The sequence below is a fragment of the Massilia eburnea genome, from assembly GCF_050709955.1.
GTDB lineage: Bacteria > Pseudomonadota > Gammaproteobacteria > Burkholderiales > Burkholderiaceae_D > Rugamonas > Rugamonas eburnea_A.
This window is the reverse complement of record NZ_JBNZFX010000007.1, coordinates 1-53,598: the sequence shown is the minus strand read 5'-3', so window position 1 is coordinate 53,598 and position 53,598 is coordinate 1. Positions and strand designations below refer to the sequence as shown.

Here is a 53,598-nt window from a genome sequence, read left to right as displayed (position 1 = left end):
AATTCAACCGCCAATTCGAAACTACGTACGGGCGTTCGTACGGACTTGGGTTCTGGCATTAAAGGTGAAAACCCTAATGGTGGAATTGCTGGGGCGACAGTTGGCACTGTTGGCGGCTATGCCGTAGGCAAAGTCATCGAAGTTCCCCTTACGAAAAAGCTGGATCCGCGAGGATGGTGGTCCCCTGACTGGAGAAGTGTTGGGCTTGGGATCACAGTTTGGAATAACCGAAGCGCAATACCTGGAATAATGGGGGGCGTTGGTTCTAGCATCGCTCAAGAACCTTCAGGCAATGCTGTAAAGGAAAACGTACAGAAGAGAAAAGATTGAGATGATTAAAATTGAACTTAAGAGCCTTTTTCTAACGCTTGCGCTCTCGGTTATCGGAATGATCTTGCTGATTATATTCATTGATATGTTGGCTGCACCATTGATCGGTGAATTAAATTCCGTCCAAGTTAGTTGGTGCGGATTCTTTGCGCAATGTGCGAGCAAGACCCAACAAACTCTATCTGAGTTTGTTATGAGCGGTGGGCTGTGGAGCGATATTGATGGAACGCGCATTCTATTTCGTATCAAGAAGGCTGCTGGTTTTGGTGTCTTTTTAGGCCTGCTTTTCTACTTCCTTTTAATGCGCAAGCGCTAGCAGGCTGCTGAAATACTGGTGATACCTGTCGGCGCCATTACCGGATGACGGTGATAGTTAGTTTTTCCATCGAAAGCAGGGTTTTTCGGGGCTGTATCAGCGGTTTCAAGCTGATTTAGAGCGAATTCCGGTCACTGCGCTGGCTGTGGGCGGACCTGTCCCAGCGTGCGCATACGCACCAAGTTGTAAGCGGCCATGGTCAGCACAAACATCTGATCGACTTTCCTCAGGCCGCGCACCATCACCTGACGCATGGCGCCGATAGACTTGGCCCAGCCGAAGCCCTGCTCGATGAGTTTGCGCTTTTGCTGCGAGATCGCGTAGCCCTCGCTCTGGGCTATCGTGTCAGGCACTGCCGAGCTGCGTCCAGAGGTGTTCTGTGCCACGTGCGGCACGACATTCATGGCCTGGCAGGCCTGCACAAACTCCGCCGCATCATATCCTTTGTCGGCGCCCAGCGTGATCTCGCGCGCCGGATCGTCCAAGGCTTGGCGTGCATCGTTGATCATTGTCTTGGCGGCATCGCGCTCTGCAAAGCCGTCGGCCCTGGTCACCATCGCATTTGCGATCAGGCCATGGCGGTTGTCACTGAGGGTATGGCCCATGTAGCGTAACTCGCTGCCGGTGCTGTTGCCCTTGCGGTACAAGCGCGAATCCGGATCGGTTTTCGACTGCTGGGTTTCGTTGCTGCGCTTGCTGCCCTTGAAATTACCGCCGTCACCGTTGTCGTCATCACCGTCCTTGCGCACAAAACTCTTGTGTCCGGCCCAGGCCTGGATCAGCGTGCCATCAACGCTGAAGTGCTCACCGGAGAGCCAACTCTTTTTCTCGGCGATGGCCAGCACTTCGTTGAAAAACTCTATGACCGCATCGTGTTTGATCAGGCGCTCGCGGTTCTTTGTGAATACCGTCGGCACCCATACAGCATCATCCATGGACAGTCCGATGAACCAGCGATACAGCAGGTTGTACTGGGCCTGCTCCATCAGTTGGCGCTCCGAACGTATGCCGTAGAGCACCTGCAGTAGCATGGCACGCAGCAGCTTTTCTGGCGCGATGCTGGGGCGGCCACCTTTGATGTCGGCCTCATACATCGCCGAGAACAAGCCATTCATTTTCTCCAGTGCCGTATTGGCCATCTGGCGGATCACCCGTAACGGATGCCCGGCTGGAATGAAGTCTTCCAGCTTGCGCATAGTGACCAGGCTTTCGCTGAAGGGATCGCCGCCGCGCATTGGTGCTCCGGATCAGGTGGGGAACTCAGGATATCATCAACAGTCCGACCCCGAGAGGCTGTGGGGAGGTATTTCAGCAGCCTGCTAGAGTCTTTTAAGAAGCGCCTAGTGGCACTTGAGCGGCATGTCGCTGAGACGGGCGATGTACTTACCGAAGCCCAGGTGGTCGCACTTGAGCGCAAGCAGGACGACGATGTCGCCTGTGGGGAAATCGAAACCGCACATCCTGGCTATCTTGGAAGCCAAGACACCTTCTACGTCGGCACCATCAAGGGCGTTGGACGGATCTACCAGCAGACCTTTGTCGACACGTATTCCAAATGGGCTGCAGCAAAGCTATACAGCACCAAGACGCCCATTACTGCTGCTGACCTTCTGAACGACCGTGTCTTGCCGTTCATGGAGGAGCAAGGGATGGGAGTGATTCGGATCCTTACGGATCGTGGAACCGAGTATTGCGGCAAACTGGAGAAGCACGACTATCAGCTGTACTTGGCGCTCAACGAAATCGAGCACACAAAGACGAAGGTTCGGCATCCGCAAACCAACGGGATTTGCGAGCGCTTCCACAAGACGATCCTGCAGGAGTTTTACCAGGTCGCCTTCCGGCGCAAGATCTATCGAAGTATCGAGGAGCTACAAGCCGACCTCGATGACTGGCTTATCTACTACAACAACCATCGCACGCATCAAGGCAAGATGTGCTGTGGTAGGACACCTATGCAAACGCTCATTGACGGAAAGGAGGCGTGGCGCGATAAAATCACCATATTGAATAGCTGAATTTGACCTGACAGAACCGACGTCAAACCGGGGCACTGTCAGATCAGATCGCGACCACTACATTTAATGACTTTGCGAATCGATTTAAGTTCATAAGTGCTGTCTTTGATCGAGTTGAGATTCGCACGACAGCTGAAGCAAATGCATTGATCGATAACGATCAACTGTAGCGGGCCCAGCTTGATCTGACAGCCAGTCACCGTGCCGGATGTTCCGACCGTCGGTGCGGTGATCTCCGAGCGGTCTAATCTCTAGCCTGTTCAAGACGCATGCGGATGGCCAGTCCGGCTATCCGGTCGAGACCAACCCGAAATTCACCCACTACAAACAGTGGACCTCCAGCGACTACCTGCTGGATAAGCTGGCTGTTGACCACGCCACCATGGGTGGTTGGTCGGGTTCACAACGATGGCTTTGGCATTGGCGACCTTACCAACTACGGCGAAGTGCGGCGAGCGCGCGCCTGACCGGGGGGCGCGCAAAACACGCGCTTGAAACCGGCCTTTAGCTTGAGGAAGCCATTTCTTGACAATTCAGAAAAAGCTGAGAGTGCAATTCTCTCCAAAACTCACTAAATGTCGTTAAATGCATCTCAAGTTTTAGCTATTTACTCTAAAATCTTAAGAAAGTGTAAGTCCGTCAATTGATTTTGCGATCCGGTATCGCTATACTTCAGTCCTGTAAAAAATGCATATTGGAAAGCAATATTTCAAAAGTACATCACTTCGTGTGTGCTTCTGCTTTCGGTCATTCGGGTGATTTTTCTGCCAGGTCACCACACCGGCAGGTGACGCCCACACTGCTACTGCCTAGTCAGTAGCGACATCAATCTTTTCGCAAACAAAGAGGAACGCGTGAATCGGGCGAGGCATCGTCACGCCTGCTGGAATCGCTTGGATCACGCGGCATCCCTCTCAAGGAAAAACTGGTTTCATGAGGAATCTACGCATCTCAAGAAATCGGACATTTGAAGTTGCGTAGGTTTTCTTAAAGAAGAACATGAACATTAAGTTTCTCTCGTTGGCAGTAGCCGCAGCATTTACCTTGGTTGGTTGTGGTGGCGGCGGTGACAGTAGTTCCGCCCCTGCAGCAGGTAGCTCGTCTGGCGTAACTAATCCGCCTTCGGTAAACAATCCACCACCAGCGACTAATACGCCTACAAACTCCGGCTCTGTTGACGCATCGTTCGCGGCCAAGGCTAATGCCCGCTACATGGTTACGTCGTCGGCATCGCAGTCTGCCGGAAACCCATCGCCGTTCACACAAACGAGTAACGGGGCGGTGACGGTATTGGGTCGCTACGCTCTCACTGGCGCTTCGGCTGCAACGCAGGAAATTTCGGGGAACGCAAACTATGCGCAAGGGCGCTGGAGCGATGGCAGCCTAACGTCTTCGAGCGGCGACTATCCGCTGGGTGGCGCCACCAGCAATTCGTATCACTACGTCGTATTCAATACGCTGGCATCGATGCCGATCAACGGCTCGCTGACTTGCGATGCCGGAAAATTCACCAAGCCGACTTATGCCGGCGGTGGAACTGCCGCAAACTTCGTAGGCACGTCGACCGGCACGGCAGCAGTCACGGTCGATGGAAACGGCGCCAATGTTTCGCTGGGTATCACTACCACCGGCAACGGCTCTACCGCTACGGCGAATTTGCAGGGTACCGTCAAGACTGTGGATAGTACGTATTTCGCTGGCACGGTGGGCGGTCTCGGTACTGGCGGTATGGTGACCATCGGTGACGCAGGCAATGGTGCGATCTTCGTCGTTGCGAGCTATGGCGTGGCTATGGGCAACAGCAATGTCTTCCGCGGCGTTGCCACGTTCACCTGCCGTTAATCAGGGGTTCACTGTTCAAGCGTCGTGCCGCGCTCGCGCGGACGGCGCTTTTTTCTTATGCGGCAAGCGTGCGCCAGCAAATAAAAATATTTGATAAGTGAAATTCTGAGAGTTTCTGAGGCCCCCTTGGCGGTTACTATACCGCCCCATGCGCCAGGTCTTTGTCACAAACTGTGAGCTCGAATTTGAAGATGCGTGGGATCGTTTGTCCTACGCAGGCATTCCGGTATTCGAGCCATCCAAACCGTCGAAAGAGGGACGGGTACTTTGCATCTGGCTAGCACACCAATACGACGATGCTGTCTCGCTGCTGCTCAATCCTATGCACATCGTTGCCACTGCGGTGACAGATGAAGAGTTCGAGCGCATCCAGGCTGCGGCCGATGCGCGCATGGCCCGCACCCGCGACCACGCCTGGGAACAATCGCTGAATCGCGTCGTTGCATGTGCTTCGCTGCTGCTGTTAAGTGGGTTGGTCTACATCACTTTGCCAAACGTGTTGTGAGCCCATGACTGAGCTCTTCTCGGTCATTCGCATGGCCTATGCCGCTACGTTGGCCGATGCGGTTGCATCATCCGCGCACTCGCATGTGGAGGCGGCATTGCGGCGCGACGATGGCAGCCTGGCACTCGATGGCGACTACGATTTGCCAATGCGCGCGGACCTGGTGCCGCGGCGCGGTTTGCAGGCCGGCAAGCTGCTCTCGATCGACTCGCACACGCGCATGCAGTTCAGCGTGCACACCTTGCCGGTTCCTCCTGCCATTGTCTATGTCGCGCCTTTCATGTGGGATGCGGTGGCTTTGCGCGTCAGCGGCCTTGTGCCGAAGCAGGTGGGCGAGGTGCTGGCGCCATGGTTCATGGATTGGTTCGATCCGGAAGATGCCAATCGGCAGAATGAGGAAGGGCTGTTTGGCGTGGTGCATTTCGCGAGCGATCCTCGGCCGGAAGGTGCTCAAGTTGTGGTTGAACTGGACCTCGGCTCGGCGCCAGTCCGGGCACTGGAGGATCTGCTGGCGCGACTTGCCGCAGCGGGCGCGCGTGATATCCGTCTGGCTTAGGCCTGCATCATCGCCGTCATTTCGGCGGCCACTTGCTCGGCGAGCAGGTGAATGTGATAACCGTCGACAAAGCCATGGTGTACCTGCACCGAGAATGGCAATTCAAGGCGCCCCGCGCCTGCATCCCTGAATTTCCCCCAAGCGAACGATGGAATATCGGGCTGCGCCAGCACCGCGATGGGGTGCTGGATTGAGGTGAAATTCAGCCAGGGTATGCAGGTGACGAATACCTGCTCCTTTGCCTCGCGCGGCGTCATGCTGCGGTATTTTCGGTTCAGCGCTTCCATGTTCGACGCTTCGTCCCTTGCCGCCACGCCGCGCGCCGCGAATTCACGCACATCGTCCGACCATTCGAACTGGGCGAAGTTCAAGTCGTCATGCTGGTTCTTCACGGTGAAGGAGGGCATCAGGCGGTCGATGCGAATCACTTCGCCGTCCAGGATGCGGTAGCGGAAATTCTCCACTTTCAGCACTGAGCGCAGCACGGCGCACAGCATCACGTGGAAGGGCGGCAAGGCTTGTGCTTTGCACCAGGGCCGGAAGTCGGGCAATTCCAGCACGAAGGTCAGGTTGAGGGCAGGGCTGTCCATGCTGTCGAACAGCTCAAAACGGTCCATCCGGCGATCAAAACTAATCATTGGTATCGTTTCCATAGTTGTGCTAGAGTCAACCGACTATAAAAAATACTTGGAGCGAAGTATGTCAACAACGGAGATATTCCTGATCGCCATGCTGGTGATCTTCACCTTGCCCTACCTGATCTGGCGCTACACCAATATCGACTACTTCGCTCCTCTGGTCATCGTGCAGATTATAGGCGGCGTGCTGCTGGGGCCTGGGGTACTGGGCGCGGTCTTTCCCGACTACTACCACTTCGTATTCACCCAGCCGGTGGTGCATTCGCTGAATGGCCTGGCGTGGTGGGGCGTGATGATTTTCGTGATGATGGCCGGGATCGAGCTTGACCTCAAGCTGGCCTGGAACTTCCGCCGCGAGAGCTTCGTGACGGCTGGGCTTTCGCTGGGCGTGCCGCTGGCGTTGGGTTGCCTGGCCGCCGTGATTCTGCTGGGCCAGCACGGCTGGATCGGCGCCAAGGGCATGAGCTGGCAATTCGTCCTCGGTATCGGCATGGCTTGCGCGGTCACCGCATTGCCGGTGCTGGTGCTGCTGCTTGAAAAACTGGAGATGCTGCGCCTTCCTATTGGCCAACGCATCCTGCGCTACGCCAGCCTGGACGACGTTGCGATCTGGGGCGTGCTGGCGATCATCATGCTCGATTGGGAGCGCGTCGGCCGCCAGCTCGGTTTCCTGCTGGTGTTTGCGCTGGTGACGATTCCGTTCCGCAAAGGGATGTTGAAGGCGCAGGAAAAGGACCGCTGGTACTTCGCCCTGGTCTGGCTGATCCTGTGTGCCCTGGGCGCGGATTGGGCGGGGCTGCACTTCATGGTTGGCGCCTTCCTGGCCGGCGTGGTGATGGATGCGTCCTGGTTCAACCAGGAGAAGATGGACCAGTTCCGCCACAATATCCTGCTGGCCGTGATGCCGGTGTTCTTCCTCAGTACCGGCTTGAAAACCAACTGGGGAGTGGGCGGTTACGCCGTGTTTTATGCAGCGGGCTTGCTGGTGCTGGTGTCGGTCGGCGGCAAGCTGCTGGCGGCGCAGGCGGCGGGCCGCATCCTGGGCTGGCGCGCGGGCGAGGCATCGATTATCGGCTGGCTGCTGCAATCCAAGGGGCTGATTGAAATCGTATTCGCCAACATCCTGCTCGATAAGCAGATCATCACCAACGATACCTTTACCGCGCTGCTGCTGATGGCGGTGGCCAGCACCATGCTGACTGTGCCGATGGTGGCGCCCAAGCTGGCGGCAGGTGTGGCGGGGAGCGATGAATTGAAGCAGGCGGGCGCCTGAGTTGTTAACGGTTTCTGTGGAAAACTCTGTTAACAAGGAACGCCATTGCGCGCTAAGCGACTGATTTGATGGGGAATAAGCTCGCTGCTCAATTTTCCATCAACTCAGCCGTCCGAAGGTCAGGAAAATCCATGCGGCGGCAATCACCACCATGCCGGCCACTGTCACGCACGACCAGGTGAAGAAATAGGCCGATACCACGGTGGCCTGCAGCGCGCGTTCGAACAGGCAGCCCAGGCCAAAGTCGAACGTGGCCATGACTGTCCAGCGCCGGAAGTAGATCGGCAGGTAGCGGCTCATGTACTTATTGTGCTGCAGGGCGGCGTGGCGCTCGATCACGTTGCGTGCCGCGCTCACGTCCTTGAACAACCAGTCGAAGAAGATGAAGCGGTAGAGCAGGGTGCGGAAAGGCATGGCTTCGGTCGTCATGTGCGTCTCCCTTGGGTGCCTGGATATATTATCATTCCCGGCATTCCTCCAAAGGAGATGGGCATGACGGAATACCTGCGCGGTAGCTGCCTGTGCGGCGGCGTCGAGTACAAGGCCGACAAGAAATCGGTGCGCAGTGCCAGCCACTGCTACTGCACCATGTGCCAGAAGCAGCATGGCGCGGCATCGGGAACTTACGCGAATGTTGCCAGCGACCGCTTCAGCTTCGTCAAAGGCGCCGACCTGGTGACGGAATTCCATTCTTCGGACCACGGCCGGCGCGGCTTCTGCAGGGTGTGCGGTTCGACATTGACCTGGCGCAGCACGCAGTCGCCCGATCGCATCGCCATCACGCTCGGCACCATGGAGCCGGAGTACGCGGGGCGCGTGCAGCACGAGCTGCACACGGATACCAAGCCGCGCTGGCTGCCGACGGCCTGACTCGGCTTATCGGCGGCGCAGCGTCGCCACCGCCAGCGTGCCGTCGGCGGCGCGCTCGGTGATGGTCCACTTCAAAGGCGCGCGGGGCGAGGCGCTGGTATCGCGTGCGGCCAGGCGCAAGGTGTAGTCGCCCGTCGGCAGCGCCGGCAGTGCCCAGTTACCCTGGTAGCTGGCGCTGGCGCCGCCGCCCAGCAGCGCTTTCAGGTTGGCGGAAGTCTGACCCGTCCACACGACCGTGCCCGTCGAACTCACCAATTCCACCCTGACCTGCCACGTCTCGTAAGCTGGTGCGCTGCCGTCGTTGCGCAGCACAGTGGTCAGCGTCAGCGCGCCGTTGGAAGTCAGGTTGACGGTGCTGCTGGCAACCGCATAGCGGTAGCCCGCTTCGCGCGCCATCATCAGCAAGTCATTCTGCTCGGATGGAGTCAGTGCGCCCCAGCGCTCCGAGTCCGGGCGGCTGGTCTCGAAATTCCCGTTGCTGAACAGCGTGATATGGAAGGCCGCCGCCTGCTGGCGTGCCGTGGCCGGATTGTTCTGCGGGTCGCCGCTGGTGAAAGGGCAGAACTCGGAGACGACCGGCGCCTTCTGCCATTGGCCGGCGAAGGCAGCCCATTCCGTAGGGCGGTTGGTCCACTGGTCGAAATAGCCGTAGCGGCTCAGGCAGTCGGCACGCAGGCCCACCGGCCTGCTCGTGACGGTTTGTTCCAGCAGGCCGTAGGTCAGCGCGTCCTTGTTGGAGTAGGGGATGAACATCACGTGCTGCTGGTTTGGGAAAGCGTCGAAATGCATCTTCGCGAATTCGCGCTTGCTGGCGTTGGTCGCAGGGGCGATGCCGGTCGGTGGGCTAGCGTATGCGCTGGAGCGCACCGCCCACTCGCCATACTGGCCGTACATGCCGACGTCGATCCATGCGATGTCCGAAGTGTTCGGGCCAAGCGCGGCGGCCAGTGCGGAGAGCAGGGCGCGCGAGCGCTGTTGCAGCCACGGGTCGTTCCAGTCGGGGATGAAGGTCTGGCCGGGCACGGTCGTATCGGTGTCGGCCCAGAAGCCGCAGCCCACCTGGCAGTTGGCGTTGCTGACGATGTAGGCCGGAGCGTAGACTACGTTGTCGTCGTAGCCCGCCATCATGCGCACGCGGAAGGCGAACTTGCGGCCCTGGCTCTTGGCCGCCGCCAGATCGTTCAGGATCGCGCTGAAGTTGTACTGGCCTTCGGCCGCTTCCAGATCTTTCCAGTAGTAGCGGCGGTAGGCATCCTTGGCCGGCGCCGATTGCGGTATCAATTCCTGGTTCTGCCAGCGGTAATAACCGCGCAAGGGATTGATTGTGTCGTCGCTGGCGACGGGAATCGCGGTGTACGTGCGGCTGGCATTCAAGGCAGTCCAGGCTTTGGGGCCGGCGATCGCTGGGGCGGCGCTGGCCGCCAGCACGGCAGTTGCGATGAGATAGTTCAGGCGCGACATAGGGATCTCCCGGTATGTTGACGTCGGGAAAATTTAGCGCGCCTACAGCTCGCTGGCAACAATTGCTTAATGTAGTAAAGCGCGCAGCTCTTCTTCGCTGAATCCCGCCTTGCGGCGCGCTTCCATATTGAAAGGACCACGCACCGAAGCCTTGTACTGCTCCACCAGCTCACCGTAAGTCGCCACCGGATCGAGCCCGCGCAGGCCGCACAAGTGCCAGTACCAGCGATTGCCGATTTCCACATGGCCGATTTCGTCGCGCAGGATGATGTCGAGAATCGCAGCCGCCGCTTCGTCGCCGGCCTGCGCCAGCTTGGCGCGCAGCGGCGGAATCGCATCGAGGCCGCGCGCCTCCAACGTGCGCGGCACCAGGGCCATGCGCGCCATGGCGTCGCCGCTGGTTTTCTCCACCATTTCCCACAGGCTGCCGTGCGCAGTGTAGTCGCCATAGGCGAAACCGAGCGTAATCAGGTGGGTAGACAGCAGCGAGAAGTGGTAAGCCTCTTCCTTCGCCACGCGCAGCCAGTCGATATAGAACTGTTCTGGCATGGCGGGGAAGCGCCACATCGCGTCCAACGCCAGGTTGACGGCGTTGAATTCGATATGCGCCAGCGCGTGCACCAGCATGGCACGGCCTTCCACCGTTGCCATGGAACGGCGGCCAACCAGGCGTGGCGCCACCAGTTCGGGGCGGGCAGGGCGGCCGGGTATCTGTGCTGCCGGTTCGCCTAATGCGACCGCCGCATCCAGCACCAGCGTGCCGCCGGCCCAGGCTTCGGCCATGGCGGCGACTTTGGCCACTTTAGCGGCGGGATCTGCTTCGATCAGGCATTGCAGCGCCAGGCTGCGGAGTTCAGGCTTTGCTTCCATTTGTTACACCAGGTATAGATAGTCTTGCCCCGCACCCCATTTTTCGGCGCAGGGGCCGACAGTATAGTGCCTTCCATCGATAACCCCTTTGGAAGAACCTGATGAAACTCATTTATGTTGGCGACCCGATGTGCTCCTGGTGCTATGGCTTCGGCAAGGAGCTGGCGCAACTGCTGGTGACACAGCCTGCGCTGCAACTGGAAATCGTAGTCGGCGGCCTGCGCGCCGGCGGTACCGAAATGGTGGACGACGCGGCCAAGCAATTCCGCTTGCAGCATTGGGCGCGCGTGGAGACAGCGAGCGGTTTGCCCTTCAACCGCGAAGCCTTCGTGGCACGGCAAGGCTTTATCTACGATACGGAGCCCGTGTGCCGCGCCGTGGTGGCAGCGCGCCGCCTTGCGCCGCGAGCCGATCTGCTGGCGGTGTTCCGCGCGTTCCAGCACGCCTTCTACGCAGAAGGGCGCGACACCACGGACGGCAAGGAGCTGGCCGCAATCGGTGCCGCCGAACTGCAACGCCAGGGTCACGATATCAGCGACGCCGGTTTCCTCTACACCTGGCGCGAGCCCGCCACTATTGCCGAAACCCACGCCGACTTCACCCGTACCCGCAAGCTTGGCGTGAGCAGTTTCCCTTGCTTGTTGCTCGACACGGGCGATGGCGTGCGCGAGGTCAGCCCCGGCTACGCGCATGCTGCCCAGTTGCACCGACTGCTGGGAGAGGCATTGGCCGCTGCGTGAGTCAGCGCACCGAACGGTAGCAGGCAGCGGGCGCAGAATGCCTGCATGGATACCCATACAATATTGTTTGTTGCTTGTGTGCTGTTCGGCATCGCCGCTGCCGGCGGCATCGTCATGGCGCTGATCCGCTTGGGGAAGAAGGCTAATCCACCGCACTGGATCGCCATGCTGCACGGTTTTATCGCCGCAGCGGGCGTGACACTGCTGGCCTACGTAACGATCTTTTCGCACGTGCCGAACCTGGCCCAGATCAGCTTACTGGCCCTGTTGCTGGCAGCGATTGGCGGCGTATGGATGAACCTTGGCCGCCACCAGCAGGGCGTCTTGATTCCCAACGCGATCATGATCGGCCACGCACTGGTGGCCGTTGCCGGCGTTGCCTTGCTGCTGCTCGCGCTTTAGTTGTAGTGCTGGTAGACCTTCGACGAACCGTCGGGCAACACCAACAGCACGTCATACGCATCCTTGCGCGCCCCTTCCATGCCCGGCGAACCAAGCGGCATGGCCGGCACCGCCAGTCCCTTCGCCTTAGGCTTGGTGGCCAGCAGGCGCTTGACCTCCGCCGCCGGCACATGGCCTTCAATGGCGTAGCCATCCACCACCGCCGTATGACAGGAGCCAAAGCGGTCCGGAATGCCCATCTTCTCGCGCGTATCGGAAGGGTTGGCGACGTTGTGCGCCTCGACTTTGAAGCCGTTATCGCGCAAGTGCTTGACCCAGGCTTCGCAACAGCCGCAGGTCGCGCTCTTGTAGACGTTGATGACAGGTGCGGCAGCCATCGCCAGCACCGGCATGGCCAGCATCGCGGCCAGGAATGTTTTACGGATCTTCATGCGCCCATGGTGCCACGGCGCCCTGCGGGGAAGGAATGACCTGGGTCAAAAATATTCCTAGACGACTGGTCTAATTCGCTCTAGACTGTGCCACATGACTTCCACCAACTACGCCGACGTCCGCCAAGGCATCATCGATGCAGCCATGCCCCTGTTCATGCACAAGGGCTTCAACGGTGTCGGGTTGACTGAACTCCTGGGGGCAGCCAAGGTGCCGAAAGGCTCCTTCTATCATTACTTTGGATCCAAGGAAGTCTTTGGCGCGGCCGTCATCGACAGCTATTTCGAGCGCACCCTGGCACGCATCGACGATCTGCTGGCGCAAGGCGCAACCGGGCGCGAAGGCCTGTTGAACTATTTTGAGGACTGGCGTGAATGCCAGTTGGGCGAAGCCAGCCAGTGCCTGGCGGTCAAGCTGGGCGCGGAGGTCAGCGACCTGTCGGATGTCTTGCGCGCAGCGCTGCATCGGGGCGTCAGCGGCATCACTTCGCGGCTGGGACAGTGCATTGAGCGCGGGATGGCGGATGGCTCGCTACCGCAAGGCCTGGACCCGAAGGTGCTGGCCGTGGCGCTTTACCAGAGCTGGGTGGGCGCGAGCTTGCTCGCCAAAATCAACCATGACCGCGCGCCGCTCGATGCGGCCATGGCGGGCACGCAGCAAGTATTGAATCAAACGCAGCAAGCCTGAACCGGGCGGGGCGCCTCGCAGGCGTCCTGCCTTTTTTGCACCTAACGAATAGACGACTGGTCTAATATTGAAAGGAGCATCAAATGACTGCCACTACCAACCGCCGCATCGCCCTCGCTTCCCGCCCACAAGGTGCGCCAGTGCCAGGCAACTTCCGCCTCGAAAAGGGACCGGTGCCGGAACCGGCCGAAGGCCAGGTCCTGTTACGCACCCTTTACCTTTCGCTCGACCCCTATATGCGCAACCTGATGGACGAAATCCCTCCTGCCTATGCGCCGCGCGTCGAACTGGGCGCCACCATGGTCGGCGGCACCGTCAACCGCGTGGTGGCCTCGCGCCATCCAGGTTTCAAGGCCGGCGAAATCGTGCTGGGCAACGCCGGCTGGCAGGATTACGCCCTGTCCGACGGCAGCGACCTGCGCGCACTGGGCGACATGAAACAGCCCTCGCTGGCGCTGGGCGGCCTCGGCATGCCAGCTTTCACCGCCTATGTCGGCCTGCTGGACATCGGCCAGCCGAAACCCGGCGACACGGTGGTAGTGGCCGCAGCGACCGGCGCAGTCGGTTCCATCGTCGGCCAGTTGGCCAAGTTGAAAGGCGCGCGCGTGATCGGCATTGCCGGCGGCGCCGACAAGGTGGCCTTTGCCCGCGACGAACTGGGCTTCGACGTGGCCCTGGACCGCCACGACCCGCAACTCGCGCAAAAATTGGCCGAGGCGGCGCCAAACGGGATCGACGTCTATTTTGAGAACGTGGGAGGGGCGGTATTCGACGCAGTGTTGCCTCAGTTAAACATCGGCGCGCGCGTGCCGGTGATCGGCGTGATCGCCCAATACAACCAGAATGGTGCAGTGCAAGGTGAGGACCGCCTACCGAAAGTCATGTCGACCATCCTGCAAAAGCGCATCCGGATGCAAGGCCTGGTCATCCTCGACCACTACCAAACCCGCTATGAAGACTTCGCCCGGGACATGTCGGCATGGGTTGCGGATGACAAGATCAAGTTGTTCGAAGACGTTATTGATGGTTTGGAGCAGTCACCGGAAGGCCTGATCGGCTTGTTGCAGGGCAGCAATTTCGGCAAGGTTGTAGTGTGCGTCGCAAATGCCTGAATTGTTGTATATATCTCTGGCCGGGGGGCATTTCTGCGTGGCATAATTGATTTAGTTCTTAATAATATTCCTGAACAATTCATGAATGTCTCCAGATTGATTATGGCGTTGTCGATGGCCTTGGCCGTCGGTACTGCTGCCGCTACCCCCCAGCCAGCCAATACCTGGGACAACCTCGTAGGCATGAAATACGCTAAGGCCCGCAAGGAGGTCATCGACGCCGGCTGGCGTCCGGACCATCGCAATGCAGGAGCGGAGTGGGAGCGCCAGCTTCAGGGCCAGTTCCCGGAACTGCGTTCCTGCGAAGCGGCCAGCGGCCAATGCATCCACTTCTTCGTCTCCTATGACGGCATCTGCCTGAAAGTTGTTACCGAAGGCGATACGGTGGCTGCCTTCAAGGTACGCAGCGTGGCACAGGGCTGCCCTAAGCAGCAGTAATGCCGTTCACCCTGCGGCCAGCCGCGACGGCCGACATGGCCGAAATCATGCGGCTCGAACGCGCCGGTTTTGCGCAAGCGATCCAGGAAACCGAGGACGCTTTCGCCGAGCGCCTGTCAGCGGCGCCCGAAGGATGCTGGGTGCTGCAAGACGAAGCAGGGCGGCTGTTCGGCTATCTCTGTGCCGAATTCTGGCCGCTGCAGCAGGGCTTCAATCCCGCCCGTTTTGCGCGCAACCACGCAGCGGCCGATACCCATGCGCCGGACGGCGAGGAGGTCTACGTTTCCTCCATGGTGATCGATCCGGCCACCCGCGGCACAGGCTGGGGACGCAAGCTGTTCAGCGACGCCTTGTCCGAGATGTTTGCCCGCCATCCGCGCCTGCGCAGCACAATCCTGATTGTCAATCCCGAATGGCTGGCGGCCCGCCGCATCTACCGCGCCGAAGGCTTTATCGAAATCGGCGAAATTGAAAGCTATTTCGCCTCGGATAATGGCCAGCACCTGCCGGCCATCGTCATGCGCCGCAACTGACCCGCTTTGTGCATAATGGTCGCCATGCGAGTCGCGACCTTCAACATCAATGGAATAGGCGCCCGCCTGCCGGCGCTGCTGCAATGGCTGAATGAAACCCAGCCGGACGTCGTGTGCCTGCAGGAGTTGAAGGCGCCGCACGAAAAATTCCCCGAAGCGGCCATCAACGACGCCGGATATGGCGCCATCTGGCATGGCCAGAAAAGCTGGAACGGCGTCGCCATCCTGGCCCGCGGCAGCACCCCGGTGGAACTTGGCCGCGGCTTGCCGGGCGACCCGGAAGATGTGCAAAGCCGCTATATCGAAGCCATGGTGGGCAAGCTGATGGTCGCATGCCTCTACCTCCCCAATGGCAATCCCGCACCCGGCCCCAAGTTCGACTACAAGCTCAAATGGTTCGACCGCCTGATCGCACGCGGCGAGGAATTGGTAGCCTCGAAGAAGCCCGTCATCATGGCCGGCGACTACAACGTGATGCCGACCGAGCTCGATGTCTACAAGCCGGAACGCTGGGTGGACGATGCGCTGTTCCGCCCCGAAACGCGGGCCGCCTTCGCCAGGCTGGTCAGGCAGGGCTGGACCGACGCCCTGCGCACCATGCACCCCGACGAAAAAATCTATACCTTCTGGGATTACTTCCGCAACGCCTTTGGTCGCGACGCCGGCCTGCGCATCGACCACCTTCTGCTGAATCCCGTGCTGGCACCGCACCTGCGCAGCGCAGAGGTCGACCGCGACGTGCGTGGCCGTGAAAAGCCCAGCGACCATGCACCGACCTGGGTTGAGTTAGAGGGTCCCTTCTAATCTTTTCGCAACTGTTGTTTCCGCGCGGTATATTGGCCTCACTCCGGAGTTGTTCGTTTTGATAACAGTAACCTGAGGAGGCACCATGCGTTACTCGCGCAATGCAGCACTGTCCGCACCATCAGCCGAGGCTGAGCCGCTGAACCAGTTGAACATGACGCCGCTGATTGACGTCATGCTGGTCCTGATCATCATGCTGATCGTCACCATCCCTAGAGCCAACCACTCCATCGGCATGGACATGCCGAGTCCGAGTGGCGCCGTCGAGAAGCTAGCCCAGAAGCTGGAAGTCGATTTCGACGGCACGCTATGGTGGAACGGCGCCCAGCTCGCAAGCCGCGCAGCGCTGGAAGAAAAGCTGGCAGCGCTGAAAGGCGACGACAGCATCCAACTGCGCTCCAACGGCCTCGCCCCATACAAGGTAGTAGCCGGCGTGCTGGCCACGGCGCAGAAACTCGGCGTGCGCAATATCGCCATCGTCGGAAATGAACGCTTCCAGTAACTAAATTCCGGTGCCAAAAATTCGGTGCCAGGTCTGTCATTCGGACATGCAGGCCAGTTCTTTGATAAATCTCAATACGCAAATCTCCGCTATTTTGCGTATTGAGACAGATCAAATGATCGCGCTAGCTGTCCGATTGACAGACCTGGCACCGAATTAGACCTGGCACCGAATTAAAAAAAGGGCGCCGCAAGGCGCCCTTCGTGCTTGGAGAAAGCAGTAACTTAGTTGCCGCAACCCAGGGATTTGATGCGGTCGTAGGCGGTCTTGGCTTGCACCATGCCGTAGCCGGTCTTGTTGTCCTTGCCGGCGGTTTCCAGGTCGAGCGCGGACTTTGTCAGCGAGGAGCGGATCTGCGAGCCGGTGCAGGTTGGGAAGTAGGACCATACCAGTGCCGCAACAGCCGATACGTGCGGCGTTGCCATCGAGGTGCCGTCGTAGAAGGCGTAGTTGGTGGCCTTTACTTCAACAGTCGCGGATTGGCCCAGTTGGGCTTTCATCGCTGCGCCGTCAACGTCGGTAGCGGTGACCGATGGAATCGAGGTCACGGTGGTGCCCAGGGTGCCGCCGAAGGTGCCGGCTGCGTTGTTGTACACGATCGCGCCGACGCCTCCGGATGCCTGGCAGTTCGACACTTTGGTGGCGAAGTCCACCGTGCCACGCTGGATCAGGCAGACCTTGCCGGATACGGCGCTGTTGACTGCATCGCCCAGGCCGAAGTCGGCCAGCGGGGCAGTGCGGGTCAGCTTTGGCGAGCCCCCCATGTCGCCTGGGGTGTAGGTGCTGGCACCAACGGTCAGGTGGGACTCGGAGCCGGCGCCCATCGGTACGGTCGACAGCACAGCCACACCTGGGCCGGAGATTTCGACCTTGCTGTTGTATTGCGAGAAGGTCGCCCACTTCTTGAACTCGTCGACAGCGGCGACCATCATCACGCTGGAGTAGCCTGCAGGGTAGGAAACCACGGTGTTGCCGTCGTTGCCGGCGGCAGCGATCGACAGGATGCCTTTCGATTGTGCGGAGTCAAAGGCGCGCTGTTCGGTCTTGCTCGATCCGCCGCCGCCCAGGGACATCGAAATCACGTTTGAACCTGCTGCAACGCATTTGTTGACCGCGGTAGCCAGGGTCGAGGAGTAGGCCCAGCCGTCAGCGCCGAACACTTTGACGATGTGCAGCTTCAGGTTCTTGTTCGGATTCACGCCGACTACACCGGTGCCGCTGTTGTTGATGGCGGCGATGGTGCCTGCCACGTGCGAGCCGTGGTGGTTTTCGTCGGTGTACCACCAGCCGGTACCGGAGTCGTATTCGCCGGTCACGTTATTGCCGTTCAGGTCTTCGTGCGCGCGGTCGTAGCCGGAGTCGATGATGCAGACCTTGCGGTTGGCGGTGCTGGCGTCGGCCAATTGGTCGGCTTGGGTGGCTTTGATGCCCCACGGTACCAGCTGGCCCAGTTGGTATGGCGTGCCGGTCGATGGCGAGGTGGTGGCGAACGGGTAGCGCTTTACGTCTTCTTCGACGTCGACCACGTCAGCGTGCTTTTTCAGGTTGGCCAGTTCAGCCTTGGTCAGTTCAACTGCCATCGCATCGGCGCCGAACACTTCGTGCTTCAGCTTGCCCTTCAGCTTGGCGACGTGCTGCTTGACGTTGCCGGATTTGCCGGCATGGAAGGTCACGATGTAGCGTGCGCTGTCGTCGGCCGCGAATGCGTTGCCGACTGCGCCGAAAACAATAGCGCCAGCCAGCAGCTTGGCGCCCAGTGCGATTTTGGAAACCCGGAATTGCTTCTGAACCATGAAAATCTCCACTCTGTGTAAGGTGTATATCCCGATAGCCGTTGTTCGGCATGAATTATTTTTGCCGTAGTGGAAATTTTTCCCACTCGACTGGAACTGAGTGTAGGGAGAAAAAAGCTGAAAATCTATCAAAATGTCTCGAGTTGTATCCGGCTGTTGAAATTGGCATACACATTTGTTAAGAATGAGACGGATCGCTAGCCGGTGTCTCAAACTTAACAAATGAAAGTTGGTTATGTCGTATGCTGGCCGGCATGGACGACTTTATTGAAATCTACGACGGCGCCCTGACGCCGGAACAGTGCCGGCAGATCCTGGCGCGCTTCGAGGCCAGCGGCAAAGCCGTGCGCGGCAAGACCGGGCAGGGCGTGGACGTGGCCAAGAAGGATAGCTATGACCTGACCATCAGCCAGCATGCGGATTGGAATGACGTGTCGCAGCTGATGATGGCCAGCGTGCTGACCCATTTGTCCGCCTATATGGACAAGTACCGTATGCTGCTTACCGGCGCCTTGTCGCCGCGCGTGGCCGATCCGGACAACGGCCAGCCGGTCACGCTGAATATCGAGAATTTCGACCGCTGTGGCCGGCCGTACCTGGCGGAGCTGATCCAGTCCATGTACCGTTGCGGGCCGATCAACCTGCAGAAGTATTTACAGGACAGCGGCGGCTACCATCATTGGCATTCCGAAATCTACCCGCAGAACGCAAGCTGCGAAACGCTGCATCGGGCATTGCTGTTCCAGTTCTACCTGAACGATGTGGCGGAGGGCGGGGAGACGGAGTTCTACTACCAGCAGCGCAAGGTGGCGGCGCGCCAGGGCCGGCTGATCATCGCGCCGGCCGGCTTCACCCATACGCACAAGGGAAATGTATCGCGCAGCGGCGATAAATATGTGGCTACTTCGTGGATCCTGTTCCAGCGCGCCGAAGCGATGTTCGGCGCGCCAGGGTAAAGCGCGCGTGGAAAGGGCTTAAGCGCGGCGGCGACGGCGTGCCAGGGCCATGACGCCAAGGCCGCCCAGCAGCAGGGCGCCGCTCATTGGCTCGGGCACGTCGGCCGGAGGAACGGCTTGCTCGCCAGCCAGGCTGATATTGTCGATTGCCCAGCTCTCGTCGTCAGCACCTTGCCAAATATTGCCGGACGCGAAGAACTCGATCGTGTGGGCGCCTGCGGCCAGGTTGCCCAGGTTGAAGCTCATTGCGTAAGCCTGGTCTTCCCAGCCGGAGAAGCCCAGATGGGTGCGGTTGGCCAGCAAGTTCAGGTTTGGGCCCGAGGCGGCAGCGCCGAACGTGTCAAAGTTCTGCTGGAACAGCAGGTTGCCGTCGACGCGAATGTTGAAGTAATCGGGGCCGCAGCAGTTGTTGCCGTCCCAGGAATCAATGGCGCCGAACGACAGCTTCAGGGTGGCGTCGTTGACGGCGCCACCGAAATTCAGGTTCAGGACCGAAGCTGCGGCCGGATTGCCTTGCGCGTTGTTGCGCAGCATCTGCTGGCCGAAGCCAACGGAGCTATAACCTTGGGTGCCGGTCAGGAAGCCGGCGCCGGTGAAGCCGTTGGCGTTGGATTCGAAATTATTGCTGTACAGGACGTCCGCCGATGCGGGAATGGCAGCGGCTACTGCCAGGGCTGCGAGGATTGCTTTGAATTTCATTCAGGATTCTCAGATTGTTGTTGATCAAACAGAGATGCATTTAAGCAAAATTTATGCCATGCAAATAAATCAATGACTTACAGAATACACCGTTACCTACTGTAAAGTTTTCCGACAGCAAGTCGCCAATCAAGATTGACGCCGAGGCTGGCCAGCACGATCAGGCCGAAGCCGGCGACCTGCCAGGCGCTGATCAAATGTCCGTAAACCAGGTAGTCCCAGCAGACTGCGGCTGCGGGGTAGATGAAGGTCAGCACCGCGATTGCCGCGGTTTCCATGCGCGGCGTCGCGCCGTAGATCATCACGTAAGCCATGGCCGTCGGCACCAGGCCAAGGGTGGCCAGCCAGCCCCATTGCGCGGCAGCCAGGCCGCCGGCCGGAATCGTGCTGAAGGCGCCCAGTAGCAGTGCCCCGGTCAAGCAGTGCACCAGCGCCGTCAGGTGCGGCGGCGTGCCGCCCATCGACTTGGTGGTCAGGGTCACGCCGGCATACGCCAGGGCGCCGGTCAGGGTGCTGGCGATGCCCAGCAGGTAGTTGGCGTCCATCGGTTCGTCGAAGCGCACGCCGCACGCCAGGGCCAATCCGCCAAAGCCCAGCACGACCCAGGCCAGCTTGTTGGCCGCCAGCCGCTCGCGCAAGATCAGGGCGCCAAGCAATAGCACCATGAAGGGCTGCACGTGGAACACGATGGTGGCGACCGCGATGCCGATGCGGCGGATCGCTTCGAAGAAGGCGACCCAGTTCACCACCATCAGCACACCGCTGAAGGCGGCCAGCTTGAAGGCGCGCGGCGGCATGTTGGCGCGCTTGAACATGCCTTTCCAGCCGCAGTAAAGCGCGAGCGCCAGCGCGCCGATGGCGCAGCGGAAGAAGACCGTGGTGACTGGATCGAGGCCCGCCTCCTGGACGTAGACGCCCAGGGTGCTCAGCATGAGCATGGCGATGATGTAGGTGAGTACGGGATGGCGCATTGCCCTCATCATCGCAGAAAAAAAATGGGGACGTACCCCATTTATGGGCACGTCCCCGTCATTTCCCGCGATTGTGCCGATTTATTGCACAGTGAGGATGACTTTGACGCTGTCGTCGACGGCGGACTTCTCGATATAGCCGATGGCCTGGACGTCGGCGGCAACGGCTTTCTTCACCTCGGCGCTGGAGCCGTACTCCTTGGGCGCCGTGCCTTTGCCGGTGAACACCAGTTTCGACCACTGCGCCTTGACCTGGGCACTGTCCTTGCCCAGCACCTTCTGGCTGAACTCATTGCGCAGCGGGCCTTCGGTGTGTTCGACCGGCGTGAACAGGGTCGATTTGCCGAGGAAGAACTGGGCTGCCTGCTCGCTGAACATGCGCGAGGCCGGATTTTTCGGATTGACCACCACCACGATTTCGGCTGCCAGCAGGGGCAGGGCGGCACACATCATCGCTGCGGCTAGCAGCGGCTTGATTCGCTTGTCCATGGCTGCCTCCTCAGAACACGAAGTCGAGTGCTACCGCGTACACGTTCACTGACTCATTGAAGCCAGGCTTGTAATTGACGAACGCGCCGGGGCCGTCCTTCGGCTTGATGTGGTCGACCTGGACTTTCAGTGCCAGCGATTTGTAGAAGTCCCAGCGCACGCCGATCGCGTCCGAGCTTTGCAGCGCCGCCTTGGCCAGGCTGTTGACGCCCGCGCCAAGCGGCGCCAGCGGCCCGCTGGTAGGCAAACCCGCCACGCTGCGGTCCGACTTCTGCTTGATGCTGCCGTGGTAGTAGTAGGGCAGGAATTTGCCGAAGCGGTAGCCCGCCATCGCGTACCACGAATTGGTGTCGTGCACGATCAGCGTATCGGTGCGGCGCATGGCGTACTCGGCCTGCAGCACCACGTTCTTCCAGTCCATGGTGGCGCCGACGGAAGTGAACGTGCCTTTCACGTCATTGAGCGGCATCATGTTCGCCACCGAGCCGAGGCCCACGGTGCGCAGCGTTGTCACCAGTCCGGTCAGCGTGGGATTGTCGACCACGCTGAAGTCGGCCTGCGCGCGGCCGAAGCGCAGCGTGAACGGTCCGTTTTCCGCCACCACGTGCAGCAGCAGCATCTTGCGGAATTCGACGTCCTGCGCCGGCTGGTCGACGTCGGCGCGGCCGGTGCCTACCTGCACGCTGAGCGAAGTGTCGCCGAAGCTGTGCTGGTACAGCAGGTCGATGCCGTCGAAGGAGTCCAGCGTCACCTGGCGGTAGACCTCGGCCGGCGGACGCAGCATGGTGTTGGCGTAGCCCACGTTGCGGAAGTCGGAAATCATGTAGATCGGCGCGCCCATGCGGCCCACGCGCACGCTGAATTCGTCGTTGACCTTGAACTTGGCGAAGGCCCATGCGGCCTGGGCGCGGTAATGGTCAATGGCATCCTTGCGCACCAGGCCCTGGCCGGTGAGCGAGATCATGTCGTTGATCTTCATCGTGGCCTGGATGCCGAAGTTCGAATCGACTCCGGTGCGCCAATCCTTGCGCACACCCGATGCCTGGTTGGGCCGGATGAATTCAGCGTCGTCGGTGTCGGTGGAGGTGAGGGCGGCGGTGCCAAAGCCGCTGATGGTGACGGAAGGTCCTGCTTCCTGGGCGCTTGCCTGCAAGGCGAAGCTGGCTGCTGAAAGCGCGGCAAGCGCGCTGCACATTCTTTTCATCGTCATGCTCTCTCCCGTTGCTATTGGTGGTGAACAAGCTGACTACGGGGCTCAGTGTTACAGATTGTCGGCGGCTGCGCCAATTTTCGTGGTAGGCGCGCAACAATGAAAAAAGCCCGCGGATGCGGGCTTTCATCGGGAGAGCGTGAAGCTTACTTCGCTTTACCCAGTTCGGAGTGGTGGCGCGAATAGCCGAAGTACACCACCAGGCCGATGGCCAGCCAGATGCCGAAGGCGATCCAGGTAATCGCCGACAGGAAGGCCATCAGCGACAGGCAGAACACAACTGCCAGGCCAGGAACCACCGGCACGCCAGGGCAGCGGAAGGCGCGGTGCAGGTCAGGACGCTTCTTGCGCATGATGATCACGGCGATCGATACCAGGCAGAAGGCAGCCAGGGTACCCATGTTGACCAGTTCGGCCAGCACGTTCAGCGGCACCAGGGCGGCGATGAAGCCGAAGATCAGGCCGACCATCCAGGTGGCGAAGAACGGGGTGTGGTACTTAGGGTGCACCTGCGACAGCTTCTTGGGCAGCAGGCCGTCGCGCGACATGGCGAAGATGATGCGGGTCTGGCCGTAGGCCATCACCAGGATCACGGTGGTCATGCCGAGAATGGCGCCCAGCGATACCCAGCCGGCGAACCAGTTTTCACCGGCGTATTGCAGTGCCAGCGATACCGGGTGGTCGACGCCCAGGAATTGCTGGTAAGGGACGATGCCGGTCATGATGCCTGCCACGATCACGTACAGGATGGTGCAGACGGCCAGCGAGCCGATGATGCCGATCGGCAGGTCGCGCTCGGGGCGCTTCACTTCTTCCGCGGCGGAAGTCACGGCGTCGAAGCCGATGAAGGCGAAGAACACCAGGGCCGCGGCGCTCATCACGCCGGAGGCGCCGAACGGCATGAATGGCTGCCAGTTGGCTGGCTGCACGTGGCCGGCGCCAACGCCGATGAACAGGAGCACCACGCCGATCTTGATGACCACCATGATGTTGTTGACACGGGCCGATTCGCGCACGCCCCAGCCCAGCATGGCGGTCAGCAGGATCATGATCAGGAAGGCCGGCAGGTTGAACAGGGTGGTCACGCCAGGCACGGCGCCTGGTGCGGCGGTCAGGGCGGCCGGCAGGTGAAGGCCGATGCCGGCGATCAGCGATTGGAAGTAGCCAGACCAGGCTACCGATACGGCGGAAGTGGCGAGGCCATATTCAAGCATCAGGTCCCAGCCGATCATCCATGCCACCAGCTCGCCCAGGGTGGCGTAGCTATAGGTGTAAATGGAGCCGGCAACCGGAACGGTCGAGGCGAATTCGGCGTAGCACAGGGCGGCGAAACCGCAGGCCAGTGCTGCAACCACGAAGGAAATCGTCAGGGCCGGGCCGGCGGTCAATGCGCCGGTGCCGGTCAGGACGAAGATGCCGGTACCCACGATGGCGCCAATGCCCATCAGCACGAGGTCCATCGGACCCAGTACTTTCTGCAGGCCGCCCGGGGTACGGGCGGTTGCCAGCATGTCGTCCAGGTTTTTAGTCCTAAAAATGCTCACTTGTCTCTCCAGTATCTCTTCTCTTTTGGGATCGCCAAAAAAAGGCTGCCGCATATTAGCACGGGGTTTGCGGGCAGATGTTGTAGGATTGTAAATCTGAATTGTTTGTTGCCTTTAAATTCCTTGCCCCACAGATGAAATATATGATACTCGCCGCGGCCACGGCCGCGACCACTTTCGCCAGCGCCGCCTTGGCCCAGCCGATGCCGCCGCAGCCCAATACTCCGGCCTATAAAGCCTGCATGGCGGAAGAGGGCGAACTACGCCCGCAGCGCCAGGCCCTGACACGCCGCTTCCGCGAACATGAAACGGCGCTGGAACGTACCTCGGCCGAACTGGCGGCGCATGATGCCGCCGCGGCCCAGGTGGTGCGCACCGACAGTGCCGCCGTCGCCGCTTACAACGCCCGGCAGGAAGAACTGAACGCCCGGGCGGCCAGCCTGAATACGGAAGGCAACAGCCTTGAGAAAGAGCTGCATGCCTTCAATGCACGCGTCGCTGCCGGCAATATCCGCTGCGGCAATATTCTCGCGCCATATAACGTTCGCAGGAAGGAAAAATGATGCGCAAGATCGCCGCCCTTGTATTTGCCCTGGCTGGTGCCGCCGCCCAGGCCGCGCCGCTGCCGGCGCCGGCCCGCGCCGAAGTCGATGCGCTGCTCAACCGCCTGCAAGCGTCCGGCTGCCAGTTCAACCGCAACGGCAGCTGGTACAGCGGCGCCGATGCCAGGACCCACCTGCTGCGCAAGCTCGAATATCTGGAAAAGAAAGACATGGTCAAGAACGCCGAGCAGTTCATCGACCTTGGCGCCAGCAGCAGCAGCTCGAGCGGAAAAGCCTATCTGGTCAAATGCGGCACGGCGGCGCCGGCGGAAAGCAAGGCCTGGCTAAGCACCGAACTGAAAGCCATTCGCGCGCATTGACAATGGGGCGGGAGGTATAGTGGGCCAGGAGGACAGCCAGCCATGCATCGCGAAACAGCCAGCATCGCCACCCCTGCCGGGGAAGTGACAGGCACGCTCGACCTGCCGGCCGCCGCCAGGGGCATTGTGCTGTTTGCCCATGGCAGCGGCAGCAGCCGTTTCAGCCCCCGCAACAATTTCGTGGCCGGCGCCTTGCGCTCGGCCGGCATCGGCACTTTGCTGATGGACTTGCTCACCCCCACCGAGGACGAGGTCTACCGCACCCGTTTCAATATCGGACTGCTGGCCGAGCGTCTCGGCCTGGCCGCCGACTGGCTGGCCACTGCGGCGGCCACGCGCGGCCTGCCGCTGGGCTTGTTCGGCGCCAGCACCGGCGCCGCCGCGGCATTGCAGCTTGCCGCCGAACGCAAAGCCGGCGTGGCCGCGGTGGTGTCGCGCGGCGGCCGGCCCGACCTGACCGGGCAAGTGGCGCTGGCGCGCGTCACCGCGCCCACCCTGTTCATTGTCGGCGGCCGTGACGCAGGAGTGGTTGAGCTCAACGAGTCCGCCTTCCATAACCTTCATTGCAAAAAACGCATCGACATCGTGCCTGGGGCGACCCATCTCTTTGAGGAGGCGGGGGCGCTGGAAGAGGTGGCCCGCCTGGCGCGCGACTGGTTCAGTCAGCACCTTTCATGATGAAAGGTGAGGAATGGTGAGAATGCGCGCATTTTCAACCCCATCCGCATCGCTATAATTTTCCCCATCGATTAGGAGAGTGTATGGCGCTGCATTTGAAGAAGGCAATGATCAGGAATTCGGTATTCAACAGCGGCGTGTGCGCGGCGCTGGTTGCCATCCTCATACCATTGTTTGGGGCGCCCGTCGGGATGCTCTGGCTGGCCGTGCTGGTTGGCGGGGTCGGCCTGGTGACTTTCCTGCGGACTGCCTACAAGATTCGCCAGGACATGCTTTCGCGCCTGCAGGAGCTTGCCTCCTACGTCCACATCGATCGTGCCAGCCCGCAGGCGCGCAAGCAGGTCGACTGGAGCCTGATCGACGATTATGCGACCCAGCTCGCGACCCGCGGCTTCCGTCCGCTCGGCGACTACACTACTTATCCGGCGCCGCCGACCCTGGTCGGCGTTGCGGCCATGTTTTGCAATGCCGAGGGCAGCATCATCATCGAGATCCAGCAACTGAAGCTGATGCCGCAGGCCGACAAAGCCGCTTTAAAAGAAGGCATCTATTTCAGCATCATGTCGATGGTGGGCGGCAGCATTCGCGTCGTCACCAGCAACCACAAGCCGATGGCCGCCACCTATATGATCCGCGGCGAACACGATGTCGCAACCGGCCGGCCGGGCTTGGGGCTGATGGAATTGCTTGCGACGCACACCGATATGCTGAACCGCCTGCGCGAGAGGGTCGGCAAGGCTCCTTCGACCGGTTTGACGGTGGAGCGTTATGTACTGGCGATCCGCGAGGCCCAGGCCCAGGCCCGCCAACGCGTCAGCGCCATGAGCGGCTATGCGATTGCCTGTGCCGTGGACCGTTTCGAGGCAGACCGTTTGCTGCGCTGGACCCCGCAGATCGCCGACCTCAAGGAGGTGCCGCAGCGTCGCCTGGAAGAACTCGACAACGCTTTCGGCTCGGATCTCCAGCCGCCGATCTTCCACGAATCACTGGCGACGCAATTCTGACGGCATGGCCTTGAACTGGTAGCGTACGCCGGCCAGGTAGAGCAGGAACAATACTCCGGCAATCGCCTTCAGCGCCGGGGCTTCGGGGCTGTCGAAAACCGGATTGGCGGCCGGGACCCGGGTAAAGGTCTCGGTGATGCCCGGGATGAAATGCAGGAAGAAGGTGAACGAATAGCCGGCGGTCTCGATCTTGCGGCCGGCGGCGCCGAACCATCCGAGCGAGCCGGCAGCGTAGGCCAGGGCCAGGACCAGCAGGGTGAGTACGGCAAGGGCATGGGGTTTGCCGAAACCACCATGGGCGAACAGCCCGAAGCCGGTGAGGCTGACCACCACGGTGCTGGCCAGGTACAGCAAGCCGGCCTTGCTGCGCGGGCTGATGCCACCGTGCAGGGCGTAGGCGGCGATGCCGGAACCAAGGGCCAGCAGGCCGAGCGCAGTGTGGAAGATGCCAAGTGGGGACATGATAGCTCCTCAAGATAAAGGTTGGACTGCAACGATGAATGGATGATAGGCGTCATCAATACGTGTGGCCAATTGCATGTTCCTAAGGCCGCGATAGCGATTCACTTGCATAGGAAGAAAGCCCATCATGAAGATCAGCAATCGACTGATGATTACCCTGGCAATTGCATTTCTCGGACTGCTGTTTGTCGGCGCGCAGGGTTTGTGGCAGCTGCGCGATGCCCAGCAGCGCATGGAGCTGGTGCAGACGCGCCTGATCCCCAGCGTCTCAGCCATCAATGCCGCCAAGGCGGCGGTGAGCGACAGCCGCCTGGCCGGCTATCGCTTGTCGGTGTTCTCCAACCTGCCCGACAAGAGCGCGCTGGACAAGGCCTATAACGATGCCCATGCCAATTTTGACAAAGTGCTGGCCGACTATGCGAAGAACAATGTCTTCGACGACACCGACCGCAAGATGCTGGAGCAGGACAAGGCAGCGATGGAGACGTATCGCCAGGCGCTAGTGCCATTCATCGCCGCTGCGCATGCCGGCGATATGGATGGCGTGCGTGCCACGCTGGTGGCCGGTTCGCCGCTGGCGCTGGGTGCTGGCGGCGTGAAGAAAAGCCTGGACGACCACGTGGCCTATAACCAGAAGCTGATCGAAAAGGTGAAGGCCGACAGCGATGCCGATTACTCGAAGGCGGTCACCGTGCTGGTCGTTGTCACAGTGGCGGTGCTGCTGATCGTGGGCGTCATGGGCTATAAAATGTACCGCGTGATCAGCGGTGGCCTGGACCGGATGCAAGGCACAATGGAAGACGTCAGTTCTTCGCTGGACCTGACGCACCAGGTCGAAGTGGAGCGCATGGACGAAATCGGCCACGCCGGGGCGGCCTTCAACAAGCTGCTGGGTGAAATCGGCGGCGTGGTGGGCACGGCGCGCTCCGCGGCCGATGCGGTCAGCACCGCCTCACGCCAGATCGCGGTCGGCACCGGAGACTTGAACAACCGCACTTCGGCGCAGGCGGCTGCGCTGGAGGAAACCGCTTCCAGCATGGAGCAACTGACTTCCACCGTGAGCCAGAACTCGGACAATGCGCGCCAGGCCAACCAGCTGGCACAGAATGCTTCGCAGATCGCGGTGCAGGGCGGCGAGGTGGTGAAGGAAGTGATCGACACCATGGCGTCGATCAATGCTTCCTCGCACAAGATCGTGGATATCATCAGCGTGATCGACGGCATTGCGTTCCAGACCAATATCCTGGCGCTGAATGCCGCCGTGGAGGCTGCCCGCGCTGGCGAGCAGGGGCGCGGCTTCGCGGTGGTGGCGACCGAGGTGCGCAACCTGGCGCAGCGCTCCTCCGCTGCGGCCAAGGAAATCAAGTCCCTGATCGACGACAGCGTGGAGAAGGTCGATTCGGGCACCCGGCTGGTGGTGCGCGCCGGCGATACCATGAGCGATGTGGTGGCGAGCGTGAAGCAAGTCTCAGACATCGTAGCCGACATCAGCGCCGCGACCGCCGAGCAGAATGCCGGCATCGCCCAGGTGCACCAGTCGATTACTTCGATGGACCAGGTGACGCAGCAGAATGCCGCGCTGGTGGAGCAAACAGCCGCGGCGTCGCAGTCCTTGCAGGACCAGGCCGAAGTCCTGGCCCGCGCGGTGAGCGCATTCCGCATCGGCGTGGCCCACCTGAAGTCGGCGCCGGTGCTGCGCAGTGCCGGCAGTCCCGCCGCCTCCACCGCCATTGCGGTGCGCCCGGCACGGCAGCGCAAGGTGGCCCGTGCCAGCGCTGGCGACGAGTGGGAGCAGTTCTGAGTTTGTTAATATTTTTAGAATACTTTTTCATCTGTCCGTCATAATTTGAGGCTATCGTCTGGACTCCTTTCAACCAGGAGACACCAGATGAAACTGAGCACCATCGCTGCCAGCCTCGCACTGGCAGCATCCGCAGTAAGCCTTCCGGCCCATGCATGGCAGCAAGAGACGCACCGTCGTATCGTGTTGGACGCAGTCAATTACATGAAGGCCAATCCTGGAAGCACCAACTACAACAAGCTGCTGGCCGGCGTCACGCGCGCAGGCTACACGATGGACCAGTTTGCGGCTGCGCTGGGGCAGGGCGCGTATGACGTCGACGATTTCGCCGACACGTATATCTGCGGCGCCACTACCGGCAACTGCCAGATGGCGCCGGTGTGGGGCGCGGGGGCCAGCATCGTCAAATACACAACCTTCTGGCATTTCCAGAACCACACCACGGGCCGCGACGTGCACGGCAATCCCTTCGGCGGCTACAACTACGCCAAGATGGCCGTAGCCGGCGACATCGACAACCTGGCTGCGAGCTGGCTGTACGGCGACTACCTGGATGACGGCGCAGGCGGCCTGAAGGGATGGTTCGGCGACGGCAGCAAATACAACGCCTACGGCATCACCGAAGCGCACTACCGCCTGGGCGGCTATTCCACGCCTTCCATGTATGCCGATTTCGAAGCCGCGCCATTCCAGCCGATCGACAACCTGGGCCAGTACTGGTTCTCGCAATTCCTGGCGCAGCCGACCGCGCAGTCGCTGGGCTTCGTGCTGCACACCACCGACCTGCTGCAACCGCACCACAGCTGGACCACCTCGGCCCACGACCACTCGGGTTGGGAGCAGTGGGTGTACGACTACTACGACAGCGAGCGCCTGAACGACTCCGCGCTGGTGACTGCCGCCATGGCCGATTTCACGCCGGTGTCGGCGGGCGGCAGCGACATCCGTCCTTTGCTGACGCAGGGCGGCACCTACTCGTATGCCAATGGCGGCATTGTGCTGTCTTCGAATGCGCACGGCGACCGTGTCGTGGTGGGCAAGAAGATGATTCCGCACTCGATCGCCATGGTGGTCCACGTGCTGAACCGCGCCGCCGAGCGCCTGGCCAACTGATGGCCGCCCGCCACCTCGTCCACCGCGCCGCCCGCGCTGCCATCGTCCGCGCCGCTGCCGCAGTCGTCGCCGCAGCGCTCGCCGGCGCCAACGCGGTGGCGGGCCCCGCCGCGCCGCTGCCCGGCGCAGCGCCGAGCAGCGCGGCGGTAGCCGCCCGCATCGACGGCGCCCCGCTCTACGCCTTCACCCTGGACACGCTGTGGCGGCAGCGCCGCGCCGTCACCCCCGCGCTCGAGCGGAGCACTGCGCTGGACGAGCTGATCCAGGTTCGCCTGCTGGCGGCACATGCCAACGTTCCAGCGCCAAAAGAAGGGGCCAGCGTCACGGTAGCCTTCGCCCCCGACGTGATGCTGGAAGAACGCCTGGTGGCAACTCTGCGCGAAGTGCATGGCAAGGACCTCGACGCCGCCATCAAAGCGCTGCCCGGCGCCACGCTGGACAGCCTGCTCACCGTGCAGCCGGCAGTGCCGCAGCAGCAACTGGACGCCATCTTCGGCCGTCCCGGTTCGCTGCAGCTGGAAATCGCCCTGTCCAAAGAACAGCAAGCGCAGGCCGGCGCCATCGAAGTGCTGCGCTACCAGCTTCCCGGCGGCGAAGCCACGAGCATCAGCCTGTTTGACGTTTACCACCGCCAGAACGTCCAGGGCCGCCTGGCATTGTCGCAGCAGCCCGCGAACGTCGCCGCCCAGCAAGCCCGCCGCATCGTCGCCAACGCCTTCGTGCTGCACTGGGCGCTCCAGCGCTTCGGTCCCGACGCCGTGGCCGACCTGCGCAAGGCGATCGCCGACGGCGAAGCCGTGGTGACGCTGCAGCGTTTGTACGGCATCGGCCTTGACACCGACTCCGGCAGCCCGCTGCTGAACCGCCTGTCAAGCGAAGCGAGCCCACAGGAAATCGAAGCCTACTACCAGCAAAACAAGGACCAGTTCGCGCGCATTGACAAAATCCGCGCGCGCCACATCCGCGTAGCGGACGAAGCACAGGCCCAGCGCGTGCTGAAAACCCTGCAGGGAGGCGCCAGTTTCGCCGCCACTGCACGCAGGATGTCGCGCGCGCCCGACGCGGCAAAAGGCGGAGACCTGGGCTGGATCGGTGCCGACGGCAGCAAGGACTGGCTCGCCAGCCTGGCCTTCAGCCAGCAGCCCGGCAAGCCATCCGCCCCGATCCGCGCCCCGGTCGGCCCGACCGAACCCGCCTTCTGGGAAATCGTGCTGGTAGAAGAACAGGTGCACGGCGCCCACCCGCTGCAATCGGAAACGGTGCGCTACCAGGCCAGCCGCATGATCGCGCTCAAAAAAGCGCTGCAACAGCTGGGCGAAATCATGGAACAGGCGCGCCGCTCGGCGCATGTTGAGATTGCAGAGGCCCAATGAAACGCTGGCAAGGTAGTGCAGTGATCGCCGCGCTGCTCGCCGCAGTCGCCGGCCAATGGTACGTCGCCAGCGTTGGCGACACGACGCCGGCCAGCCAAGGCCGTAGCGGAGCAGCGCCCATGCCGGCCGCGCCGCCCCCGCCGCTTGCCAGCGCCCCGCAGGCCACCGCCGCCGCGACAAACGATGGAGGTGAAGGCGACGGCCTGCGCCGCGTCCCCATCCCGCCGGTCGATACAAGCACGCCAGCCTGGCTCCCGCTGGCGCAGGCACGCGAAACCGGCGACGCCCGCAGCCCGCCAATCCTGCACGACGCCCCGGCCGAGCACCCCGACGCCAGCGTGCTGGCCGACCCGCAAGCCTATGCAGCCCATCAGCAAGCGCAAAAACAGCGGCTGTTCGCCGCCTACGCCCGGGCCGCAGCCCCCGAACTGGCGCGCCTGCAAACGGACCTCGAACAAGGCCGCGAAGCCGGCATCGCGCCCGAAGAACTGGCCAAAGTCGCCGAAAAAATCCGCCGCATCGAACAACAGCGGCAAGCCGCCGAAGCAGCAAAATGAAAGTCGGGGTCAGCTCCGGCAATCGGACATTTTGCATAGCAAAATGTCCGATTGCCGGAGCTGACCCCGACTTTTGTCTTTAAAGCAGGTTGGCTAAAGGTTTGATGACTTCGTCATCGGTCCAGTAGGCGGTGTGGGAGAGCGGGTTCCAGCTTTTGGTCATGAAGTCCAGGATACCTTGGCCGGCGTTGACTACGCGGTCTTCGACCAGCGTTTCGTAGCCGCCTTCCAGCGGTTGCAGCGGCCAGCCCAGTGCATCGTCGGGGTCGTACAGGTTGAGCCAGCGGAAGCCGGGATTGGGCTTGATGATCGGCTTGACGTCCATGCGCTGGTGGGCGGAGACGAATACCGGAATATTGCAGCCGGTGGTCACGAAGGAGCGCACCGTGCCGCATTGCAGGAACTTGCGCTGCTCGGCGCTCAGGCTGTCCGCCATGCGGCCGGGCTTCCAGATGCCGGCGGAGACCAGGCCGCCGCCGGCGCGTTTCTGCGCATCGTAGATAAAGCTGGACATGACCTGGCAACCGAGCGAGTGCGCCAGCAGCACGATCGGCGTGTCCGGTCCGCGGGTGGCGAGGATTGCCAGCAGGGCGCGGGCGATCTCCATCTGCGCCTGCTCGTAGACCGAGTTGTCATATTCCTTGCGGTTTTCCAGTCCCGCTGCATCGGCAAAGCCGAACAGGATGAATTTGCGCAGCTGCTCGTAGCGCACCGTGGCGCGTTCGCGCGTGCGGTTCCATACGTCCAGCTCATTGGGCTTGAGCAGGTGCTGGTAATACACGCTGTGCACATCGACGTTGGCAAACGCTGCACCCATGCGGTGCGACAGCGCGCGCCGCATATCGTCGGCATAGTCGAGCGGCTGCTCGCCCATGCCGTGGATCGTCAGGAGTGCGACCTTGGACATTACGCCGCTGCCTTGTCGGGAACGCCGCGGAAGCGGTAGCCGATGAACAGCACCAGCAGCCATACAGGGATCAGGTATACCGACATGCGCAGGCTTTCGGTCATGAACATGATCAGCAGGATGCCCGCCAGGAATGCCAGGCACAGGTAGTTGGTGAGCGGGTAGCCCCAGCTCTTGAAGCCGGTCTCGAGGCCGTCGGCTGTTTTCCGGGCGCGGAAGCGCAGGTGGATCCAGCTGATCATGCCCCAGTTGATCACCAGCGAGGAGACAACCAGCCCCATCAGGAAGCCGAACACTTTGCCCGGCATGAAGTAGTTCAGTACCACGCAGATGCCGGTGGCGAGGGCCGACACGCCCAGCGCTGCCAGCGGCACGCCGCGCTTGTTCACGCCCAGCAGGGCTTGCGGCGCATTGCCTTGCTTGGCCAGGCCGTACAGCATGCGGCTGTTGGAATACACGCCGCTGTTATAGACGGACAGTGCGGCGGTGAGTACCACGACATTCAATACGTTCGCCACCCAGTTGGCGTTCAAGGCGTGGAAGATCATCACGAACGGGCTGCCGCCGGTGACCACCTTCTGCCATGGGTAGAGCGACAGCAGCACGCCCAGCGCGCCGACATAGAAGATCAGGATACGGTAGATGGCCTGGTTGGTCGCTTTGGGAATGGTTTCGGACGGGTTGCTCGCTTCCGCGGCGGTGATGCCCACCAGTTCCAGGCCGCCGTAGGAGAACATGATGACGGCCATCGCCATCACCAGTCCCGACATGCCGTTCGGGAAGAAGCCGCCGTGCTGCCACAGGTTGGCCACGGACGCTTCCGGGCCGGCATTGCCGGACACCAGCAGGTAGCCGCCGTACACGATCATGCCCACCACCGCGACCACCTTGATGATGGCGAACCAGAACTCCATCTCGCCGTAAGCGCGCACATTGGCCAGGCTGACGGCGTTGATGATCAGGAAGAAGGCGAGGGCGCTGACCCAGGTCGGAATGCCGGGCCACCAGTATTGGACGTAAATGCCGACCGCCGTCAGTTCGGCCATGCTGACCAGCACGTACAGCACCCAGTAGTTCCAGCCCGACATGAAGCCCGCCATATGGCCGCAGTATTTGTCGGCAAAATAGCTGAAGGAGCCGGCCACCGGTTCATCGACCACCATCTCGCCCAACTGGCGCATGATGAGGAAGGCGATGAAGCCGGCCACTGCGTAGCCAAGCAGCACCGAAGGCCCGGCCAGCTTGATGGTGTCCGCAATGCCCATGAAAAGGCCCGTGCCGATGGCGCCGCCCAGCGCAATCAGCTGGATATGGCGGCTCTTCAGGCCCCGTTTCAGTTCTGTCATGTATGGCGTCCTGGTGTCGAAATAATCAAAGGCCCTGATTCTACCTCGTCGCAAGGCAACAATGTCTTTTTCGCACTGCCGCATTTAGGGAGAGCGCTCCTTGACCTAAATCAAATATTTTGTACCTGGCTTTGGATATGCTGCAAATATGCTCACACTTAAATTTCTTGGTGCCACCGGCACCGTCACCGGCTCGAAATACCTGTTGCGCCATGGCGACGAACAGGTACTGGTCGATTGCGGCCTGTTCCAGGGCTATAAGCAGCTTCGCCTGCGCAACTGGGAGACTTTTCCGGTGCCGCCGGAGGCCATCAGCAGCGTGGTGCTGACCCACGCCCACCTCGATCACAGCGGCTTTCTGCCGGTGCTGGTCAGTGCCGGATTCCGCGGCAAGGTGTATTGCACGGAGGCGACGCGCGACTTGTGCCATATCCTGCTGCCCGACAGCGGCCGCTTGCTGGAGGAGGAGGCGCTGTACGCGAATCGCCACAACTTCTCCAAGCATAAGCCGGCCTTGCCTTTGTATTCCGAAGCCGATGCCTTGCGCGCGCTGGAACACCTGGAAGTGGTGCCGGTCGGCCATGAGTTCTCACCCGCACCGGGCATGGTGGCGCGCTTCCAGCTGGCGGGGCATATCCTGGGCGCCGCTTCGGTTTCGTTGCGCTGCGGCGGCCGCACCGTGATGTTTTCCGGCGACCTGGGGCGGCCGAACGATCCGATCATGCGCCCGCCGACCGTGCTCGGCAAATGCGATTACCTGGTGGTGGAGTCGACTTACGGCGATCGCCGCCATGATGCATCCGACCCGAGCGGCAAGCTGGCGGAAGTCATCAGCAAGACCGCAGCGCGCGGCGGCGTGACGGTGATCCCATCGTTTGCAGTGGGCCGGGCGCAGGAGCTGCTGTATGAGATCTGGAAGCTCAAGCAGGCCGGCGCCATCCCGGCCGCCTTGCCGGTCTACCTGAATAGCCCGATGGCAGTGGACGCGACGCGGCTCTACATCAAGCACCAGGGCCAGCACCGCCTGGACGAGCGCAGCTGCGACGCCCTGGGCCACGTGGCGCACATCGTCAACAGCGTGGAAGAGTCGATGGCGCTGAACCGGCGCCGAACGCCGATGGTGATCATCGCCGCCAGCGGCATGGCCACCGGTGGCCGCGTGCTGCACCACCTGAAAGCCTTTGCCGGCGATTCGCGCAATACCATCCTGTTTGCCGGCTTCCAGGCGGCGGGCACGCGCGGGGCCCGTATGCTGGCAGGTGAAACTTCGGTCAAGATCCACGGCGAGTATTACCCGGTGCGGGCGCGTGTCGAGATGATCGGCAACCTGTCGGCCCACGCCGACGCGGACGAAATCCTGGGCTGGCTGTCGCATTCCTCGGCCACTCCTCGGCAGGTGTTTGTCACGCATGGCGAACCGGCGGCGGCCGATGCGCTGCGGCTTCGCATTTCGGAACAGCTTCAATGGCCGTGCCGGGTGCCGGATTATCTGGAAGAGGTGGTGCTCGAATAGGGGATGCCATGGCGGCCTTGCTGGAAGTCTCGCTTGCCGCAATGTGCGGCGCCTTGCTCGCCGCAGGGCTCACTGCATGGTCGATGTTTCGCCATGTGACAAGCATTTCCCGCTTGCTGCGCCAGCGCATGCGCAGCGCCGCTGCGCGCGAGCATCTGGTGGCCAAGGTATTCGATGCGACGTCGGAAGGCATCCTGGTGGTGAGCCGCGACATGCGCATCGTCGAAGCCAACCGCGCCTTTGCCGCGATGAGCGGCTATGCGCGTCACGAACTGGTGGGCCAGCATCCGCGCATCATGCAGTCCGGAAGGCAGGACCCGGACTTCTACAAGGCGATGTGGCAAGGCTTGCTGGGCACCGGCCAGTGGCAGGGCAAGGTGTGGGACAAGCGTTCCGACGGCAGCCTGTTCGCGGCCCACCTTACCCTGAGCGCGGTGCGCGATGAACATGGCAAGGTGCAGCACTATTTCGGCCTGTTCACCGACATCACGGACGAATGCACGCGCCAGGAGGAGATCGAAAAGATGGCCTTCATGGACCCGCTTACGCGCCTGCCGAACCGGCGCCTGATGGAAGACCGCCTGCAACAGGCGCTGGCTTTTGCCGCGCGCACCGAAAAGCTGGTTGCGGTGTGCGTGATGGACCTGGATGGCTTCAAGAACGTCAACGACACCTTCGGGCACGAGGCCGGCGATGCCGTGCTGGTGGAAGTGGCGGGACGCTTGCTGCAGGTGGTGCGGGCCAACGATACCGTGGCGCGCCTGGGCGGGGACGAATTCGTGCTGCTGCTGGCGGGCCTGAACGATGTCGGCGAGGCGGAGGAAATCCTTGAGCGCGCCCTGGCGGCAGTGCGGGCTCCGGTGCGGATGCCGGATGAGCAGCCGGCCCTGGTATCGGCCAGCATCGGGCTGGCGGTATTTCCCCATGACGCTCAACTGGCGGAAGACCTGCTGCGGCGCAGCGACGCGGCCATGTATGCCGCCAAACGGCAGGGGCGCGATCGCTGCAAGCGGGCGCAGGCCCGCTGTTGATCCTTACAGGCTTTCCTGCACGGTACGGCCGTTCAACGGTTGGATCGGACGGGCGTTATGCTTGTAGACATGGGCAAAGCGCTTCAACTGCGCATCCGACATTTCCACCGGCGTTTTCAGGACGAACCAGTTGACCTCCTCGCTGCATGGTGGAGTGGTCAGCGAACCTGCGAAGTTGTAATAGCCTTGGGCCGCCGGCAGCAGCTTGCCGATATCGATGTTCACTCCGGCCACTTCCTGGGCCGCGCCTTTTTCCTTCGGCAGGGCGTCCCACAGGGTCTGCACCAGCGGGTTCTCGGCGCCTTGCGGAACAGCACCGCTACCACGGCCAGCTTGCCTTCCGCGTTCTTGTGCACCAGGTGCGCCACCATTGGGTAGCTGCGGCCATTGATCTTTTCTTCGCTTGGCTTGTGGAAGTGGAATTGCAGCAGGTCGTAGCGCTTGCCGTCGATGGTGACGCCGCTGCCTGCCGCGTAGTTCACCTGGATGGTGTGGCCGTTGTCGAGGATCTTCAGCGGCGACGGGCTGTAGGCGAATTCCAGCGGCGGCAGCTTGGCCTTGCTGGTCTTGCGGATGTCGATCGGCGACTGGTTATGCCCCAGCTTGCAGGTGCTGAAGTCCTGTTCCAGCTTGGCCCAGTTCTGCGGGCCGGTGGCGCCATCATAGCTCCAATGCGCCGGCGCGTTTTCGGCGAAGGCGGCCGCAGGCAACAGGGCAGCGCAGAGCAGGAAGGAGAGGGTTCGTTTCACTGATTGGTCCTTTCAGGGTTGTTGGCCGCCAGTTCCAGGCGGCGCAGGAATTTTTCGGGTGGCTGGTAGCCGATTATTCGCGCTTGAGGGACTTCCTTGCCGGCGGCGTCGAACATGACGATGCCGGGCGGGCCAAAAAGGCTGAAGCGCTTCATCAGGGCGCGGTCTTCTTCGCTGTTGGCCGTGACATCGGCCTGCAGCAGGTGCATGTCCTGCATGGCGGCTTGCACGCGGGTGTCGGTGAAGGTAAGGCGTTCCATCTCCTTGCATGAGACGCACCAATCGGCGTAGAAGTCCAGCATGACGGGTTTCTTCGCACTGGCCAGTACCTGGTCAAGGTCGGCGACATTGCGTACGCGGGTGAAGCGGGGTTCGGCATCATGTGCCTGGCCCGCACCTGCGGCGGCAATAGTAGCACCGTTCCCGGCGCCGCGCAGGTGGGCCAGCGGTTGCAGGACATCGCGCCCCGAGCTGGCGGCGCCGACCAGTTCGAACAGGCCGCCGAGCAGCATCAGCAAGCCGAGCGCTTTCGCCGCGTAGGGGCCTGCGCCGGCACCTTGCGGGACGGCTTCGCCCACGCGCAGGAAGGCTGCGCACAGGATGGCGAAAGCGCCCCACAGTGCCATGCTGACGGTCACCGGCAGCACCGGGTTGACCATCCAGATGGCGACGGCGATCAGCAGGAGACCGAAGACTTTCTTTACATGGTTCATCCAGGCGCCGGCGCGCGGCAGCAGGCTGCCGGCGGAAAGGCCCGTCAGCAACAGCGGCACGCTCATGCCGCAGGCCATCGCAAACAGGGCGCCGGCGCCGATCAGGGCGTTGCCGGTCTGGCTGATGTACAGCAGGGCGCCGGCCAGTGGACCCGCGACACACGGCCCGACAATCAGTGCCGACACCGCGCCCATGGCAAACACAGCGGCCAGGCGGCCGCCGGATAAATTGCCGCTGGCGTTGCTGAGGCGCGTTTGCAGTGCGCTTGGCAGCTGCAGCTGGTAGACGTCGAACATCGACAGTGCCAGGGCGACCAGCAGCGCGCCGAAGGTGAGCAGGACCCACGGCTTTTGCAGCGCGCCGGCCAGGCCTTCACCCGCCAGGCCTGCGGCGACGCCAAGCGAGGTGTAGACCAGCGCCATGCCCAGGCTGTACGCGGCGGCAAGCAACAGCCCGCGCTTGCGCGTCACCTGCGCCTGGCCGACGATGATGGAGGACAGGATCGGCACCATCGGCAGTACGCAAGGCGTGAACGACAGCAGCAAGCCGAACGCCAGGAACGCCACGCCGATCCGCCACGCGCTGCCGCTTTGCAGCGTACGCTGTGCCAGGGAAGTGTCGTCTTCCGCCACGTCGCTTGCCGCCGCCATGGGAAGCTCTGTCAGCGTGCCCGGCCGCGCCGGATCGATACGGTAGCGGCGTTCAACCGGTGGGTAGCACAGTCCCGCGTCCGCGCACCCCTGATATCCGACAGTCAACGTGCCGCCTGTCCGTCCCTGCCAAGGCAGCTGCAAGGCCAATGCATCCGCATAAGTCTCCATCTCCTTACCAAAATTCTCGTCGTACTTGCGCTTGCCCGCCGGCAGCAACACCGGCAGTACCGCCCATCGCTGCGCACGGTGATGCGATCGCGATACAGATGGTACTCCTGCGCGATGGTCCAGTGCAGCGCGAGCTGGCCATCGGTACGCAACTCCGCGCGCAGGCCAAATGCCCGCTCCGGCGCCAGGAAATCGTCCGCCAGGGCTGTCCCGCCCAGGGCGGAAGCCAACAGCACCGCCGCCAGCCATTGAATCAGGAACTTCATATTCATCTCCGAAAAATTCGCCCATCCTGGTCGATCGCCAGGAAGGAAAAGCCAGACTGCTCCAGGAAATCCAGTCCATCCCGCTCCAGCAACATGGCCGTGGTGCTGCAACTGCCGGCTGCGATGGCCATCGGGGCCACCACGCTCACCGAACGCCAATACGACACCGGCATGCCATTGCGCGGATCGAGGATGTGGCAATAGCGCCGCCCATCCGCCTCAAAAAAACGCTCATAGTCGCCACTGGTTGCCAGCGCACCCCGGCTAAGCGGTACGCTGGCAAGCGTGGCCTGGGTATCGCGCGGATGCTGGATCCCGATGTTCCACTCCTCCCCATCCGGCCGCGGGCCCAGGAAACGCATGTCGCCCCCCAGGTTCACATAACCATGCCGCACGCCCTGCAAAGCGAGGAGCTCCGCTGCGCGGTCAACCGCATACTCCTTGCCGAACCCGCCGAAATCGAGCTCCATGCCAGCCTGGGCAAGCATCACGCTGGCGCCGTCGCGCTGCACCTGCTGCCAGCCGACCAGCGGCAACCACCGCTCCAACGCTTGCGCTGAAGGCACGCTACCTATGCGGAAGTCCCACACCTTGCGCAGCACGCCGGAGGTGATGTCGAAACGCCCGCCGCTGCTGCGATACACAGCGTCTGCATACTCCAGCAGCGCCAGGGTCTCTTCATCGCAGGCGACCGCGCACGCGCCGGCCGCCGCATTGATGCGGCTCACGATACTGTCGGCGCGATAGCGCGAGTATTTGGCTTCGATCCGCCGCACTTCCCGCAGCGCGGGCTCGGGCCAGTGCCCGGGCTTCGGCGCCAGATGCGGCAGCCAGCCGGATCTCGCAGCGGCTGGCCATCGCCTGGAAGTCGACCGTGAAGACCGGGCTTACCACTGCCGTGTCACTCCGATTTGCAGGCTGAGCGCGCGCATGGACGCCAGCCCCGGGCTGCCGCTGCCAAACAGGCGCCATGCGCCGCGCTGCTCGTAGCGTTCGACCTTGAAGTCGACAGCCCAGTCCCGGTTGAGCTGCTTCGCCAGCTTCACGCCCAGCGTGACCGCGCCGAAACCTGACAGGCGCTGGTCGGCGGAACTGGCTTGCGCACTGGCGAACACGTAACCGGGCGGGAAGGGCGCGCCCAGCTGGCTGTCATACACCGGATCGAATAGAAATCGGCAGCACGCTGGGTGTACAGCCGCGCGGCAGGCGTGACAGTCCAGCCATCGCCCAGGCCCTGCACCCATTCCGCACCAAGCGTATGGGCGCTGATGCCGTAACTGTCGCGGTAATAGCGGTAAATCAGCCTGCTGCTGGCACCCTGCGCGACGAAGCGGTGGTTCCACTGCAGCAGGGCGGTGTCCTGCCGCCGCGTATCGGGCCGCTGGTCGGCCAGCTTGTACGGGTCGGAGTAATAACCATGTCCCTGGGTGTGGGTCAGCGTGAACTGGGCGATGTCGACCGGCGTCAGTACCCGCGTTACGCCAGCCAGCAGGCTCACGGTCTGCCGCCCCGCATCCAGCACCGCACGGTGACCGGATTGATGCTGTCATCCGATCCGCCAAGTCCGAAGTTCCAGGTGGTGTTCTTGTCCTCGCTGGCAAGGGATGCCTGCAGCGACAGCGCGCGCGACACATAGTCATGCTCGGTCGAATAGGCGGCCGACACGCTGACGGTGCCGCGCGGCAGGTAGCGCGTGACGGTGACGTCGCCCGCCTTGCGCAAGTCGTCCATGCGCGAAGCGCCGGAGACTGCCGTGTGATAGCGCGGCGAAGCACCCGACACGTCATCCACCGTGGCGCTGGCAGCCACCGACCATTCCCCGGCGATCGGCGCCAGCACCGACAGCGCCGGCGCATGCACGCGGACCCGGTCCAGGCCCGGCTGGTCCTCCTTGTAATACAAGTATTTCACGCCGATGCTGCCCCGTTCCGGCGGCGTCTCGGCGTGCACGGTGCCGATCCCCGGCAGCAGCATGGCCGCCGCCAGCAAGGCCTGGCCGAGCGGCACGCCGTTGTGTGGTTTGTTATCCATGGTGATCCTTGTCAGTTGCAGCCGCATCCGCCGCCGCCCACGGCGCTGCCGCCGGACGCCGCTTCCTTGCTGGTGTAAATATGTTCATTGAAGCGCGTCTCCAGCCGTCGCCCTGCATCAGCATGTCGCTGCGCGCCAGTTCGCCTTTGTCCCAAGGCTGCACCGGTTTCAGTGCGCAGCCGGACAGGCCGGCCAGCACCGCGCAAATCGCAAGCAGGCGCGCGCTCATTGCCGTACTCCCAGCGCCGTCTTGATACGCGCTTCCAGCACGGTGCGGTCGGCGGGGCGGAAGCCGCTGTGTTCATACAGCACTTTCCCGTCGGGCCCGATCAGCACGCTGCTGGGCATGCCTTTCACGCCGTAGTTGCGCGGCGCGGAGCCGTTCGGGTCGAAGGCGATCACGAAGCTGGCTGGCGTCGCGCTCAGGAATTTGCGTGCGTCGTCGGTCCTGGCATCGACGTTGATGCCGACCACCTGCAGGCCTTGGCCGCCGTAGCGGGCCTGCATCTCGTTCATCCATGGGAAGGATTGGCGGCAAGGGCCGCACCACGACGCCCAGAAGTCGATATACACCAGCTTGCCCTGGTACTGTTCCAGCTTGACGGTTCCGCTTGGGCCGCTCAGCGAAAGGCGGGCGCGGCCTGCCCTGGTTCCAGCGCCATGGCCTGGCCGGCCACCATGAATGCGGCGGCGGCCAGCACGCGCGCCTGGCGACGGCGCCACAGCAGCACCGCGGCGGCCAGCACCGCCAGCACGGCAAGCATCGGGTCGTTGCCGCCGTTGATCGACGAGCAACCGCCGCCGCCATGGTTTTGCGTCGCGCCGGCGGGCCTTGCGTCGGTCGAACCCTGGCCACTGAGGGCGGCCTGCCAGCTTGCGCCGCTTGCCTGCAAGGTGGCGGTGCCGCTTGCGCTGCCGGCTGCCGGCGGGGCAAAGCGCACCGGCAGCTCGCAGGAAGCGCCGGCTTGCAATGTCAGCGGGAAGGCGGCGCAGGCATTGGCTTCGCTGCTTGCCACGGCGAACGGGCCGCTGAAGCTGACGCTGTTCAGCACCAGTGCGGCGGAGCCGGTGTTCGACAAGGTGAAGCGCTTGACCAGGCCGGCGCCGCCTGCGGCAGTGCTGCCGAAGTCGAAAGCTTGCGGTGTCAGGCTAAGCGTGGGCATCGGCGCCGGTACAGCGCTGGCATTGCCATTCAGCCGCACGGTGAACTGGGCGCCGCCATCGGTCACCAGCAGCATGTCGGCATTGCGCGCGCCGGCTGCTGTCGGTTTGAAGGCAGCGTCAATCGCGCAGCTTGCACCGGGGCTCAGCGTCGTGTCGGCAGCACAAGTGCCAGCCAGTGCAAAGTCGGCGGGATTGCTGCCGCCAAGAACCAGCGAAGCGATCTTCAAGGCGCCGGTGCCGCTATTGGACAGCGTATTGCGCTGTACCGGCGATTGCTGGCCGACCTGGGTATCGGCGAAGGCCACTGGCCCGCCGCTGCTGAGCGCGGGACGCGCCACGGGCGAAGTGGTGCCGGAGCCGGTGACTGCCACCGACAGGTTCGGCCGCGTTGGAGCGCACCAAGTAGAGTTCCCGCCACGTCGCCTGGCGCCGCCGGTGCGAACGCCAGCGCCACCGTGCAGCTGGCGCCAACGGCCAGGCTGCTGCCGCAACTGCCGCCATTCGCGCCCGAGATGCCTGGCGCGCCGCTGACGGCAATGCTGCTGAACGCCAGCGCCACATTGCCGCTGTTGTTTCAGCGTGACTTGCTGCGCGAGCGGTGCCGCACACAATGGTCCACAGGCCGAAAGCGACAGCGCCGGGAGTGGCGCTGATGGCCGGCGCAGGGCTAGCCGCATTGCCTGCAATCGCGACCAACAACGTTCGCATTGCTGGCGTTCGATGCGAGATTCAGGCTGGCCGCAAACCCGCCTGCCGAAGTGGGAAAGGCCTGCACTACCACGGTGCAGTTGGCGCCGGCTGCCAGCGGTGTTCCGGGTCCGCGCAGGTTCCGCCCAGCGTGAAGTAGCCGGCCTGGGCGCCGCTGACCGCTATCGCAGAGAAGGGTCAAGGCGGCCTGGCCGCTATTGGTCAGCGTCAGCGTGCGCTGGGACGGCGCGTTGATCAGCAGCGCAGCAAAATCAAGCGCGCTGGCCGACAGCGACAACGTGGCTTGCGGCACGGCGTTGCCGGTGCCGGACAGGGCGACGCTGCTGGAGCCGCCGGTCGCGTTGTGGTTGATGGTCAGCGCAGCGCTGCGGGCGCCACTTGCGCTCGGGTGGAATAGCAGCTGCACAGTACAAGTGGGCACCAGCTGCCAGGGCCGAACCCGGCGCGCAGCTACCGCCGGACAGCCGGAAGTCGCCGCCATGGCTGCCGCCAAGCGCGATGCTGCCGATGTTCAACGCCGCCGAGCCGGTGTTGGAAAGGCGTGGTGGCCAGCGCGCCGCTATCCTGGCCCACGGTGGCGCCGCCAAACGACAAGCTGGCCGGCGCCACCGATGCAGCCGGAGCCGCGGTCACGTTCGGGTTGCCGATGAAGGCTGCCAGGTCGGCGATCTCCGCCGAGCTGAATTTGCCGTTGTAGAGGGCGCCCATGCCGCCTTTGTTGGCGGCAAATGCGGCGCTGATCACTGACGGGTTGTTGGCTGCGGCCAGGATGTTGCTGACGTTATTCGCTGGCGATGCGCTGTGGCAGGCGGCGCAGGTGGTGCCGCCGGACGTGGGACCGTTCAGGTAAAGGCTTTTGCCGTTCAGGGCATCGGCAGCCTGCGCGAAATGCGCAGCCTGCGCCAGGCCGAATGCCAGCAAAGCCCAAAGTCGCTGATGTTTTCATTGCTGCTCCCGTGGTTGGTGAGTTGTTCAGGCACACATCGACAGGGCCCAGGCATTGCATGCACTGTGCAGCAAGGCACACAGGCGCCAGTCGCGCCAGCGCTGGTAGGGCCAGGGCCTAACGCCAGTCCCGGGCCGAACACCAGCGCCGCCGCCGGCGCGCCGGAACCCAGGTGCAGCGCGCTGAAGGCCCGCGGCACTGGCAAGCACTGCCACCGTGCCGCTGGCGCGTGGCCAAGCAGCCAGGCATGCAACCCGGCGCGCACCACCCATTCCTCCAGCAAGGGCGCCAGCAGCAGCAGGCGCAGCACGGCAGCCAGGTCGGGCGAGAGCAGGGCGGGGCCGCAGACGGCAGTAGTAGCGAACACAGGTGCTGGACATTCTGTCAATGTTGTTACGGTCAATACCTGCGCACGCAAAAATGGTTTCAAAATCGGGTGGCGAAATATTTTTGAAGATTCTTTGAACCTTTTTGCGCCGGCTGTGTATTCACCGGCGTAAACAGGAGAAAAGCAGGGGAAAAGTGCATGCGTTTTGGCAGGAGGGGCGGGAGTGACAGGGGACGCGGATGAAGGTGAACTGGTGCGGCTGGTGGGCGGGCGGCGACCGCCTGGCCTTCCAGGCCCTGTATCGCGCCTATTTCCCGCGCCTGGCCCGTTTCCTGGACCGCATGACGCGCAACGTGCCGCTGCTGGAGGAGGTCGTCAACGACACCATGCTGGTGGTGTGGCAGAAGGGCGGGCCAGCTACGACGGGCAGCAGCAAAGTCTCGACCTGGATCTTCGGCATCGCCTACCGCCATGGCCCTGAAGGCTCTGCGCGGCCTCGACGAGCCGCAGGAAGAGCCGCCCGATGTCGCCGGCGAAGAATGGGCACGAGCCTGAGCACGCGCTGGCTGCGCTGCAGTTGCAGCGCGGCGTCGGGCCGCGCGCTGGACGCCTTGCCGCTGGAACAGCGCGCCGTCGTGGCACTGACCTTATTACCACGGCATGGCCTACCAGGAGATCGCGGAAACCATGGGCTGCCCGGTAAATACCGTGAAGACGCGCATGTTCCATGCTCGCCTGCGCTTGAAGGACATGTTGTCCGACCATTTGGAAGAATTGAGATGAACATGCAAGACCCATCGAACGTTGCGGAGCACCAGGACATGCAGGCACTGCTGCCCTGGTATGCCGCCGGCTCGCTGGCCGACAGCGAGGCTGAGCGCGTGCAGCGACATCTGCGCGACTGTCCCGGGTGCCGCGCCGAACTGGCCTGGCAGCGCCGCCTGATCGAAACGGCAGCACCGTTGCCGGCCGCACTGGACCAGGAACGCGCGCTGGCGCGCCTGATGGCGCGGCTCGGCGAGGCGCCGCTCGCTGTGGCCAAGCCGTCCCGCTTCGGCGCGGCCATGCTGGACTGGTTGCGCGGCCCTGGCGACCTGGAAAGGCTGGGCCATTGCGGCGCAGGCGCTGGTGATCGTCGTGCTGGCCGCCAGGATGCTGCCGGCCGCTGCTCCTCCCGAGTACCAAGCGCTCGGCAGCGCCCCTGCTGCGACGCCCGATGTGCTGGTGGTGTTCAAGCCGGATGCCGGCGTGCAGGACGTGCAGCGCCTCCTGAAAACCTCCGGCGCGCAGCTGGTCGGGGGGCCGACTGCCAGCGGCGCCTGGCTGCTGGATGTTGACGCGGGGCGGCGCTCCGCCGTGCTGGCGGCACTGCGCGCCGATCCCGCAGTTGCATTGGCCGAAGCGCTGGCAGCGGAGGGCAAGCAGTGATCCGTTGGGCCGCAATGACGCTGTGCTTGCTGTTCGCGCTGGCCGGAGTGTCGTGCGCGCAAGCTGCGCCGCCCGCTGCCCCTTCCCACGAGATCCTGGTCATGCTGCACCTGCCTGCGCCGCATTTCCGGGCGGACGGCTACAGCGGCGCAAGCTATCGCGATGACGCCCGGCCGGCAGGCGCGCCAGCGCATCGCTGCCGCCACTGGCGCGTGAGCACGGCTTGCAGATGATGGAAGACTGGGCGATGCCGGCGCTGAACGTGGACTGCTTACCGCATGCGCCTGGCCGCCGGACAGGATCCGGCTGCGGTGCTGGCCGCACTGTCCCGCGACAGCCGCGTCGCCTGGGCGCAGGGCGATCCAGGACTTCACCGCACAAGGAGGCGCCGGGGCATCGGGCCCGTCCGGCGACCCGCTGTACCGGGTGCAGCCGGCAGCGGTGCCCTGGCAGCTGGAGCAGGTGCGCAAGTCCGCCACCGGCCGCAAGGTGCTGGTGGCCGTGATCGACAGCGGTATCGAAACCACCCACCCTGACCTGGCAGGACAGGTGACGGTGCAGGGAAAACTTCGTTGACGGGACAAACCTACGTGGCCGAAGAACACGGCACGGGCGGTCGCCGGCGTCATTGCCGCGCGCGCCGATAACGGCATCGGCAATCGCCGGCATTGCGCCGGAAAGCGCGCCTGATGGCCTTGCGCGCCTGCTGGCAAACGGGACCGCGGCACGCACTGCAACAGCTTCACGCTGGCCAAGGCGCTCAACTACGCCTTGCTGCACAATGCGCAAGTCATCAACCTTAGCCTGTCCGGTTCCGCCGGACCGCCTGCTGCAGCAGCTGGTCGGGGTGGCGCAGGCGCGCGGTATCCGGGGTGGTCGGGGGCAAGCGACCCGTCCCGCAGCGACGGCGGTTTCCCGGCCAACAGCCCCGGCGTATTCGCCGTCGCCGCCGACGATGCGGCGCGCCATGGCGCCCAATGCCTGCTGGCACCGGGACGCGACATCCCGACCCACCATGCCCGGCGGCGCGCTGGGGCATGGTTTCCGGCTCGTCCTACGCCGCCGCGCATGTGAGCGGCATGCTGGCCCTGATCGGCGAAATCAAGCCGCAGCTAAGCGCGCAGCGGCCTGCATGAAGGCATCGTACGCAGCAGCGGCCCCCGCACCGTTGACGGGGATAGATCTTTGCGCCACCATCATGCGCCATTACCGGTAAATGTTCCTGCGCATGCCCCAACCCTTCCTCCGACAGCCTGGCACGTTCGCCCTGACCGGGCTGGCCTGCATCTTTGCAGCGAGCGGCGCAGGCACAGGTGAGCGGCAGCGCCGGCATGGTATCGGACTATATGTACCGCGGCATCTCCCTCAGCTCCGGCAAGCCGGCGGCGCGGCTTTCGCTCGATGTCGATGGCGCCCATGGCTGGTTTGCCGGCGGCCAGCTGGTCAGCGGCCAGTTGGCGCCGCAAATCGCACCGGAATGCGCAGTGGCTGGGTTACGCCGGTTATGCCGCGCGCCTGCAGTCCGGCTTGTCCTGGGGAAACCGGCCTTTCGGCGTATGCCTTCCATGGCGCGCCGGGACTGGAATTTTCGCGAGGTTTTCGTCGGCCTGTCCCTTCGAAAACTACTCGGCGCGCCTGCATTACTCGCCCGACTATCTCGGCTTTCGTGAGCGCACGGTGTATGCTGAAGTGAACGGCGGGGCAGCCCTGGCGGCCGGCTGGCGCTACTTCTGGCGCGGCGGCTACCTGGCTGCGCCCGGCAATGCGGCCACCAACCGCGCCGAAGGGCGCTTCGGCATCGCGACAGGCCTCGATGGCTGGCAATTGCAGCTTTCCCTGGATGCGGCGCGCTTGCGCAGGCAAGCCTCCAGCCCGGGCTACGGCAGCTCCGCCGGCTCAGCGTCCAGCAAGCTGCACGGCAAACTGGTGCTCGGTCTGGCGCGCAGCTTCTGAACTTGATCCAGGTCATTCCCGGTGCCGGGGCGATCGCTTAGGCTGGGCGAAAGGAGTGATCATGGGATATGCACTACGTGCCAGGCGGCTTGGCATCGACACTTACCAGCAGCCGGTTGCCCTATATGCGGCGCGATTGCAAGGTATGCCTTGCCGAAGGCTTTGAAGCGCAATCGCGCATTGAGCTGCAATGCGGCGCGCAAACCGTCGCCGCCACGCTGAACGTGGTCGATGGCGACCTGCTGGACGAACAGGATATCGGCCTGTCCGAGGCGGCCTGGGAAGCGCTGGCTGCGGTGCCGGGCGTGGCAATCAGCGTGCGCCACCCGGCGCCACTGGCGTCCTTCGCTGCGGTACGCGGGCAAGATTCACGGCCGGCCGCTGGACGACGCGGCGGCGCAGGCGATCGTTGCCGATATCGCCGGCGGCCGCTATCCGGACATCCACCTCTCCAGCTTCATCACAGCCTGCTCCGGCAACCGCCTCGACCTGGCTGAGACCATCGCCTTGACGCGCGCCATGGCCGCCGTCGGCCAAAGCATGCACTGGCCATCGCAAGTGGTGGTGGACAAGCACTGCGTCGGCGGCCTGCCGGGCAACCGCACCACGCTGCTGGTGGTGCCGATCGTTGCCGCCTGCGGCATGACCATGCCCAAGACTTCCTCGCGCGCCATCACTTCGCCCGCCGGCACGGCCGATACCATGGAAACCCTGGCGCCGGTGGCGATCGGCATCGATGCCATGCGCCGCGTGGTGCAGCAGGAAGGGCGGCTGCATCGTGTGGGGGCGGCAGCGTGACCCTGAGCCCGGCGGACGATGTGCTGATTCGCGTCGAGCGCCCGCTGGAACTCGATAGCGATGGCTTGCTGGTGGCCTCGGTGCTGTCGAAGAAGCTGGCGGCCGGCGCCAGCCATGTGCTGATCGACATTCCCGTCGGACGCACCGCCAAGGTGCGCTCCGAGCTGGCCGCGCGCCAACTGGCTGCGCGCCTGGAGGGTGCCGGCCAGGCGCTGGGGGATGGCGGTCAGGGTGCGTCCTGAGCGACGGCAGCCAGCCGGTAGGCGTCGGCATCGGGCCGGCGCTGGAAGCAATGGACGTGCTGGCGGTGCTGCAAGGCGCGCCCGGCGCGCCGCAGGACTTGCGCCAGCGCGCGCTGGCGCTGGCCGCCGGAGTGCTGGAACTGGGCGGCCCGCGCGGCAACCCGGCGAGGGCATGGCGCTCGCCGCACAGACCCTGGACTCAGGCGCCGCATGGTCGAAGTTCCAGGCCATCTGCGCAGCACAGGGCGGCCTGCGCCAGCCACCGGTTGCGGCCTGCACCCAGGTGCTGGAAGCGCGCCATGCGGGGCCGCGTGGTCGGCATCGACAACCGCAAGCTGGCGACGCTTGCCAAGCTGGCCGGTGCCCCGCGTGCCGCAGCGGCCGGCGTGCGCTTCTTCGCGCCGCTGGGCAGCAAGCTCGCAGTCGGTCAGCCTATCCTGTCGATTCATGCGGACACGCCAGGCGAGCTGGCCTACGCGCTGGAATACGCCGAGGCCCAGAGTAACCTTGTCACGGTGGGAAGACGCAATGAGCAGGATTCTGGTGATCCAGGGGCCATCCCGATCCCGCGGGCGGGCACTTGTGCCATGCGCTGGCCGAGGCCTATGTCGACGCCGCCGCGCGCGCCGCAGGCCACCAGGCGCAGGTCGTCACGCCTGCGGCGCTGGAATTTCCTTTGCTGGCCAATGCCCATGAATGGGAGGAGGGGAGCGGTGCCGCCGGCGCTGGCGCCGGTGCAGCGCGCCATCGCCGATGCCCAGCATATCGTCATCTTCTATCCTCTCTGGCTGGGCGACATGCCGGCATGCCTGAAAGGCTTCCTGGAGCAGGTGGCGCGACCGGGTTTCGCGCTGTCGCGCGAGGCGAAGAACCCCTTGCATGCCGGTTTGCTGGCCGGCCGCAGCGCACGCGTGGTAGTGACGATGGGGATGCCGGGCGCTGTTCTATCGCTGGTACTTCTGCGCGCACAGCCTGAAATCGCTGGAGCGCAATATCCTGAACTTCGTCCGGCATTGCCCCCGGTGCGAAAGACCCTGGTCGGCGGCGCGGGCAAGATGGATGCCTTGGCGGTGGCAGCGTGGCGCCAACGCATGCAGGGTGCTGGGCGCCAAGGGGGATCTGAAGCTAGCGGCGCGGCGTGTCGTTGCGGGCCTGGATCGCGCGGTTCAGGCGTTCCATCGTCCTCAGCCGGCACGTCGCGGCTGCAGACGATGTGGCGTTTCAAGCCCGGCGGCATGTCGGCGAAATCGATCAGCACCAGCGCTTGCAGTTCCGGGAATTTAAGGCGCAGGTAATTCCAGTCTTCGCGGTCGACGAACAGGTAATCGGCCGCGGCCAAAGGCAACCATGCGGAACATGGACGCGGTTTTCCACCGTGCGGCGCATGATGTTTGTTCTTGGCTGGCGGCAATCCGGGCGTCAAGTTCCGGCCCATAGGAAACGCCATCGATCACGCCCAGCGTCAGCGACTTGTCGGATAGCAGGGCCTTCAGGTCCGGGTGCGACCTGACGCGGGCCGCCACGGCCGGCACTGGCCAGCACGGCATGCGGCAAGTCCGCATGCAGCGGGAACCGAAAACTGCGCCACTGCTTCGCGCTCGGGCAGGCGCAGGTACCAGCTGATGGAACAGTAATTCGGCGTGCCGTGGCTGAAGTTGGCCCAGATGCGCTTTTGCGGCTCATTGACGAATACGGCAGGCACGCCGGCTGCGGCAAATACCTGCCTGGCGCGATCCAGCATGAAGCCTTTCGCGACCTTGTTCTCATCCAGGTAATAGTAGGGTGGTTTATCGCGCCAGGCCACGGTCAACGGCGCTTGCGCCAGCGCGCTTGCCGTGCTTCCTGCCGCAATCATCCCGATGAAATATTTCTGCCACATGCAGCCATTATAATAGGAGCAAGCCCGCAGAAAGGAGTAGCACGATGTTCAGCCGTCCCCCACGTAGCACCCCCGCATGTTTGACGATCCTTCCGCAGCACTGGCCCAGGTCCGGGCAATTTACGATGACAGTATCCGCTTCCTGCGCGAATCGCTGCAGCGCTTTGTCGAAGGCGAGACGCCGGCCGAGCGTCGTGCGCGCCTGCTACCCGTACGTGCGGGTGCAGACCGAGACCGTTGCGCGCGCCGATTCGCGCCTGTCGTACGGCTTTTGTCGCCGGCCCCCGGCGCCTTCGAGACCACGTTGACGCGGCCCCGACCTGTTCGAGGGTTATTACACCGAACAATTCCGCCTGCTGCTGACAAACCATGGCCAGCAGCAGATGCAGCTCGAAGTGGGGCTGAGCTCGCAGCCGATCCCGATCCACTTCTCCTTCGCCGAGCACGATCATATCGAGGGCAGCCTGAGCGCCGAGCGCCGCATGCTGATGCGCGATGTATTCGACCTGCCCAACCTGGCTGCCATGGACGACGGCATTGCCAACGGCACTTTCGAAGCAGCGCCGGGGCGAAGCGCAGCCGCTGTCGCTGTTTACCGCACCGCGCGTCGATTATTCGCTGCAGCGCCTGCGCCACTACAACCGGCACCTCACCCGAACACTTCCAGAACTTCGTGATGTTCACGAACTACCAGTTCTACATCGACGAATTCGTGCGCCTTGGCCATGAGCTGATGGCCAGCCCGGACAACGACGGTTACGTAGCCCTTCGTCGAACCGGGCAATATCGGTTACGCGCCGGGTCGGCCACGCCATGCAGCCCGGCGACGACCTGGGCGCCGCACCGCCACGCCTGCCGCAGATGCCTGGCTACCAACCTGGTGCGCGCCGATGGCAGCCGGCCATCAGCATGGTGAACATCGGCGTCGGCCCGGCCAATGCCAAGACGGCCCACCGACCATATCGCTGGTGCTGCGCCCGCATGCCTGGCTGATGCTGGGCCACTGCGCCGGCTTGCGCAACACGCAGCAACTGGGCGACTACGTGCTGGCCCACGGCTACGTGCGCGAAGACCATGTGCTGGATGAGGGACCTGCCGCTATGGGGTGCCGATTCCGGCGCTGGCCGAAGTGCAGGTGGCGATCGAATCGGCGGTGGCCGAAGTCACGCAACTGGGCGGGCATGACCTGAAGCGCGTGCTGCGCACCGGCACCGGTGGCCAGCACCGATAACCGCAACTGGGGAGCTGCTGCCGCAGCGTACCCCGGAGCGCCGTTTTCAGCCAGAGCCGCGCCGTGGCCCTGGATATGGAAAGCGCCCACCATCGCTGCCAAACGGCTTCCGCTTCCGCGTCCCGTACGGCACTTTGCTATGCGTCCAGCGACAAGCCGCTGCACGGCGAGATCAAGCTGCCCGGCATGGCCAACCAGTTCTACCGCGACCGGGTCGACCAGCACCTGCGCATCGGCATCCGCGCGCTGGAACTGCTGCGCGGCCTCGGCTCGGACAAGCTGCACAGCCGCAAGCTGCGCAGCTTCGCCGAGGTCGCCTTCCAGTAATGTCCCACCTTGGGGTCAGGAACAAAAAGTGGACATTTTCATTCCAGAAAATGTCCACAATCGTTCCTGACCCCGAAGTGGACATTCAGGCTTTGCGCTCGGCCAGGTGGCGTACCAGGTAAAGGCCGATGATGTCGACGATGGTGTGGGCGATCATCACGGCCGGCAAGCCGACGTAGTCGAACCCCAGGCCGAACAGCACGCTCATGCCGAATACGCCGCCGGCTTGCCACAGGGCGGCGCGGTCGAAGCGGCGGAAGTCGTAGGCGCCGAGTGTGCACCAGCAGGAACAGCAGGCTGGCGCCCCAGATGCCCACCAGCGGCTGCAGCGCGGCGCGGAACAGCAATTCTTCCGAGATGCCGGCCGCAAGCGATATCCAGAATGGATTCCAGCCACTGAGGTCGAGCCGCGCGTAGCTGGCCGCCGTGCGCTGCACCGCTTCGGAATCGGGCTTGCGCAGCGTGGTCAGGGCCGACATGCCGCCGGCAGCCAGGCCCAAGGCGATGCCTGCCAGGCCTTGCTGCCACCATGGCAAGCCTGCCTGCAGCAGGCCCGCCAACGGCACTTGCCGGAGCAGGAGGATGGCAATGGCGATAGCCGCCAGCACGGCGCAACTCGATAGCTGCGTGCGGCAGGGGGATCTTCAGATCATGCTTTCGAAAATGATCTTCCACTCGCTGCCTTCGCGCGCCCAGTATTGGCGCTTGCGTTGGGTGGAGCGGCTCTTGCCGATCTTCGATTCAAGGGTGAATGTGCTGACCAGCATGTCGTCGCGGCTCGGGTAGCGGAAGATGGTCACTTCGCTGAGCGACACGCTGAGTCCATTCACGCTGGCCAGCGGGCGCATGTCTTTCTCGTACCAGGTCTTCAGGTCTTCACCATTGGCCGATTTGAACTTGCCCGAATAGTTTTTCAGCAGCCGCTTGCTGTCGGCGCTGACCAGGTCCGCGCGCCACGACTCGACCAGGCGATTGGCGGTGAAGCGTTCGTTTTCCCACTTGGCCTTGCTGATGAATTCCTGGTGGTCGGCGATCACCACCGGGGTCTTGCCGATATCCACCGTGCCTTCCAGCTTGCGCAAGTCGTCATTGGTCAGCACCACGCATCCGTCGGACGCCAGGGGCGGGCGGCTGTAGTTGTCGGCCGGCGTGCCATGCAGGAAGATGCCGCCGCCGCTGCGTCCATTCAGGCGGTCCCACTCGTTCGGATAGTTGATGCGCAGCGCGCTGGCGCCGTAAAAGTCCGGCAGCTTGGCGCCGGCGACGCGGCCGGTAATGTAGTACACGCCAAGCGGGGTTTTCTGGTCGCCTTCAC

65 protein-coding genes and 3 pseudogenes are annotated in these 53,598 nt (G+C 63.0%); 35 read left to right on the top strand and 33 right to left on the bottom strand.

Features of this window, described 5'->3' with window-relative positions; genetic code table 11:
• The first annotated feature begins 331 nt into the window (after positions 1–331).
• On the top strand, positions 332–646 hold the full coding sequence (locus tag ACQ4MM_RS06465; protein ID WP_431476618.1) for a hypothetical protein: 315 nt from the start codon (positions 332–334) through the stop codon (positions 644–646).
• Between the two features lie 131 nt (positions 647–777).
• Here ACQ4MM_RS06465 and ACQ4MM_RS06460 read toward each other — a convergent pair whose 3' ends face one another.
• Positions 778–1,881, bottom strand: coding sequence for an IS5 family transposase (locus ACQ4MM_RS06460; protein WP_431476617.1), 1,104 nt, complete (start codon positions 1,879–1,881; stop codon positions 778–780).
• Between the two features lie 84 nt (positions 1,882–1,965).
• On the opposite strand from ACQ4MM_RS06460, the pseudogene ACQ4MM_RS06455 reads away from it, so the two are divergent.
• Positions 1,966–2,664: pseudogene (locus ACQ4MM_RS06455) on the top strand (integrase core domain-containing protein); the annotation flags it as partial.
• 914 nt (positions 2,665–3,578) lie between these two features.
• Here the strand turns inward: ACQ4MM_RS06455 and ACQ4MM_RS06450 are convergent.
• Positions 3,579–3,860, bottom strand: a complete 282-nt coding sequence (locus ACQ4MM_RS06450; RefSeq protein WP_431476616.1) for a hypothetical protein — start codon at positions 3,858–3,860, stop codon at positions 3,579–3,581.
• A gap of 94 nt (positions 3,861–3,954) precedes the next feature.
• Here ACQ4MM_RS06450 and ACQ4MM_RS06445 point away from each other — a divergent pair, with 94 nt between their 5' ends.
• The 3 genes from ACQ4MM_RS06445 to ACQ4MM_RS06435 all read left to right on the top strand — a co-directional run bounded on the left by ACQ4MM_RS06445 (position 3,955) and on the right by ACQ4MM_RS06435 (position 5,567).
• A complete protein-coding gene (locus tag ACQ4MM_RS06445; RefSeq protein ID WP_431476615.1) occupies positions 3,955–4,506 on the top strand; it encodes a hypothetical protein in 552 nt (183 codons plus the stop codon).
• Between the two features lie 148 nt (positions 4,507–4,654).
• Positions 4,655–5,011, top strand: a complete 357-nt coding sequence (locus ACQ4MM_RS06440) for a hypothetical protein (RefSeq protein WP_431476614.1) — start codon at positions 4,655–4,657, stop codon at positions 5,009–5,011.
• 4 nt (positions 5,012–5,015) lie between these two features.
• Positions 5,016–5,567, top strand: coding sequence for a hypothetical protein (locus ACQ4MM_RS06435; protein WP_431476613.1), 552 nt, complete (start codon positions 5,016–5,018; stop codon positions 5,565–5,567).
• Here ACQ4MM_RS06435 and ACQ4MM_RS06430 read toward each other — a convergent pair.
• Positions 5,564–6,205 (bottom strand): CatA-like O-acetyltransferase, encoded by a 642-nt coding sequence (locus ACQ4MM_RS06430; RefSeq protein ID WP_431476612.1) that lies wholly within the window; start codon positions 6,203–6,205, stop codon positions 5,564–5,566. The two genes, ACQ4MM_RS06435 and ACQ4MM_RS06430, sit on opposite strands and share 4 nt — an antisense overlap.
• A gap of 61 nt (positions 6,206–6,266) precedes the next feature.
• Between ACQ4MM_RS06430 and ACQ4MM_RS06425 the strand changes: the two genes are divergently transcribed.
• Entirely contained in the window at positions 6,267–7,478 is a 1,212-nt protein-coding gene (locus tag ACQ4MM_RS06425; RefSeq protein WP_431476611.1) for a cation:proton antiporter, read from the top strand.
• Between the two features lie 99 nt (positions 7,479–7,577).
• On the opposite strand, the gene ACQ4MM_RS06420 is transcribed toward ACQ4MM_RS06425, so the two are convergent.
• Positions 7,578–7,907 (bottom strand): hypothetical protein, encoded by a 330-nt coding sequence (locus tag ACQ4MM_RS06420; protein ID WP_057263015.1) that lies wholly within the window; start codon positions 7,905–7,907, stop codon positions 7,578–7,580.
• 63 nt (positions 7,908–7,970) lie between these two features.
• Here ACQ4MM_RS06420 and ACQ4MM_RS06415 point away from each other — a divergent pair, with 63 nt between their 5' ends.
• On the top strand, positions 7,971–8,348 hold the full coding sequence (locus tag ACQ4MM_RS06415) for a GFA family protein (RefSeq protein ID WP_431476610.1): 378 nt from the start codon (positions 7,971–7,973) through the stop codon (positions 8,346–8,348).
• 6 nt (positions 8,349–8,354) lie between these two features.
• Here the strand turns inward: ACQ4MM_RS06415 and ACQ4MM_RS06410 are convergent, their stop codons facing one another.
• Both ACQ4MM_RS06410 and ACQ4MM_RS06405 read right to left on the bottom strand, forming a co-directional pair.
• A complete protein-coding gene (locus ACQ4MM_RS06410) occupies positions 8,355–9,809 on the bottom strand; it encodes a DUF4832 domain-containing protein (protein WP_431476609.1) in 1,455 nt (484 codons plus the stop codon).
• A gap of 66 nt (positions 9,810–9,875) precedes the next feature.
• A complete protein-coding gene (locus ACQ4MM_RS06405) occupies positions 9,876–10,679 on the bottom strand; it encodes a ferritin-like domain-containing protein (RefSeq protein ID WP_431476608.1) in 804 nt (267 codons plus the stop codon).
• Between the two features lie 101 nt (positions 10,680–10,780).
• On the opposite strand from ACQ4MM_RS06405, the gene ACQ4MM_RS06400 reads away from it, so the two are divergent.
• Together ACQ4MM_RS06400 and ACQ4MM_RS06395 are read left to right on the top strand one after the other, a co-directional pair.
• Entirely contained in the window at positions 10,781–11,419 is a 639-nt protein-coding gene (locus tag ACQ4MM_RS06400) for a DsbA family protein (RefSeq protein ID WP_431476607.1), read from the top strand.
• A gap of 45 nt (positions 11,420–11,464) precedes the next feature.
• Positions 11,465–11,821, top strand: coding sequence for a hypothetical protein (locus ACQ4MM_RS06395; RefSeq protein WP_431476606.1), 357 nt, complete (start codon positions 11,465–11,467; stop codon positions 11,819–11,821).
• On the opposite strand, the gene ACQ4MM_RS06390 is transcribed toward ACQ4MM_RS06395, so the two are convergent.
• Positions 11,818–12,252 (bottom strand): DUF411 domain-containing protein, encoded by a 435-nt coding sequence (locus tag ACQ4MM_RS06390; protein ID WP_431476605.1) that lies wholly within the window; start codon positions 12,250–12,252, stop codon positions 11,818–11,820. The two genes, ACQ4MM_RS06395 and ACQ4MM_RS06390, sit on opposite strands and share 4 nt — an antisense overlap.
• Before the next feature lie 94 nt (positions 12,253–12,346).
• Between ACQ4MM_RS06390 and ACQ4MM_RS06385 the strand changes: the two genes are divergently transcribed.
• The 6 genes from ACQ4MM_RS06385 to ACQ4MM_RS06360 all read left to right on the top strand — a co-directional run bounded on the left by ACQ4MM_RS06385 (position 12,347) and on the right by ACQ4MM_RS06360 (position 16,329).
• A complete protein-coding gene (locus ACQ4MM_RS06385) occupies positions 12,347–12,940 on the top strand; it encodes a TetR/AcrR family transcriptional regulator (RefSeq protein ID WP_431476604.1) in 594 nt (197 codons plus the stop codon).
• Positions 12,941–13,023: 83 nt separating this feature from the next.
• Positions 13,024–14,052: an NADP-dependent oxidoreductase gene (locus ACQ4MM_RS06380; protein ID WP_431476603.1), complete on the top strand. Its 1,029-nt coding sequence runs from the start codon at positions 13,024–13,026 to the stop codon at positions 14,050–14,052.
• A gap of 114 nt (positions 14,053–14,166) precedes the next feature.
• Positions 14,167–14,490 (top strand): hypothetical protein, encoded by a 324-nt coding sequence (locus ACQ4MM_RS06375; protein WP_431476602.1) that lies wholly within the window; start codon positions 14,167–14,169, stop codon positions 14,488–14,490.
• Positions 14,490–15,023 carry a GNAT family N-acetyltransferase gene (locus ACQ4MM_RS06370; protein ID WP_431476601.1) on the top strand — a complete coding sequence of 178 codons (534 nt, stop codon included), beginning with the start codon at positions 14,490–14,492 and terminating at the stop codon, positions 15,021–15,023. The genes ACQ4MM_RS06375 and ACQ4MM_RS06370 overlap by 1 nt, the downstream gene beginning before the upstream one ends.
• 24 nt (positions 15,024–15,047) lie before the next feature.
• Positions 15,048–15,827 carry an exodeoxyribonuclease III gene (xth, locus tag ACQ4MM_RS06365; RefSeq protein WP_431476600.1) on the top strand — a complete coding sequence of 260 codons (780 nt, stop codon included), beginning with the start codon at positions 15,048–15,050 and terminating at the stop codon, positions 15,825–15,827.
• Between the two features lie 85 nt (positions 15,828–15,912).
• A complete protein-coding gene (locus tag ACQ4MM_RS06360; protein WP_431476599.1) occupies positions 15,913–16,329 on the top strand; it encodes an ExbD/TolR family protein in 417 nt (138 codons plus the stop codon).
• Positions 16,330–16,553: 224 nt separating this feature from the next.
• Here the strand turns inward: ACQ4MM_RS06360 and ACQ4MM_RS06355 are convergent, their stop codons facing one another.
• Positions 16,554–18,122 (bottom strand): S8 family serine peptidase, encoded by a 1,569-nt coding sequence (locus ACQ4MM_RS06355; RefSeq protein WP_431476598.1) that lies wholly within the window; start codon positions 18,120–18,122, stop codon positions 16,554–16,556.
• Positions 18,123–18,376: 254 nt separating this feature from the next.
• On the opposite strand from ACQ4MM_RS06355, the gene ACQ4MM_RS06350 reads away from it, so the two are divergent.
• Positions 18,377–19,078, top strand: coding sequence for a 2OG-Fe(II) oxygenase (locus tag ACQ4MM_RS06350; protein ID WP_431476597.1), 702 nt, complete (start codon positions 18,377–18,379; stop codon positions 19,076–19,078).
• Positions 19,079–19,096: 18 nt separating this feature from the next.
• On the opposite strand, the gene ACQ4MM_RS06345 is transcribed toward ACQ4MM_RS06350, so the two are convergent.
• From ACQ4MM_RS06345 to ACQ4MM_RS06325, 5 genes are all read right to left on the bottom strand, one after another.
• Entirely contained in the window at positions 19,097–19,777 is a 681-nt protein-coding gene (locus tag ACQ4MM_RS06345) for a PEP-CTERM sorting domain-containing protein (protein ID WP_431476596.1), read from the bottom strand.
• Between the two features lie 92 nt (positions 19,778–19,869).
• Positions 19,870–20,748, bottom strand: a complete 879-nt coding sequence (locus ACQ4MM_RS06340) for a DMT family transporter (protein ID WP_431476595.1) — start codon at positions 20,746–20,748, stop codon at positions 19,870–19,872.
• Between the two features lie 81 nt (positions 20,749–20,829).
• Positions 20,830–21,237: a hypothetical protein gene (locus ACQ4MM_RS06335; protein ID WP_431476594.1), complete on the bottom strand. Its 408-nt coding sequence runs from the start codon at positions 21,235–21,237 to the stop codon at positions 20,830–20,832.
• Between the two features lie 10 nt (positions 21,238–21,247).
• Positions 21,248–22,447 (bottom strand): porin, encoded by a 1,200-nt coding sequence (locus ACQ4MM_RS06330; RefSeq protein ID WP_431476593.1) that lies wholly within the window; start codon positions 22,445–22,447, stop codon positions 21,248–21,250.
• Between the two features lie 146 nt (positions 22,448–22,593).
• Entirely contained in the window at positions 22,594–23,991 is a 1,398-nt protein-coding gene (locus ACQ4MM_RS06325) for an amino acid permease (RefSeq protein ID WP_431476592.1), read from the bottom strand.
• A gap of 143 nt (positions 23,992–24,134) precedes the next feature.
• Between ACQ4MM_RS06325 and ACQ4MM_RS06320 the strand changes: the two genes are divergently transcribed.
• The 4 genes from ACQ4MM_RS06320 (at position 24,135) to ACQ4MM_RS06305 (ending at position 26,595) form a co-directional block, all read left to right on the top strand.
• Entirely contained in the window at positions 24,135–24,554 is a 420-nt protein-coding gene (locus tag ACQ4MM_RS06320; RefSeq protein ID WP_431476591.1) for a hypothetical protein, read from the top strand.
• Entirely contained in the window at positions 24,551–24,913 is a 363-nt protein-coding gene (locus ACQ4MM_RS06315; RefSeq protein ID WP_431476590.1) for a DUF5329 family protein, read from the top strand. Before ACQ4MM_RS06320 ends, ACQ4MM_RS06315 begins: the two co-directional genes overlap by 4 nt.
• 42 nt (positions 24,914–24,955) lie before the next feature.
• The gene (locus tag ACQ4MM_RS06310; protein ID WP_431476589.1) at positions 24,956–25,591 is read left to right on the top strand and encodes a dienelactone hydrolase family protein; all 636 of its coding nucleotides are present in this window, start codon (positions 24,956–24,958) and stop codon (positions 25,589–25,591) included.
• 83 nt (positions 25,592–25,674) lie between these two features.
• Positions 25,675–26,595: a hypothetical protein gene (locus ACQ4MM_RS06305; RefSeq protein WP_431476588.1), complete on the top strand. Its 921-nt coding sequence runs from the start codon at positions 25,675–25,677 to the stop codon at positions 26,593–26,595.
• Here the strand turns inward: ACQ4MM_RS06305 and ACQ4MM_RS06300 are convergent.
• Positions 26,575–27,057, bottom strand: a complete 483-nt coding sequence (locus tag ACQ4MM_RS06300; RefSeq protein ID WP_431476587.1) for a hypothetical protein — start codon at positions 27,055–27,057, stop codon at positions 26,575–26,577. The two genes, ACQ4MM_RS06305 and ACQ4MM_RS06300, sit on opposite strands and share 21 nt — an antisense overlap.
• A 127-nt stretch (positions 27,058–27,184) precedes the next feature.
• Between ACQ4MM_RS06300 and ACQ4MM_RS06295 the strand changes: the two genes are divergently transcribed.
• From ACQ4MM_RS06295 to ACQ4MM_RS06280, 4 genes are all read left to right on the top strand, one after another.
• On the top strand, positions 27,185–28,858 hold the full coding sequence (locus tag ACQ4MM_RS06295) for a methyl-accepting chemotaxis protein (RefSeq protein ID WP_431476586.1): 1,674 nt from the start codon (positions 27,185–27,187) through the stop codon (positions 28,856–28,858).
• An 87-nt stretch (positions 28,859–28,945) separates the two neighbouring features.
• Positions 28,946–29,971: a phospholipase gene (locus tag ACQ4MM_RS06290; protein ID WP_431476585.1), complete on the top strand. Its 1,026-nt coding sequence runs from the start codon at positions 28,946–28,948 to the stop codon at positions 29,969–29,971.
• Entirely contained in the window at positions 29,971–31,344 is a 1,374-nt protein-coding gene (locus ACQ4MM_RS06285; RefSeq protein ID WP_431476584.1) for a peptidylprolyl isomerase, read from the top strand. Before ACQ4MM_RS06290 ends, ACQ4MM_RS06285 begins: the two co-directional genes overlap by 1 nt.
• Positions 31,341–31,901, top strand: coding sequence for a hypothetical protein (locus tag ACQ4MM_RS06280; RefSeq protein ID WP_431476583.1), 561 nt, complete (start codon positions 31,341–31,343; stop codon positions 31,899–31,901). The genes ACQ4MM_RS06285 and ACQ4MM_RS06280 overlap by 4 nt, the downstream gene beginning before the upstream one ends.
• A gap of 79 nt (positions 31,902–31,980) precedes the next feature.
• Here ACQ4MM_RS06280 and ACQ4MM_RS06275 read toward each other — a convergent pair whose 3' ends face one another.
• Positions 31,981–32,808, bottom strand: coding sequence for a hypothetical protein (locus ACQ4MM_RS06275; protein ID WP_431476582.1), 828 nt, complete (start codon positions 32,806–32,808; stop codon positions 31,981–31,983).
• On the bottom strand, positions 32,808–34,154 hold the full coding sequence (locus ACQ4MM_RS06270; protein ID WP_431476581.1) for an amino acid permease: 1,347 nt from the start codon (positions 34,152–34,154) through the stop codon (positions 32,808–32,810). The genes ACQ4MM_RS06275 and ACQ4MM_RS06270 overlap by 1 nt, the downstream gene beginning before the upstream one ends.
• A gap of 148 nt (positions 34,155–34,302) precedes the next feature.
• Between ACQ4MM_RS06270 and ACQ4MM_RS06265 the strand changes: the two genes are divergently transcribed.
• Both ACQ4MM_RS06265 and ACQ4MM_RS06260 read left to right on the top strand, forming a co-directional pair.
• Entirely contained in the window at positions 34,303–35,667 is a 1,365-nt protein-coding gene (locus ACQ4MM_RS06265; RefSeq protein WP_431476580.1) for an MBL fold metallo-hydrolase RNA specificity domain-containing protein, read from the top strand.
• 8 nt (positions 35,668–35,675) lie between these two features.
• Positions 35,676–36,698: a diguanylate cyclase domain-containing protein gene (locus tag ACQ4MM_RS06260; protein ID WP_431476579.1), complete on the top strand. Its 1,023-nt coding sequence runs from the start codon at positions 35,676–35,678 to the stop codon at positions 36,696–36,698.
• A 3-nt stretch (positions 36,699–36,701) separates the two neighbouring features.
• Here the strand turns inward: ACQ4MM_RS06260 and ACQ4MM_RS06255 are convergent, their stop codons facing one another.
• The 14 genes from ACQ4MM_RS06255 to ACQ4MM_RS06190 form a co-directional block, all read right to left on the bottom strand.
• Positions 36,702–36,983: a carbonic anhydrase family protein gene (locus tag ACQ4MM_RS06255; protein ID WP_431476578.1), complete on the bottom strand. Its 282-nt coding sequence runs from the start codon at positions 36,981–36,983 to the stop codon at positions 36,702–36,704.
• The gene (locus ACQ4MM_RS06250; RefSeq protein WP_431476577.1) at positions 36,920–37,447 is read right to left on the bottom strand and encodes a carbonic anhydrase; all 528 of its coding nucleotides are present in this window, start codon (positions 37,445–37,447) and stop codon (positions 36,920–36,922) included. Before ACQ4MM_RS06250 ends, ACQ4MM_RS06255 begins: the two co-directional genes overlap by 64 nt.
• Entirely contained in the window at positions 37,444–39,033 is a 1,590-nt protein-coding gene (gene dsbD / locus ACQ4MM_RS06245; protein ID WP_431476576.1) for a protein-disulfide reductase DsbD, read from the bottom strand. Before dsbD ends, ACQ4MM_RS06250 begins: the two co-directional genes overlap by 4 nt.
• Positions 38,916–39,248, bottom strand: a complete 333-nt coding sequence (locus ACQ4MM_RS06240) for a protein-disulfide reductase DsbD domain-containing protein (protein WP_431476575.1) — start codon at positions 39,246–39,248, stop codon at positions 38,916–38,918. The genes dsbD and ACQ4MM_RS06240 overlap by 118 nt, the downstream gene beginning before the upstream one ends.
• Before the next feature lie 2 nt (positions 39,249–39,250).
• A complete protein-coding gene (locus ACQ4MM_RS06235; protein ID WP_431476574.1) occupies positions 39,251–40,024 on the bottom strand; it encodes an FAD:protein FMN transferase in 774 nt (257 codons plus the stop codon).
• Between the two features lie 111 nt (positions 40,025–40,135).
• On the bottom strand, positions 40,136–40,363 hold the full coding sequence (locus ACQ4MM_RS06230; protein WP_431476573.1) for a DUF3570 domain-containing protein: 228 nt from the start codon (positions 40,361–40,363) through the stop codon (positions 40,136–40,138).
• Positions 40,291–40,746, bottom strand: a complete 456-nt coding sequence (locus ACQ4MM_RS06225; protein ID WP_431476572.1) for a DUF3570 domain-containing protein — start codon at positions 40,744–40,746, stop codon at positions 40,291–40,293. Before ACQ4MM_RS06225 ends, ACQ4MM_RS06230 begins: the two co-directional genes overlap by 73 nt.
• Positions 40,743–41,279, bottom strand: a complete 537-nt coding sequence (locus ACQ4MM_RS06220) for a DUF3570 domain-containing protein (protein ID WP_431476571.1) — start codon at positions 41,277–41,279, stop codon at positions 40,743–40,745. The genes ACQ4MM_RS06225 and ACQ4MM_RS06220 overlap by 4 nt, the downstream gene beginning before the upstream one ends.
• An 11-nt stretch (positions 41,280–41,290) precedes the next feature.
• Positions 41,291–41,584, bottom strand: a complete 294-nt coding sequence (locus ACQ4MM_RS06215; protein ID WP_431476570.1) for a DUF4266 domain-containing protein — start codon at positions 41,582–41,584, stop codon at positions 41,291–41,293.
• A complete protein-coding gene (locus tag ACQ4MM_RS06210) occupies positions 41,505–41,852 on the bottom strand; it encodes a TlpA family protein disulfide reductase (protein WP_431476569.1) in 348 nt (115 codons plus the stop codon). Before ACQ4MM_RS06210 ends, ACQ4MM_RS06215 begins: the two co-directional genes overlap by 80 nt.
• Positions 41,853–41,899: 47 nt before the next feature.
• Complete coding sequence (locus tag ACQ4MM_RS06205; RefSeq protein ID WP_431476568.1) at positions 41,900–42,814, bottom strand: choice-of-anchor D domain-containing protein; 915 nt, start codon at positions 42,812–42,814, stop codon at positions 41,900–41,902.
• Between the two features lie 296 nt (positions 42,815–43,110).
• Complete coding sequence (locus ACQ4MM_RS06200; RefSeq protein ID WP_431476567.1) at positions 43,111–43,632, bottom strand: choice-of-anchor D domain-containing protein; 522 nt, start codon at positions 43,630–43,632, stop codon at positions 43,111–43,113.
• Positions 43,602–44,072 (bottom strand): c-type cytochrome, encoded by a 471-nt coding sequence (locus ACQ4MM_RS06195; protein ID WP_431476566.1) that lies wholly within the window; start codon positions 44,070–44,072, stop codon positions 43,602–43,604. The genes ACQ4MM_RS06200 and ACQ4MM_RS06195 overlap by 31 nt, the downstream gene beginning before the upstream one ends.
• Positions 44,015–44,464, bottom strand: a complete 450-nt coding sequence (locus ACQ4MM_RS06190; RefSeq protein ID WP_431476565.1) for a CPBP family glutamic-type intramembrane protease — start codon at positions 44,462–44,464, stop codon at positions 44,015–44,017. Before ACQ4MM_RS06190 ends, ACQ4MM_RS06195 begins: the two co-directional genes overlap by 58 nt.
• A gap of 200 nt (positions 44,465–44,664) precedes the next feature.
• On the opposite strand from ACQ4MM_RS06190, the gene ACQ4MM_RS06185 reads away from it, so the two are divergent.
• The 7 genes and pseudogenes from ACQ4MM_RS06185 (at position 44,665) to ACQ4MM_RS06155 (ending at position 50,141) form a co-directional block, all read left to right on the top strand.
• Positions 44,665–45,762 carry a zf-HC2 domain-containing protein gene (locus ACQ4MM_RS06185; protein WP_431476564.1) on the top strand — a complete coding sequence of 366 codons (1,098 nt, stop codon included), beginning with the start codon at positions 44,665–44,667 and terminating at the stop codon, positions 45,760–45,762.
• 87 nt (positions 45,763–45,849) lie between these two features.
• Complete coding sequence (locus ACQ4MM_RS06180; protein ID WP_431476563.1) at positions 45,850–46,086, top strand: hypothetical protein; 237 nt, start codon at positions 45,850–45,852, stop codon at positions 46,084–46,086.
• A 208-nt stretch (positions 46,087–46,294) separates the two neighbouring features.
• Positions 46,295–46,429: a S8 family serine peptidase gene (locus ACQ4MM_RS06175; RefSeq protein ID WP_431476562.1), complete on the top strand. Its 135-nt coding sequence runs from the start codon at positions 46,295–46,297 to the stop codon at positions 46,427–46,429.
• A gap of 401 nt (positions 46,430–46,830) precedes the next feature.
• On the top strand, positions 46,831–46,989 hold the full coding sequence (locus ACQ4MM_RS06170; protein WP_431476561.1) for a S8 family serine peptidase: 159 nt from the start codon (positions 46,831–46,833) through the stop codon (positions 46,987–46,989).
• A 280-nt stretch (positions 46,990–47,269) separates the two neighbouring features.
• Entirely contained in the window at positions 47,270–47,806 is a 537-nt protein-coding gene (locus ACQ4MM_RS06165; RefSeq protein ID WP_431476642.1) for a hypothetical protein, read from the top strand.
• Between the two features lie 61 nt (positions 47,807–47,867).
• Positions 47,868–49,364 (top strand): annotated as a pseudogene (locus ACQ4MM_RS06160) (thymidine phosphorylase family protein); the annotation flags it as partial.
• Between the two features lie 69 nt (positions 49,365–49,433).
• The gene (locus ACQ4MM_RS06155; protein ID WP_431476638.1) at positions 49,434–50,141 is read left to right on the top strand and encodes an NAD(P)H-dependent oxidoreductase; all 708 of its coding nucleotides are present in this window, start codon (positions 49,434–49,436) and stop codon (positions 50,139–50,141) included.
• Between the two features lie 194 nt (positions 50,142–50,335).
• Here the strand turns inward: ACQ4MM_RS06155 and ACQ4MM_RS06150 are convergent, their stop codons facing one another.
• Complete coding sequence (locus tag ACQ4MM_RS06150; RefSeq protein ID WP_431476560.1) at positions 50,336–50,725, bottom strand: hypothetical protein; 390 nt, start codon at positions 50,723–50,725, stop codon at positions 50,336–50,338.
• Positions 50,726–50,801: 76 nt separating this feature from the next.
• Between ACQ4MM_RS06150 and ACQ4MM_RS06145 the strand changes: the two are divergent.
• A pseudogene (locus ACQ4MM_RS06145) lies at positions 50,802–52,283 on the top strand (AMP nucleosidase).
• A gap of 85 nt (positions 52,284–52,368) precedes the next feature.
• Here ACQ4MM_RS06145 and ACQ4MM_RS06140 read toward each other — a convergent pair.
• Complete coding sequence (locus ACQ4MM_RS06140) at positions 52,369–52,491, bottom strand: hypothetical protein (protein ID WP_431476559.1); 123 nt, start codon at positions 52,489–52,491, stop codon at positions 52,369–52,371.
• Between the two features lie 67 nt (positions 52,492–52,558).
• Here ACQ4MM_RS06140 and ACQ4MM_RS06135 point away from each other — a divergent pair, with 67 nt between their 5' ends.
• Positions 52,559–52,906 (top strand): hypothetical protein, encoded by a 348-nt coding sequence (locus ACQ4MM_RS06135; RefSeq protein WP_431476558.1) that lies wholly within the window; start codon positions 52,559–52,561, stop codon positions 52,904–52,906.
• Positions 52,907–52,927: 21 nt separating this feature from the next.
• Here the strand turns inward: ACQ4MM_RS06135 and ACQ4MM_RS06130 are convergent.
• A partial coding sequence (locus tag ACQ4MM_RS06130; RefSeq protein ID WP_431476557.1) for a L,D-transpeptidase family protein occupies positions 52,928–53,598 on the bottom strand: 671 nt, incomplete at its 5' end.

Coding starts and splice junctions, on each gene's coding strand:
- ACQ4MM_RS06465 (WP_431476618.1), top strand. CDS start 332: ATGATTAAAATTGAACTTAAGAGCCTTTTTCTAACGCTTGCGCTCTCG.
- ACQ4MM_RS06460 (WP_431476617.1), bottom strand. CDS start 1,881: ATGCGCGGCGGCGATCCCTTCAGCGAAAGCCTGGTCACTATGCGCAAG.
- ACQ4MM_RS06440 (WP_431476614.1), top strand. CDS start 4,655: ATGCGCCAGGTCTTTGTCACAAACTGTGAGCTCGAATTTGAAGATGCG.
- ACQ4MM_RS06435 (WP_431476613.1), top strand. CDS start 5,016: ATGACTGAGCTCTTCTCGGTCATTCGCATGGCCTATGCCGCTACGTTG.
- ACQ4MM_RS06430 (WP_431476612.1), bottom strand. CDS start 6,205: ATGATTAGTTTTGATCGCCGGATGGACCGTTTTGAGCTGTTCGACAGC.
- ACQ4MM_RS06425 (WP_431476611.1), top strand. CDS start 6,267: ATGTCAACAACGGAGATATTCCTGATCGCCATGCTGGTGATCTTCACC.
- ACQ4MM_RS06420 (WP_057263015.1), bottom strand. CDS start 7,907: ATGACGACCGAAGCCATGCCTTTCCGCACCCTGCTCTACCGCTTCATC.
- ACQ4MM_RS06415 (WP_431476610.1), top strand. CDS start 7,971: ATGACGGAATACCTGCGCGGTAGCTGCCTGTGCGGCGGCGTCGAGTAC.
- ACQ4MM_RS06410 (WP_431476609.1), bottom strand. CDS start 9,809: ATGTCGCGCCTGAACTATCTCATCGCAACTGCCGTGCTGGCGGCCAGC.
- ACQ4MM_RS06405 (WP_431476608.1), bottom strand. CDS start 10,679: ATGGAAGCAAAGCCTGAACTCCGCAGCCTGGCGCTGCAATGCCTGATC.
- ACQ4MM_RS06400 (WP_431476607.1), top strand. CDS start 10,781: ATGAAACTCATTTATGTTGGCGACCCGATGTGCTCCTGGTGCTATGGC.
- ACQ4MM_RS06395 (WP_431476606.1), top strand. CDS start 11,465: ATGGATACCCATACAATATTGTTTGTTGCTTGTGTGCTGTTCGGCATC.
- ACQ4MM_RS06390 (WP_431476605.1), bottom strand. CDS start 12,252: ATGAAGATCCGTAAAACATTCCTGGCCGCGATGCTGGCCATGCCGGTG.
- ACQ4MM_RS06385 (WP_431476604.1), top strand. CDS start 12,347: ATGACTTCCACCAACTACGCCGACGTCCGCCAAGGCATCATCGATGCA.
- ACQ4MM_RS06380 (WP_431476603.1), top strand. CDS start 13,024: ATGACTGCCACTACCAACCGCCGCATCGCCCTCGCTTCCCGCCCACAA.
- ACQ4MM_RS06375 (WP_431476602.1), top strand. CDS start 14,167: ATGGCCTTGGCCGTCGGTACTGCTGCCGCTACCCCCCAGCCAGCCAAT.
- ACQ4MM_RS06370 (WP_431476601.1), top strand. CDS start 14,490: ATGCCGTTCACCCTGCGGCCAGCCGCGACGGCCGACATGGCCGAAATC.
- xth (WP_431476600.1), top strand. CDS start 15,048: ATGCGAGTCGCGACCTTCAACATCAATGGAATAGGCGCCCGCCTGCCG.
- ACQ4MM_RS06360 (WP_431476599.1), top strand. CDS start 15,913: ATGCGTTACTCGCGCAATGCAGCACTGTCCGCACCATCAGCCGAGGCT.
- ACQ4MM_RS06355 (WP_431476598.1), bottom strand. CDS start 18,122: ATGGTTCAGAAGCAATTCCGGGTTTCCAAAATCGCACTGGGCGCCAAG.
- ACQ4MM_RS06350 (WP_431476597.1), top strand. CDS start 18,377: ATGGACGACTTTATTGAAATCTACGACGGCGCCCTGACGCCGGAACAG.
- ACQ4MM_RS06345 (WP_431476596.1), bottom strand. CDS start 19,777: ATGAAATTCAAAGCAATCCTCGCAGCCCTGGCAGTAGCCGCTGCCATT.
- ACQ4MM_RS06340 (WP_431476595.1), bottom strand. CDS start 20,748: ATGCGCCATCCCGTACTCACCTACATCATCGCCATGCTCATGCTGAGC.
- ACQ4MM_RS06335 (WP_431476594.1), bottom strand. CDS start 21,237: ATGGACAAGCGAATCAAGCCGCTGCTAGCCGCAGCGATGATGTGTGCC.
- ACQ4MM_RS06330 (WP_431476593.1), bottom strand. CDS start 22,447: ATGACGATGAAAAGAATGTGCAGCGCGCTTGCCGCGCTTTCAGCAGCC.
- ACQ4MM_RS06320 (WP_431476591.1), top strand. CDS start 24,135: ATGATACTCGCCGCGGCCACGGCCGCGACCACTTTCGCCAGCGCCGCC.
- ACQ4MM_RS06315 (WP_431476590.1), top strand. CDS start 24,551: ATGATGCGCAAGATCGCCGCCCTTGTATTTGCCCTGGCTGGTGCCGCC.
- ACQ4MM_RS06310 (WP_431476589.1), top strand. CDS start 24,956: ATGCATCGCGAAACAGCCAGCATCGCCACCCCTGCCGGGGAAGTGACA.
- ACQ4MM_RS06305 (WP_431476588.1), top strand. CDS start 25,675: ATGGCGCTGCATTTGAAGAAGGCAATGATCAGGAATTCGGTATTCAAC.
- ACQ4MM_RS06300 (WP_431476587.1), bottom strand. CDS start 27,057: ATGTCCCCACTTGGCATCTTCCACACTGCGCTCGGCCTGCTGGCCCTT.
- ACQ4MM_RS06295 (WP_431476586.1), top strand. CDS start 27,185: ATGAAGATCAGCAATCGACTGATGATTACCCTGGCAATTGCATTTCTC.
- ACQ4MM_RS06290 (WP_431476585.1), top strand. CDS start 28,946: ATGAAACTGAGCACCATCGCTGCCAGCCTCGCACTGGCAGCATCCGCA.
- ACQ4MM_RS06285 (WP_431476584.1), top strand. CDS start 29,971: ATGGCCGCCCGCCACCTCGTCCACCGCGCCGCCCGCGCTGCCATCGTC.
- ACQ4MM_RS06280 (WP_431476583.1), top strand. CDS start 31,341: ATGAAACGCTGGCAAGGTAGTGCAGTGATCGCCGCGCTGCTCGCCGCA.
- ACQ4MM_RS06275 (WP_431476582.1), bottom strand. CDS start 32,808: ATGTCCAAGGTCGCACTCCTGACGATCCACGGCATGGGCGAGCAGCCG.
- ACQ4MM_RS06270 (WP_431476581.1), bottom strand. CDS start 34,154: ATGACAGAACTGAAACGGGGCCTGAAGAGCCGCCATATCCAGCTGATT.
- ACQ4MM_RS06265 (WP_431476580.1), top strand. CDS start 34,303: ATGCTCACACTTAAATTTCTTGGTGCCACCGGCACCGTCACCGGCTCG.
- ACQ4MM_RS06260 (WP_431476579.1), top strand. CDS start 35,676: ATGGCGGCCTTGCTGGAAGTCTCGCTTGCCGCAATGTGCGGCGCCTTG.
- ACQ4MM_RS06240 (WP_431476575.1), bottom strand. CDS start 39,248: ATGAAGTTCCTGATTCAATGGCTGGCGGCGGTGCTGTTGGCTTCCGCC.
- ACQ4MM_RS06220 (WP_431476571.1), bottom strand. CDS start 41,279: ATGGATAACAAACCACACAACGGCGTGCCGCTCGGCCAGGCCTTGCTG.
- ACQ4MM_RS06215 (WP_431476570.1), bottom strand. CDS start 41,584: ATGAACACAGCGGCTTCCGCCCCGCCGACCGCACCGTGCTGGAAGCGC.
- ACQ4MM_RS06200 (WP_431476567.1), bottom strand. CDS start 43,632: ATGGCGGCGACTTCCGGCTGTCCGGCGGTAGCTGCGCGCCGGGTTCGG.
- ACQ4MM_RS06185 (WP_431476564.1), top strand. CDS start 44,665: ATGAAGGTGAACTGGTGCGGCTGGTGGGCGGGCGGCGACCGCCTGGCC.
- ACQ4MM_RS06170 (WP_431476561.1), top strand. CDS start 46,831: ATGCCTGCTGGCACCGGGACGCGACATCCCGACCCACCATGCCCGGCG.
- ACQ4MM_RS06165 (WP_431476642.1), top strand. CDS start 47,270: ATGGCTGGTTTGCCGGCGGCCAGCTGGTCAGCGGCCAGTTGGCGCCGC.
- ACQ4MM_RS06155 (WP_431476638.1), top strand. CDS start 49,434: ATGCGCTGGCCGAGGCCTATGTCGACGCCGCCGCGCGCGCCGCAGGCC.
- ACQ4MM_RS06150 (WP_431476560.1), bottom strand. CDS start 50,725: ATGTGGCAGAAATATTTCATCGGGATGATTGCGGCAGGAAGCACGGCA.
- ACQ4MM_RS06140 (WP_431476559.1), bottom strand. CDS start 52,491: ATGAGCGTGCTGTTCGGCCTGGGGTTCGACTACGTCGGCTTGCCGGCC.